The organism is Burkholderia sp. HI2761 (assembly GCF_002223355.1).
Lineage (GTDB): Bacteria > Pseudomonadota > Gammaproteobacteria > Burkholderiales > Burkholderiaceae > Burkholderia.
The window spans coordinates 1-55,439 of sequence record NZ_NKFN01000003.1; the positions used below are offsets into that span (position 1 = coordinate 1).

The following is a 55,439-nucleotide window of genomic DNA, read 5'->3' on the forward strand; positions in this document are numbered from 1 at the left end:
AAGCGCAGTAATGCGTTCAGCTAACTGATACTAATTGCCCGTAAGGCTTGATCCTATAACAAGTCTGCCTTGTGTCGATGATCGTTAGTGCTTCAGCACTGACGAGCATCCCACGCAGAGCGTCGAGCAGCGAAGCTGATCGATGCGGCGCACCGGTTGAAGTACCGGTGACCTGCGTAGCAAGACGAGACAAGTTGGATTCTCGTGTGTGATACACACAACTCAAAATTACTGCTTCTTCCAAGATTGGTTGCGCTGCGAAGCAACGCAACAACCCCCTTTGCCTGATGACCATAGCGAGTCGGTCCCACCCCTTCCCATCCCGAACAGGACCGTGAAACGACTCTACGCCGATGATAGTGCGGATTCCCGTGTGAAAGTAGGTAATCGTCAGGCTCCCTAAGCCAGAAACCCCCGCCCGACAAGGCGGGGGTTTTTGCATTGGCGCGACGGAAATGCACTTGGCCCGGCGAAGCGCTGTTTGGCACGAGCCGGGTGTCGAAGACGTTGACTCGAGCCAGAACGCGTCCACGAGATTGGCGCAACATGCACCCCGCTTATCGGGGTGTCCGCATGTCCGCATGCCCGTAGCCGGTGTTGCTGAAGTCGCCGTCCTCCTGTCTCTTGTTCGCTCCCGTAGGGCCATCAGATCCGCCATGGGAAATCGCCTTGGCGACTTCCCTAGGACAACCATCCGTCCAGCCTTGCTCGACGCCGACCGCGGTCAGGCGCGGCTAGCCCTCGTCAGCCGATAATCGATCAACATGTGCTGATCACCGGTGTATTGAGCCTATTTTCTGCGAAGATCGATATATGTCGTGTGGCAGCGGAATGGGCCTTGCGTTCGATCTGCTGTCTTCCCCGCGTTGTTGGCAAGGGCGGAAAGGATGTCGCCGCTTCTGGTTCCTCGTCGCATGAATTCGCGCGACCGAACTGCGCTAGAGAGGCGCGATATTGCTATCAAGCGCCGTTTTCGATCCAACTCGCCGTACTTGCCTTGAAAGAGTCTAGCAACACGCCCACGCTTGAGTCGCGGCAAGAAGCGACCCGAGCGAAGGGCGAATCCGGCGGACATTCGTATCAGCTGGACGAAGGGAGCACCCGTCTCGAGTCGCCCTCCTTGCTCCGCTACAAACCTCCATGCGCCCGCTTGCTCCGTAACGACGTTCTTCGGGGTTGAGGCTGCACATGCCACGGCTCCGGTAGCGCGCCGTTCGACGTCGATTGGAAGATCCGACAGCAAGCCTTGGCTGACGCGTCACCGCGGAGCGTAAGAGGCATGCTCAGCGCTTGTGGCATATCGACTGTTGAAGCCAACGCTCGTTGCCTGGATGCGTGGGGCGGGCGCACGTAGGCTGGCAAGCGGTCCAACCGAAGAATCGTCGCGATGGCCTGCCGATGTCCCGCAGGATGAATCCGGCGCTTCCGCATGCCTCGATGTGCTTGGAGTCGTTACTTGGCGGCGACGTGCAGCCAGGCCAGGCTCTCCATAACCTTGCTGCCGCCGCTTCGAGTCTTCTGCTGCTCGGCGCCGCTTCGTTCCGTCGTGCAAGCTGCCCAATGTCGGTATCTGGTCGGCTTATCGCAGCGAATCCTTGGCGTACCCCCGGATCCCAACTGCTTATCGTGCCTACCGGGGAAGCCGTTGAACGCAGCAGTGATCAAATTCGTTGATGGAGCTCCGCCCCCCGCAATTGCCAGGGAGGGCGAAAGCCTTGCCCGCACGCGGCGCCCGGATCGAGCTGCGGTACCGCCTGCAGCGCCTCTTGTAGGGCCGAAGCACCACCGAACCTCCTGCGAGCAACCGCCAGCCAGCTCGCCAAACCGGCCCGGCACGAAAGTTGCGGAAAATTTGTGCCTACCCGCTTGGCATTGTGCGAAAGAGGTCGTATGATGGCGGTCTTTCGTTTTCAGCGCAGATGCAGATCGGCGTTGAAGGCGGAGTCTGACGAAGATGTGGCGCCGATCGGCAACATCTCGCGCTTGCCTTAGCCGGGCGAGGGCGGGGATCGGCGGGAAGCGGAAGTCGGGAAGAGAATGAAAATAATCTTCCGGATGTGCTTGACAGGAGTGCGATGCACCCCCATAATCGTCAGTTCTCTACGGAGGGGTGCCCGAGTGGCTAAAGGGGGCAGACTGTAAATCTGTTGGCTTACGCCTACGTTGGTTCGAATCCAACCTCCTCCACCAAGATATCAGCGCAGTGAGCGGCAAGGAATCGTTAGTGGCCCGTGCGGGTGTAGCTCAATGGTAGAGCAGAAGCCTTCCAAGCTTACGACGAGGGTTCGATTCCCTTCACCCGCTCCAGACCGCTAAGTTGAAGCGTAGCGCCCATGTGGCTCAGTGGTAGAGCACTCCCTTGGTAAGGGAGAGGTCGGCAGTTCGATCCTGCCCATGGGCACCAGCAGTTAAAAGTCAGTGTCTTGTTTGCGCGCGGCGCAACCTGTGAAATTCCTTTTGGGAGTCGAAAATGGCCAAGGGTAAATTTGAGCGGACCAAGCCGCACGTGAACGTTGGTACGATTGGTCACGTTGACCACGGCAAGACGACGCTGACGGCAGCGATCACGACGGTTCTGACGAAGAAGTTCGGCGGCGAAGCGAAGGCATACGACCAGATCGACGCGGCACCGGAAGAAAAGGCGCGCGGCATCACGATCAACACGGCACACGTCGAGTACGAAACGGCTAACCGCCACTACGCTCACGTCGACTGCCCGGGCCACGCTGACTATGTGAAGAACATGATCACGGGCGCAGCGCAGATGGACGGCGCGATCCTGGTTTGCTCGGCAGCAGACGGCCCGATGCCGCAAACGCGCGAGCACATCCTGCTGGCCCGTCAGGTTGGCGTTCCGTACATCATCGTGTTCCTGAACAAGTGCGACATGGTGGACGACGCGGAACTGCTCGAGCTGGTCGAGATGGAAGTTCGCGAGCTCCTGTCGAAGTACGACTTCCCGGGCGACGACACGCCGATCGTGAAGGGTTCGGCGAAGCTGGCGCTGGAAGGCGACACGGGCGAGCTGGGCGAAGTGGCGATCATGAGCCTGGCCGACGCGCTGGACACGTACATCCCGACGCCGGAGCGTGCAGTTGACGGCGCGTTCCTGATGCCGGTGGAAGACGTGTTCTCGATCTCGGGCCGTGGTACGGTGGTGACGGGTCGTGTCGAGCGCGGCATCGTGAAGGTCGGCGAGGAAATCGAAATCGTCGGTATCAAGCCGACGGTGAAGACGACCTGCACGGGCGTTGAAATGTTCCGCAAGCTGCTGGACCAGGGTCAGGCAGGCGACAACGTCGGTATCCTGCTGCGCGGCACGAAGCGTGAAGACGTGGAGCGCGGCCAGGTTCTGGCGAAGCCGGGTTCGATCACGCCGCACACGCACTTCACGGCTGAAGTGTACGTGCTGAGCAAGGACGAAGGCGGCCGTCACACGCCGTTCTTCAACAACTACCGTCCGCAGTTCTACTTCCGTACGACGGACGTGACGGGCTCGATCGAGCTGCCGAAGGACAAGGAAATGGTGATGCCGGGCGACAACGTGTCGATCACGGTGAAGCTGATCGCTCCGATCGCGATGGAAGAAGGTCTGCGCTTCGCGATTCGCGAAGGCGGCCGTACCGTCGGCGCCGGCGTCGTCGCCAAGATCATCGAGTAAGCCAGTTATTCGTTGATCGACAGTTTTGGGGCTGGCAGCAGCCGGCCCCAACATGGTTTAGGGGTATAGCTCAACTGGCAGAGCGTCGGTCTCCAAAACCGAAGGTTGGGGGTTCGATTCCCTCTGCCCCTGCCAAAAAAACGCCACGTATCCTACGTGGCATTTGTTTTAAGGTGTTATGGCGAATCCATCCGTCGAAACTGTAAATACCTCCGGCGATAAGCTGATGCTGGCCCTGGGCGTATTGTTGGTCTTGGCCGGATTCGTGGGCTTCTTCTGGCTGGCCAATCAGCAGTGGTATGTCCGCGGTGCCGCGTTGGCGGTAGGTATCATCGCCGGCGTGGCCGTCGGGCTGATGTCCGCCCCTGGCAAGAGTCTCATCGCGTTTGCCAAGGATTCGTACAAGGAAGTCCGGAAGGTCGTATGGCCCACCCGCAAGGAGGCAACGCAAACCACACTCGTCGTGTTCGGTTTCGTGCTCGTGATGGCGATTTTCCTCTGGTTGAGTGACAAATCGATCGAATGGGTGATTTTCTCGGCGATTCTGGGTTGGAAATGATATGAGCGATACTCCGGCATCCCCGAGCGGAAAACGTTGGTACGTCGTGCACGCCTACTCCGGTATGGAGAAGAGCGTGCAACGTGCGCTTCAGGAGCGCATCGAACGTGCTGGCATGCAGGATAAATTCGGTCAGATCCTGGTCCCGACCGAAGAAGTGGTCGAAGTCAAAGGCGGCCACAAGGCTGTGACCGAGCGTCGTTTCTTCCCCGGCTACGTGCTGGTGGAAATGGAAATGACGGACGAAACGTGGCACCTCGTGAAGAACACCGCGAAGGTCACCGGCTTCGTCGGCGGTGCACGTAACCGCCCGACCCCGATTTCCCCGAAGGAAGTCGAGAAGATCATGTCGCAGATGCAGGAAGGCGTCGAAAAACCGCGCCCGAAGACCCTGTTCGAAGTCGGCGAGATGGTGCGTGTCAAGGAAGGCCCGTTCACGGACTTCAACGGCACCGTCGAAGAAGTCAACTACGAGAAATCGCGCGTGCGTGTGTCGGTCACCATCTTTGGCCGCTCCACCCCGGTCGAGCTCGAGTTCGGTCAGGTCGAAAAAGTTTGATCCCGATTCGGTGGGCAGCCTCGGCTGCCCACCTTCGCGCTTACGGCCCGCGTCATGGCCGTTGAGGAGCGTCAGTAGCCAGCGGCGAAAGCGCGTTATCACTCACCGAACGCCTTCTCCGGCGTTCCAATGAGGTTTGAAATGGCAAAGAAGATTATCGGCTTTATCAAGCTGCAGATCCCTGCAGGTAAAGCCAACCCGTCGCCGCCGGTCGGTCCGGCACTGGGCCAGCGCGGCCTGAACATCATGGAGTTCTGCAAGGCGTTCAACGCGCAGACTCAAGGCATGGAGCCGGGTCTGCCGGTGCCGGTGGTCATCACGGCATTCGCTGACAAGAGCTTCACGTTCGTGATGAAGACGCCGCCGGCGACCGTCCTGATCAAGAAGGCGGCGAAGGTGGACAAGGGCTCGAGCAAGCCGCACACCGACAAGGTCGGTTCGATCACGCGCGCTCAAGCCGAAGAAATCGCGAAGACCAAGATGCCGGACCTTACGGCAGCTGATCTGGACGCAGCCGTTCGCACCATCGCTGGTAGCGCACGCTCGATGGGTATCACTGTGGAGGGCGTGTAAATGGCTAAGATCTCCAAGCGCCGTCAGGCATTTGCCGCCAAGGTCGACCGTCAGAAGCTGTACGCGATCGAAGACGCACTGAGCCTCGTGAAGGAATGCGCGAGCGCGAAGTTCGACGAGTCGATCGACGTCGCAGTCCAGCTCGGCATCGATGCGAAGAAGTCGGACCAGGTCGTTCGTGGTTCGGTCGTTCTGCCGGCAGGTACGGGCAAGTCGGTTCGCGTTGCCGTGTTCGCGCAAGGCGAAAAGGCCGAGCAGGCTCGTGCAGCAGGCGCGGAAATCGTCGGTATGGAAGACCTGGCCGAGCAGATCAAGGCTGGCCAGATGGACTTCGACATCGTGATCGCTTCGCCGGACACGATGCGTATCGTCGGTACGCTCGGCCAGATCCTCGGCCCGCGCGGCCTGATGCCGAACCCGAAGGTCGGTACGGTCACGCCGGACGTCGCAACCGCCGTCAAGAACGCGAAGGCTGGTCAGGTGCAATTCCGTGTCGACAAGGCCGGTATCATCCACGCGACCATCGGCCGTGCATCGTTCGAGCCGACCGCGCTGCGTTCGAACCTGTCGGCGCTGATCGAAGCGCTGCAGAAGGCAAAGCCGGCAACGAGCAAGGGCGTGTACCTGCGCAAGATCGCACTGTCGAGCACGATGGGCGTCGGCGTGCGTGTCGACCAGGCTACGCTGGCAGCACAGTAAGCAAGTATTCGGGCCGCTTCGTTCGCGAAGCGGCCTACATGGGCTTTGGGCGGTTGTTCGTGCAACAGGGCGGACAACCGGTTATCAAAGACCGTTGGTGGGGCGCAGCAGTCAGGTGATCCCTTAATTCAAGCCAACGCAGATGGCGAACCCGAAAAAGTTTTGCAGTGGTGAAGCCGCAGGCCGCGAAGCGATTCGCGGCGTGAGGTGGAAATACTCCTAACGAGGTCGGACGCCGTTGTTGAACGAGGTACGTGAGGTTTCGTGCCCAACGTATCGTTTCTGGAGGCTAACCGTGCCGCTTAATAGAGAAGACAAGCAAGCCGTCGTCGCTGAGGTTTCCGCGCAAGTCGCGAAGGCCCAGACCGTTGTGCTGGCTGAGTATCGTGGAATTGCGGTTGGCGATCTGACCAAGCTGCGCGCGAAAGCGCGTGAGCAACAGGTTTACCTGCGCGTGTTGAAGAACACGCTGGCGCGTCGCGCTGTCGAAGGTACGCCTTTTGCTCCGCTGGCAGAGCAGATGACTGGTCCGCTGATCTACGGCATCTCGGAAGATGCAATTGCTGCTGCTAAGGTCGTCAACGACTTCAGCAAGAGCAATGAAAAGTTGGTCATCAAGGCTGGTTCGTTCGATGGCAAGGTGATGGACAAGGCTGGCGTGCAAGCGCTGGCAAGCATCCCGAGCCGCGAAGAACTGCTCTCGAAGCTGCTGTTCGTTATGCAATCGCCTGTTTCGGGCTTCGCGCGTGCTCTCGCCGCGCTGGCCGAGAAGAAGCAAGCGGAAGCTGCGTAAGCGAACGTGCATCAGCGCTACTGATCGCTGGCTGTATCCGAATTCAATTTAGGAGTATTTCAAATGGCAATCGCAAAAGAAGACATCCTGGCAGCAGTCGAAGGGATGACCGTTCTGGAACTGAACGAACTGGTCAAGGCGTTCGAAGAGAAGTTTGGCGTGTCGGCAGCTGCAGTGGCAGTCGCTGGCCCGGCAGGCGGCGGCGCAGCTGCTGCAGCAGAAGAGAAGACCGAATTCACGGTCGTCCTGGCTGAAGCCGGCGCCAACAAGGTTTCGGTCATCAAGGCCGTTCGCGAACTGACGGGCCTGGGCCTGAAGGAAGCGAAGGACCTGGTTGACGGTGCACCGAAGGCTGTCAAGGAAGGCGTCGACAAGGCTGCTGCTGAAGAAGCCAAGAAGAAGCTGGAAGAAGCTGGCGCGAAGGTCGAAGTCAAGTAAGTTTCGGCGCGCTGTGCGAAGGCTGGCGGTATTTTCACCGCCGGCCTTTTTGTGCTTTGTGGGGACGTTATTCTGGCACTCATTCGGGAGCCCGAATAATCGGCCCCAGAAGCCAAAGAAAACCGCCTGATCGTTGTGATGAATCACTTACGATTGGCGGTTCTCTTTGTCTTCTGAAGCGACTGCAGAAGGCAAGTTTGGTCGGGTAGCGGGCAACATAGGCATCCGCTGCCGTCAGCCAGCGGTTGGTAGCGGCCAACCACCAAGCTTCTCGGCTCGTTCAAGCCGTCGAACGGCCATCGGGTCTCAGTCGGTGAACACTCGGGTTTGAAACGTCCAGGTATTCCGCCTCGATAGCACCCGCCGTGATTCGGAGATCGTATGCAATATTCCTTCACCGAGAAGAAGCGCATTCGCAAGAGTTTCGCGAAGCGCCCCATCGTTCACCAAGTTCCGTTCTTGCTGGCTACTCAGCTTGAATCATTCAGCACGTTTCTGCAAGCCGATGTGCCGGCGACACAACGCAAGCCTGAAGGTTTGCAGGCCGCGTTCACATCGGTATTTCCCATTGTTTCGCACAACGGTTTCGCGCGCCTCGAGTTCGTGAGCTATGCGCTGTCCTCGCCGGCATTCAACATCAAGGAATGCCAGCAGCGTGGCCTGACGTACTGCTCCGCGCTGCGCGCGAAGGTCCGCCTCGTCATCCTCGACAAGGAATCGCCGAACAAGCCGGTCGTCAAGGAAGTGAAGGAGCAGGAAGTGTACATGGGCGAAATTCCGCTCATGACGCCGACGGGCTCGTTCGTCATCAACGGCACCGAGCGTGTCATCGTCTCGCAGCTGCACCGTTCGCCGGGCGTGTTCTTCGAACACGACAAGGGCAAGACGCACAGCTCGGGCAAGCTGCTGTTCTCGGCACGGATCATTCCGTACCGCGGCTCGTGGCTCGACTTCGAATTCGATCCGAAGGACATCCTGTACTTCCGCGTCGACCGTCGCCGCAAGATGCCGGTCACGATCCTGCTGAAGGCCATCGGTCTGACGCCGGAACAGATCCTCGCGAACTTCTTCGTGTTCGACAACTTCACGCTGATGGACGAAGGCGCGCAACTCGAGTTCGTGCCCGAGCGCCTGCGCGGTGAAGTCGCGCGTTTCGACATCACGGATCGCGACGGCAAGGTCATCGTCCAGAAGGACAAGCGGATCAACGCGAAGCACATTCGCGACCTCGAAGCCGCGAAGACCAAGTTCATCTCGGTGCCGGAAGACTATCTGCTCGGCCGCGTGCTGGCGAAGAACGTCGTCGACGGCGACACCGGCGAAGTGATCGCGAGCGCGAACGACGAAGTCACGGAAAGCGTGCTCGAGAAGCTGCGCGAAGCCGGTATCAAGGACATCCAGACGCTCTACACGAACGATCTGGATCAAGGTCCGTACATCTCGTCGACGCTGCGTGTCGACGAAACGACCGACAGGACGGCCGCGCGCATTGCGATCTACCGCATGATGCGCCCGGGCGAGCCGCCGACCGAGGAAGCGGTCGAGGCCCTGTTCAACCGCCTGTTCTACAGCGAAGAAGCGTACGACCTGTCGAAGGTCGGCCGCATGAAGTTCAACCGCCGCGTCGGCCGTGACGAGATCGTCGGCCCGATGACGCTGCAGGACGACGACATCCTCGCGACGATCAAGATCCTCGTCGAGCTGCGCAACGGCAAGGGCGAAGTGGACGACATCGACCACCTCGGCAACCGTCGCGTGCGTTGCGTCGGCGAACTGGCGGAAAACCAGTTCCGCGCGGGTCTCGTGCGTGTCGAGCGCGCGGTCAAGGAACGCCTCGGCCAGGCCGAAAGCGAAAACCTGATGCCGCACGACCTGATCAACTCGAAGCCGATTTCGTCGGCGATTCGCGAGTTCTTCGGTTCGTCGCAGCTGTCGCAGTTTATGGACCAGACCAACCCGCTGTCGGAAATCACGCACAAGCGACGTGTTTCCGCACTGGGCCCGGGCGGTCTGACGCGCGAGCGCGCAGGCTTCGAAGTCCGCGACGTGCACCCGACCCACTACGGCCGCGTGTGCCCGATCGAAACGCCGGAAGGTCCGAACATCGGCCTGATCAACTCGCTCGCACTGTACGCGCACCTGAACGAGTACGGCTTCCTCGAGACGCCGTACCGCAAGGTCGTGGACAGCAAGGTGACCGACCAGATCGACTACCTGTCGGCGATCGAGGAAGGCCGCTACATGATCGCTCAGGCGAACGCCGCGATCGACGAGAACGGCCAGCTGATCGACGAACTCGTGTCGTCGCGCGAAGCCGGCGAAACGATGATGGTCACGCCGGATCGTATCCAGTACATGGACGTCGCGCCGTCGCAGATCGTGTCGGTGGCGGCATCGCTGATTCCGTTCCTCGAGCACGATGACGCGAACCGTGCACTGATGGGTTCGAACATGCAGCGTCAGGCCGTGCCGTGTCTGCGTCCGGAAAAGCCGGTCGTCGGGACGGGCATCGAGCGCACCTGCGCGGTCGACTCGGGTACGACGGTCCAGGCGTTCCGCGGCGGCGTCGTCGACTATGTCGACGCAGGCCGTATCGTGATTCGCGTGAACGACGACGAAGCGGTCGCGGGTGAAGTCGGTGTCGACATCTACAACCTGATCAAGTACACGCGTTCGAACCAGAACACGAACATCAACCAGCGTCCGATCGTGAAGATGGGCGACAAGGTCTCGCGCGGCGACGTGCTGGCCGACGGCGCCTCGACGGACCTGGGCGAGCTCGCGCTCGGTCAGAACATGCTGATCGCGTTCATGCCGTGGAACGGCTACAACTTCGAGGATTCGATCCTGATCTCGGAGAAGGTGGTCGCGGACGATCGCTACACGTCGATCCACATCGAAGAGCTGAACGTCGTTGCACGCGACACGAAGCTCGGGCCGGAAGAAATCACGCGCGACATCTCGAACCTGGCGGAAGTCCAGCTCGGCCGTCTCGACGAATCGGGCATCGTGTACATCGGTGCGGAAGTCGAAGCAGGCGACGTGCTGGTCGGCAAGGTCACGCCGAAGGGCGAGACCCAGCTGACGCCGGAAGAGAAGCTGCTGCGCGCGATCTTCGGCGAGAAGGCTTCGGACGTGAAGGACACGTCGTTGCGCGTGCCGTCGGGCATGAGCGGTACCGTGATCGACGTCCAGGTGTTCACGCGTGAAGGCATCCAGCGCGACAAGCGTGCGCAACAGATCATCGACGACGAACTGAAGCGTTACCGTCTCGACCTGAACGACCAGCTGCGCATCGTGGAAGGCGACGCGTTCCAGCGTCTGGCGCGCATGCTCGTGGGCAAGGTCGCGAACGGCGGTCCGAAGAAGCTCGCGAAGGGCACGAAGATCGACCAGGCTTACCTGGAAGACCTCGACCACTACCACTGGTTCGACATCCGCCTCGCGGACGACGAAGCAGCGGCGCAGCTCGAAGCGATCAAGAACTCGATCGAGGAAAAGCGTCACCAGTTCGACCTCGCGTTCGAAGAGAAGCGCAAGAAGCTCACGCAAGGCGACGAACTGCCGCCGGGCGTGCTGAAGATGGTCAAGGTGTACCTCGCGGTGAAGCGCCGCCTGCAGCCTGGCGACAAGATGGCGGGCCGTCACGGTAACAAGGGTGTCGTGTCGAAGATCGTCCCGATCGAAGACATGCCGTACATGGCCGACGGCCGTCCGGCAGACGTCGTGCTGAACCCGCTCGGCGTGCCGTCGCGGATGAACGTGGGTCAGGTTCTGGAAGTGCACCTCGGCTGGGCCGCGAAGGGCCTCGGCTGGCGTATCGGCGAAATGCTGCAACGCCAGGCGAAGATCGAGGAACTGCGCGTGTTCCTGACGAAGATCTACAACGAGTCGGGCCGCCAGGAAGATCTGGAAAGCTTCACCGACGACGAGATCCTCGAACTCGCGAAGAACCTGCGCGAAGGCGTGCCGTTCGCAACGCCGGTGTTCGACGGTGCGACCGAGGAAGAAATGGGCAAGATGCTCAACCTCGCGTTCCCGGACGACATCGCCGAACAGCTCGGCATGAACCCGTCGAAGAACCAGGTCCGCCTGTACGACGGCCGCACGGGTGAAATGTTCGAACGTCGCGTGACGCTCGGCTACATGCACTACCTGAAGCTGCACCACTTGGTCGACGACAAGATGCACGCGCGTTCGACCGGCCCGTACTCGCTCGTCACGCAGCAGCCGCTGGGTGGTAAGGCGCAGTTCGGTGGCCAGCGTTTCGGTGAAATGGAAGTGTGGGCACTCGAAGCGTACGGCGCGTCCTACGTGCTGCAGGAAATGCTGACGGTGAAGTCGGACGACGTGACCGGCCGGACGAAGGTGTACGAAAACCTCGTCAAGGGCGACCACGTCATCGATGCAGGCATGCCGGAATCCTTCAACGTGCTCGTGAAGGAAATCCGCTCGCTCGGTATCGATATCGATCTCGACCGCAATTAATCGGACTACGGAGAGAAAGCAATGAAAGCTCTGCTCGATCTATTCAAGCAAGTCCAACAGGAAGAAGTTTTCGACGCGATCAAGATCGGTCTGGCCTCGCCCGACAAGATCCGTTCGTGGTCGTTCGGCGAAGTGAAGAAGCCGGAGACCATCAACTACCGTACGTTCAAGCCGGAACGCGATGGTCTCTTCTGCGCGAAGATCTTCGGGCCGATCAAGGACTACGAGTGCCTGTGCGGCAAGTACAAGCGTCTGAAGCACCGCGGCGTGATCTGCGAGAAGTGCGGCGTCGAAGTGACGCTGGCGAAGGTGCGTCGCGAACGCATGGGCCACATCGAACTGGCCTCGCCGGTCGCGCACATCTGGTTCCTGAAGTCGCTGCCGTCGCGTCTGGGCATGGTGCTCGACATGACGCTGCGCGACATCGAACGCGTGCTGTACTTCGAAGCCTATGTGGTGATCGAACCGGGCATGACGCCGCTGAAGGCGCGGCAGATCATGACCGAAGAGGATTACTACAACAAGGTCGAGGAATACGGCGACGAATTCCGTGCCGAAATGGGCGCGGAAGGCGTGCGTGAACTGCTGCGCGCGATCAACATCGACGAGCAGGTCGAGACGCTGCGCACCGAGCTGAAGAACACCGGCTCGGAAGCGAAGATCAAGAAGTACGCGAAGCGCCTGAAGGTCCTCGAGGCATTCCAGCGCTCGGGCATCAAGCCCGAGTGGATGATCCTCGAAGTGCTGCCGGTGCTGCCGCCGGAACTGCGTCCGCTCGTGCCGCTGGACGGCGGCCGTTTCGCGACGTCGGACCTGAACGACCTGTATCGCCGCGTGATCAACCGTAACAACCGGTTGAAGCGTCTGCTCGAGCTGAAGGCGCCTGAAATCATCGTCCGCAACGAAAAGCGGATGCTGCAGGAAGCCGTCGACTCGCTGCTCGACAACGGTCGTCGCGGCAAGGCGATGACGGGCGCGAACAAGCGTCCGCTGAAGTCGCTCGCCGACATGATCAAGGGCAAGGGCGGCCGTTTCCGTCAGAACCTGCTGGGCAAGCGCGTCGACTACTCGGGCCGTTCGGTCATCGTGGTCGGCCCGACGCTGAAGCTGCACCAGTGCGGTCTGCCGAAGCTGATGGCGCTCGAACTGTTCAAGCCGTTCATCTTCAACAAGCTGGAAGTGATGGGCGTCGCCACGACCATCAAGGCTGCGAAGAAGGAAGTCGAGAACCAGACGCCGGTGGTGTGGGACATCCTCGAAGAGGTGATCCGCGAGCACCCGGTGATGCTGAACCGTGCGCCGACGCTGCACCGTCTCGGTATCCAGGCGTTCGAGCCGGTGCTGATCGAAGGCAAGGCAATCCAGCTGCACCCGCTCGTCTGCGCGGCGTTCAACGCCGACTTCGACGGTGACCAGATGGCCGTTCACGTGCCGCTGTCGCTCGAAGCGCAGATGGAAGCGCGCACGCTGATGCTCGCGTCGAACAACGTGCTGTTCCCGGCCAACGGCGATCCGTCGATCGTGCCGTCGCAGGATATCGTGCTGGGTCTGTACTACGCGACCCGCGAAGCGATCAACGGCAAGGGCGAAGGCCTGTCGTTCACGGGCGTGTCGGAAGTCATCCGCGCGTACGAGAACAAGGAAGTCGAGCTGGCCTCGCGCGTCAACGTCCGGATCACCGAAATGGTCCGCAACGAAGACACGTCGGAAGGCGCGCCGCAGTTCGTGCCGAAGATCTCGCTGTACGCGACGACCGTCGGTCGCGCGATCCTGTCGGAGATCCTGCCGCACGGCCTGCCGTTCTCGGTGCTGAACAAGCCGCTGAAGAAGAAGGAAATCTCGCGCCTGATCAACACGGCGTTCCGCAAGTGCGGTCTGCGCGCGACGGTGGTGTTCGCCGATCAGCTGATGCAGTCGGGTTTCCGTCTGGCGACGCGCGCCGGCATCTCGATCTGCGTGGACGACATGCTCGTGCCGCCGCAGAAGGAAACGATCGTCGGCGACGCCGCGAAGAAGGTGAAGGAGTACGACCGCCAGTACATGTCGGGTCTCGTCACCGCGCAGGAACGCTACAACAACGTGGTCGACATCTGGTCGGCAACGTCGGAAGCGGTCGGCAAGGCGATGATGGAGCAGCTGTCGACGGAGCCGGTGACGGACCGCGACGGCAACGAGACGCGCCAGGAGTCGTTCAACTCGATCTACATGATGGCCGACTCGGGCGCCCGGGGTTCGGCGGTTCAGATTCGTCAGCTGGCCGGTATGCGTGGCCTGATGGCGAAGCCGGACGGCTCGATTATCGAGACGCCGATTACCGCGAACTTCCGCGAAGGTCTGAACGTGTTGCAGTACTTCATCTCGACCCACGGTGCACGTAAGGGTCTGGCTGATACGGCACTGAAGACCGCGAACTCGGGTTACCTGACGCGTCGTCTCGTCGACGTCACGCAGGATCTGGTCGTGGTGGAAGACGATTGCGGCACGTCGAACGGCGTGGCGATGAAGGCGCTCGTCGAAGGCGGTGAAGTCGTCGAAGCGCTGCGCGACCGTATCCTCGGCCGCGTCGCGGTGGCGGATGTCGTGAATCCGGAAACGCAGGAAACGCTGTACGAATCGGGTACGCTGCTCGACGAAACGGCGGTCGAGGAAATCGAACGCCTCGGCATCGACGAAGTGCGCGTGCGCACGCCGCTGACCTGCGAAACGCGTTACGGCCTGTGCGCGGCCTGCTACGGCCGCGACCTCGGCCGCGGCTCGCTGGTGAACGTCGGCGAAGCAGTCGGCGTGATCGCGGCGCAGTCGATCGGCGAACCGGGCACGCAGCTGACGATGCGGACGTTCCACATCGGTGGTGCGGCATCGCGTGCGGCAGTGGCTTCGTCGGTCGAAGCGAAGAGCAACGGTATCGTCCGCTTCACGGCGACGATGCGCTACGTCACGAACGCGAAGGGCGAGCAGATCGTCATTTCCCGTTCGGGCGAAGCGATGATCACCGACGACTTCGGTCGCGAGCGCGAGCGTCACAAAGTGCCGTACGGCGCGACGCTGCTGCAGCTCGACGGCGCGACCATCAAGGCCGGCACGCAGCTCGCCACGTGGGATCCGCTGACGCGTCCGATCATCACCGAGTACGGTGGTACGGTGAAGTTCGAGAACGTCGAGGAAGGCGTGACCGTCGCGAAGCAGATCGACGACGTGACCGGCCTGTCGACGCTGGTCGTGATCGACGTGAAGCGCCGCGGTTCGCAGGCTTCGAAGAGCGTGCGTCCGCAGGTGAAGCTGCTCGACGCGAACGGCGAGGAAGTGAAGATTCCGGGCACGGAGCACGCGGTGCAGATCGGCTTCCAGGTCGGCGCACTGATCACCGTGAAGGATGGCCAGCAGGTGCAGGTCGGTGAAGTGCTCGCACGTATCCCGACCGAAGCGCAGAAGACGCGTGACATTACCGGCGGTCTGCCGCGGGTGGCGGAACTGTTCGAAGCGCGTTCGCCGAAGGATGCCGGCATTCTCGCGGAAGTCACCGGTACGACGTCGTTCGGTAAGGATACGAAGGGCAAGCAGCGTCTCGTCATCACGGATCTCGAGGGCAACCAGCACGAGTTCCTGATCGCGAAGGAAAAGCAGGTTCTGGTTCACGATGCCCAGGTCGTCAACAAGGGCGAAATGATCGTGGACGGTCCGGCCGATCCGCACGACATCCTGCGTCTGCAGGGTATCGAGGCGCTGTCGCGCTACATCGTCGACGAAGTGCAGGACGTGTACCGTCTGCAGGGCGTGAAGATCAACGACAAGCACATCGAGGTGATCGTTCGCCAGATGCTGCGTCGTGTGCAGATCACCGACAACGGCGATACGCGCTTCATCCCGGGCGAACAGGTCGAGCGTTCCGACATGCTGGACGAGAACGATCGCATGATCGCCGAGGGCAAGCGTCCGGCTTCGTACGACAACGTGCTGCTCGGTATCACGAAGGCTTCGCTGTCGACCGACTCGTTCATCTCCGCGGCATCGTTCCAGGAAACGACCCGCGTGCTGACCGAAGCGGCGATCATGGGCAAGCGCGACGATCTGCGCGGCCTGAAGGAAAACGTGATCGTCGGCCGTCTGATTCCGGCCGGTACGGGTCTCGCGTTCCACAAGGCACGCAAGGCGAAGGAATCGTCGGATCGCGAGCGTTTCGACCAGATCGCAGCGGAAGAGGCATTCGACTTCGGCACGCCGAGCGCGCCGGCGGAAGAGCCGCAACACCCGGCAGCCGAGTAAGCGAGGGGCGGCGCAAGCCGCCTTACCTTGCTATCATCGCTGTCACCGAAACCGCCCGGTTCTGCCGGGCGGTTTTTTTTCATCCTTCGTTCACGTGCATGACGTGCCTGCGCACCGCCGGCGCATGCCTCGCGATCGCGTCCGGTACGGGCGCTGCAGGCTCGTGATGCACGCGAACGAACCCTGACCGAACGGCCAACATCGCGCGATTCGCCACGCGTCGCGCGAGCGGGTTGTTAAAATCGCGGTCATCGCTTAGCCGTCCCTGTTCTCATTCATGTCCCGCGCCCTCGAAATACTCGACGAAGTCTTTGGTTATTCCGCCTTTCGCGGCCAGCAGGGCGAGATCGTCGAGCACGTCGCCGGCGGCGGCGATTGTCTCGTGCTGATGCCGACCGGCGGCGGCAAGTCGCTGTGCTACCAGATCCCCGCGCTGCTGCGCCGCGAGGCCGGGCAGGGCGCCGGCATCGTCGTGTCGCCGCTGATCGCGCTGATGCAGGACCAGGTCGCCGCGTTGAGCGAAGTCGGCGTGCGCGCGGCCTACCTGAATTCGACGCTGTCGGGCGCCGAGGCCGCGGCCACCGAGCGTGCGCTGCGCGAGGGCGAAATCGACCTGCTGTACGTCGCGCCGGAGCGGTTGATGACGGGACGCTTCCTCGAACTGATCGAGCGCGCGAAGATCGGCCTGTTCGCGATCGACGAAGCGCACTGCGTGTCGCAATGGGGGCACGATTTCCGCCCGGAATACATCCAGTTGTCGGTGCTGCACGAGCGCTTCCCGTCGGTGCCGCGCATCGCGCTGACCGCCACGGCCGATGCGATCACGCGCGACGAGATCATTCATCGTCTCGCGCTCGACGACGCACGCGTGTTCGTGTCGAGCTTCGACCGGCCGAACATCCGCTACCGGATCGTCGAAAAGGACAACGCGCGCTCGCAGCTGCTCGATTTCATTCGCGCCGAGCACACGAATGCCGACGGCACGACGGACGCGGGTGTCGTCTATTGCCTGTCGCGCCGCAAGGTCGAGGAAACGGCCGAATGGCTGAAGGCGCAGGGCGTGCGCGCGCTGCCGTATCACGCGGGAATGGAGTTCGAGGTGCGGCAGAAGCATCAGGAAATGTTCCAGCGCGAGGAAGGCATCGTGATGTGCGCGACGATCGCGTTCGGCATGGGCATCGACAAGCCCGACGTGCGTTTTGTCGCGCACCTCGATTTGCCGAAGAGCGTCGAAGGCTACTACCAGGAAACCGGTCGCGCGGGCCGCGACGGGATGCCCGCGAACGCGTGGATGGCGTATGGCCTCGGCGACGTCGTCCAGCAGCGCAAGATGATCGACGAGTCCGATGCGGACGACGCGCACAAGCGCGTGCAGACGTCGAAGCTCGATGCGCTGCTCGGCTTGTGCGAGACGATCTCGTGCCGCCGCGTGCGGCTGCTGAACTACTTCGGCGAGGCGAGCCAGCCGTGCGGCAACTGCGACACGTGCCTCGAGCCGCCCGATTCGTGGGACGCGACGCGCGAGGCGCAGATGGCGCTGTCGTGCGTGTTCCGCGCGCAGCGCGCGAGCGGCTTCAATTTCGGTTCCAGCCACCTGATCGAGATCCTGCGCGGCGGGCGCACCGAGAAGGTGTTGCAGCGCGGCCACGACCAGCTCAGCACGTTCGGAATCGGCGCGGCGCTGTCCGAGCCCGAATGGCGCGCGATTTTCCGGCAGCTGGTCGCGTACGGCTACCTGGCCGTCGACCATGGCGGCTTCGGCGCGCTGATGCTGACCGAGGCCGCGAAGCCCGTGCTGAAGAACGAGGAAAAGGTCACGCTGCGCCGCTACGTGAAGCCGCAACGCACCCGCCAGTCGTCGAGCCGCAGCGGCACGCGCGTCGATCCGACGGCCGGCATGGGCGCCCGCGAGCGTGCCCGGTGGGATGCGCTGCGCGCATGGCGCGCGGAAACCGCGAAGACCGACGGCGTGCCGGCCTACGTGATTTTCCACGACGCGACGCTCGCCGAAATCGCGCGCAACGCGCCGGAGACGATCGACGACCTCCGCCACATCCCCGGCATGGGCGTGCGCAAGCTCGAGCGCTTCGGCGACGAGATCATCGACGTCGTCGAATCGGCCTGACACAGGTGTTCCGCCCCCTTCTGTAAACCGCGCGGTGGGCCGGCAAATCACGCAAGCCGTTGACTTAGTTGGTATTTCCGGAATATTATGTTGGGTTCCGGTATTCGGTGGGCCGAATCGCGTTCGAAGGTTCGCGTCCGTCTCGTCGGTTCGGAAGTCAACTGTGCGCCGATTCTCGCTTTGCCCGAAATCGATGTGCAGATTTTGTTCAATTTCAGGAATAAACAATGCCAACCATCAACCAACTGGTTCGCAAAGGCCGTCAGTCGGAAACGACGAAGAGCAAGAGCCCGGCCCTGCAGGACTGCCCCCAGCGTCGCGGCGTGTGCACCCGTGTGTACACGACGACGCCGAAGAAGCCTAACTCGGCACTCCGTAAGGTTGCCAAGGTTCGTCTGACGAACGGCTTCGAAGTGATTTCGTACATCGGTGGTGAAGGCCACAACCTGCAGGAGCACTCGGTTGTGCTGATCCGCGGCGGCCGTGTGAAGGACTTGCCGGGTGTGCGTTACCACATGGTTCGCGGCTCGCTGGATACCCAGGGCGTCAAGGACCGTAAGCAAGCGCGCTCGAAGTACGGCGCGAAGCGTGCAAAGGCTGCCAAGTAAGCAGTTTTTGATCAGGGATCGCCGCAGGGCGGTCAAGGCGGGAGTGCCGGATTGCCGGTGCTGTCGAGTAAGTGGTCACCCGGCCGAGCTGGTTAGTCGTGAAGATGTGATCGGGTTAGTTGGTGGCCGCGGAGCTGGTTACAGCTCCAACTGAACAAGTAAAGGAAGAATCATGCCGCGTCGTCGCGAAGTCCCCAAGCGGGAAGTGTTGCCGGATCCGAAGTTCGGTAACGTTGATGTTGCCAAGTTCATGAACATGCTGATGCTGTCCGGCAAGAAGTCGGTTGCAGAGCGCATCGTTTATGGCGCATTCGAACAGATCCAGACCAAGGGTGGCAAGGACCCGCTGGAAGTGTTCACGGTTGCGCTCAACAACGTGAAGCCGGTGGTCGAAGTGAAGAGCCGTCGCGTTGGTGGTGCCAACTATCAAGTTCCGGTCGAAGTGCGCCCGTCGCGTCGTATGGCATTGGCGATGCGCTGGCTGCGTGAGGCTGCGAAGAAGCGCAGCGAGAAGTCGATGGCCCTGCGCCTGGCAGGTGAACTCTCCGAAGCGGCCGAAGGCCGTGGCGGCGCGATGAAGAAGCGCGACGAAGTTCACCGCATGGCAGAAGCCAACCGCGCGTTCTCGCATTTCCGTTTCTAAGCGCCTGGCTGGGCTGTTTGCGGAAATAAATTCCGGGCGGGTGCGCTTTTCAGGCGCCTCGCCCGTTTGTGTTGAGGCGTGATGCGGCAGGGCTGCATCACGTCATCCCAGTAGAGGATCAAAGTGGCTCGCAAGACTCCTATCGAGCGCTACCGCAATATCGGTATTAGCGCTCACATCGACGCCGGCAAAACGACGACGACCGAGCGCATTCTGTTTTACACCGGTGTGAACCACAAGATCGGTGAAGTCCACGACGGCGCAGCCACGATGGACTGGATGGAGCAGGAACAGGAACGTGGCATCACGATCACGTCCGCTGCTACCACGGCCTTCTGGAAGGGCATGGGCGGCAACTATCCGGAACACCGCATCAACATCATCGACACCCCGGGCCACGTCGACTTCACGATCGAAGTGGAGCGCTCGATGCGCGTGCTCGACGGCGCGTGCATGGTGTACTGCGCAGTGGGCGGCGTGCAGCCGCAGTCGGAAACGGTGTGGCGTCAGGCGAACAAGTACAAGGTGCCGCGTCTCGCGTTCGTCAACAAGATGGACCGTACCGGCGCGAACTTCTTCAAGGTCTACGACCAGCTCCGTCTGCGCCTGAAGGCAAACCCGGTTCCGGTCGTGGTGCCGATCGGCGCGGAAGAAAACTTCAAGGGCGTCGTCGACCTGATCAAGATGAAGGCGATCGTGTGGGACGAAGCGTCGCAAGGCACGAAGTTCGACTACGTCGACATCCCGGCCGAGCTCGCGGAGACCTGCAAGGAATGGCGCGAAAAGATGGTCGAAGTGGCTGCCGAAGCCAGCGAAGACCTGATGAACAAGTACCTGGAAGAAGGCGATCTGCCGGAAGCCGACATCGTCAAGGCGCTGCGTGATCGTACGATCGCGTGCGAAATCCAGCCGATGCTGTGCGGTACCGCGTTCAAGAACAAGGGCGTGCAACGTATGCTCGACGCCGTGATCGATTTCCTGCCGTCGCCGGTCGACATTCCGCCGGTCAAGGGTGAACTCGAAAACGGCGAAGCAGCAGAGCGCAAGGCATCGGACGAAGAGAAGTTCTCGTCGCTCGCGTTCAAGATCATGACCGACCCGTTCGTCGGCCAGCTGATCTTCTTCCGTGTGTACTCGGGCGTCGTCAACTCGGGCGACACGCTGCTGAACTCGACCAAGGGCAAGAAGGAACGCCTCGGCCGTATTCTGCAGATGCACGCGAACCAGCGTGAAGAAATCAAGGAAGTCCGCGCAGGCGACATCGCTGCCGCGGTCGGCCTGAAGGAAGCAACCACGGGCGACACGCTGTGCGACCCGGCGAACCCGATCGTTCTCGAACGCATGGTGTTCCCGGAGCCGGTGATTTCGCAGGCGGTCGAGCCGAAGACCAAGGCTGACCAGGAAAAGATGGGCCTCGCACTGAACCGTCTGGCTCAGGAAGACCCGTCGTTCCGCGTGCAGACCGACGAAGAGTCGGGCCAGACCATCATTTCGGGCATGGGCGAGCTCCACCTCGAAATTCTGGTCGACCGGATGAAGCGTGAATTCGGCGTGGAAGCCACCGTCGGCAAGCCGCAGGTTGCTTATCGCGAAACGATTCGTTCGACGGCGAAGGATGTCGATGGCAAGTTCGTCAAGCAGTCGGGTGGTCGCGGCCAGTACGGTCACGCGGTCATCACGCTCGAGCCGAACGAACAAGGCAAGGGCTACGAGTTCTTCGACGAGATCAAGGGTGGTGTGATTCCGCGTGAATACATCCCGGCGGTCGACAAGGGTATCCAGGACACGCTGAAGTCGGGCGTGCTGGCTGGCTTCCCGGTCGTCGACGTGAAGGTTCACCTGACGTTCGGTTCGTACCACGACGTTGACTCGAACGAAAACGCGTTCCGCATGGCCGGTTCGATGGCGTTCAAGGAAGCGATGCGCAAGGCGAACCCGGTCGTCCTCGAGCCGATGATGGCTGTCGAAGTCGAGACGCCGGAAGACTACATGGGCAACGTGATGGGCGACCTGTCGGGCCGTCGCGGTATCGTCCAGGGCATGGAAGACATGGTTGGCGGCGGCAAGATCGTGCGCGCCGAAGTGCCGCTGTCGGAAATGTTCGGTTACTCGACGTCGCTGCGCTCGCTGACGCAAGGTCGTGCAACGTACACGATGGAGTTCAAGCACTACGCTGAAGCTCCGCGCAACGTTGCCGAAGCGATCATCAGCGCGAAGTCGAAGTAAATTCGTAGCTACCAATCGATTATTTTTTGAAAGAAGAGAATCATGGCAAAAGGTAAATTTGAGCGGACCAAGCCGCACGTGAACGTTGGTACGATTGGTCACGTTGACCACGGCAAGACGACGCTGACGGCAGCGATCACGACGGTTCTGACGAAGAAGTTCGGCGGCGAAGCGAAGGCATACGACCAGATCGACGCGGCACCGGAAGAAAAGGCGCGCGGCATCACGATCAACACGGCACACGTCGAGTACGAAACGGCTAACCGCCACTACGCTCACGTCGACTGCCCGGGCCACGCTGACTATGTGAAGAACATGATCACGGGCGCAGCGCAGATGGACGGCGCGATCCTGGTTTGCTCGGCAGCAGACGGCCCGATGCCGCAAACGCGCGAGCACATCCTGCTGGCCCGTCAGGTTGGCGTTCCGTACATCATCGTGTTCCTGAACAAGTGCGACATGGTGGACGACGCGGAACTGCTCGAGCTGGTCGAGATGGAAGTTCGCGAGCTCCTGTCGAAGTACGACTTCCCGGGCGACGACACGCCGATCGTGAAGGGTTCGGCGAAGCTGGCGCTGGAAGGCGACACGGGCGAGCTGGGCGAAGTGGCGATCATGAGCCTGGCCGACGCGCTGGACACGTACATCCCGACGCCGGAGCGTGCAGTTGACGGCGCGTTCCTGATGCCGGTGGAAGACGTGTTCTCGATCTCGGGCCGTGGTACGGTGGTGACGGGTCGTGTCGAGCGCGGCATCGTGAAGGTCGGCGAGGAAATCGAAATCGTCGGTATCAAGCCGACGGTGAAGACGACCTGCACGGGCGTTGAAATGTTCCGCAAGCTGCTGGACCAGGGTCAGGCAGGCGACAACGTCGGTATCCTGCTGCGCGGCACGAAGCGTGAAGACGTGGAGCGCGGCCAGGTTCTGGCGAAGCCGGGTTCGATCACGCCGCACACGCACTTCACGGCTGAAGTGTACGTGCTGAGCAAGGACGAAGGCGGCCGTCACACGCCGTTCTTCAACAACTACCGTCCGCAGTTCTACTTCCGTACGACGGACGTGACGGGCTCGATCGAGCTGCCGAAGGACAAGGAAATGGTGATGCCGGGCGACAACGTGTCGATCACGGTGAAGCTGATCGCTCCGATCGCGATGGAAGAAGGTCTGCGCTTCGCGATTCGCGAAGGCGGCCGTACCGTCGGCGCCGGCGTCGTCGCCAAGATCATCGAGTAATATCGACGATCCGCGGATCCCGACGGGGTCCGCGATTCCCGCGGTACGCGGTTGTACCGTCGAAACCGGGTGTCCAGCTTGCGCTGGCGCCCGGTTTTGTTTTTCCGGCGGCGCGTTGCGCGCACCGACAAACACGCAACACGGCTTCGAAATTTCGTGTAGAATCGCGGGCTTAGCAGTGGAAGTACCGTCCGGAACCTGATGCTTCGCTCCCCGCTGGCGTCATGTTTCACGTTCTTTTAGTGTCCGGCGATGCAACATCGCCTCGCTCTTTCAAGGAATTGTCATGCAGCAACAGAAAATCCGCATTCGCCTGAAGGCATTCGACTATCGTCTGATCGATCAATCGGCTGCCGAAATCGTCGATACCGCGAAGCGGACTGGCGCAATCGTCCGTGGCCCGGTGCCGCTGCCGACGCGCATTCAGCGTTTTGACATCCTGCGTTCGCCGCACGTCAACAAGACGTCGCGCGATCAGCTCGAAATCCGCACCCACCAGCGCCTGATGGACATCGTCGACCCGACGGACAAGACCGTTGACGCGCTGATGAAGCTCGATCTGCCGGCTGGCGTCGACGTGGAAATCAAGCTGCAGTAAGGCTTCCGGCGCCGTCCGGCTTGTCGGGTGGTGCTAAGTCTTTGTATTGCTTGCGGAAATCGAGAAGTCGGGCTATACTGCTTGGCTTTTCGCGTATTCGCGTAAAAAAGTTGGGCCTTGCGTGCCCGGCATTTTGTAAATCAGCCCCGACCAATCGCAGTCGGGAATGGAGAAAATGATGAGCCTTGGACTCGTAGGTCGCAAGGTTGGCATGACCCGTATCTTCACGGCTGAAGGGGATTCGATTCCCGTCACCGTGCTGGACGTGTCGGACAACCGCGTGACGCAGATCAAGACTGTTGAAACCGACGGCTACACGGCCGTGCAGGTTGCATTCGGCTCCCGCCGCGCATCGCGCGTGACGAAGCCGCTGGCAGGTCATCTCGCCAAAGCCGGTGTCGAAGCCGGTGAAATCCTCAAGGAATTCCGCATTGACGCGGCCAAGGCAGCCGAGCTGTCGAATGGCGCCGTGGTCGGTGCAGATCTTTTCGAAGTGGGCCAGAAGGTCGACGTGCAAGGCGTGTCGATCGGTAAGGGCTACGCCGGTACGATCAAGCGTTACAACTTCTCCTCCGGCCGTGCCACGCACGGTAACTCGCGCTCGCACAACGTGCCGGGCTCGATCGGTATGGCGCAGGATCCGGGTCGTGTTTTCCCGGGTAAACGCATGACGGGTCACATGGGTGACGTGACGGTGACGGTGCAGAACCTCGAAATCGCTCGTATCGACGCAGAGCGCAAGCTGCTGCTCGTGAAGGGTGCGATTCCGGGCGCGAAGGGCGGCAAGGTCTTCGTGACGCCGGCCGTCAAGACCAAGGGGGCGAAATAATGGAACTCAAGCTCCTGAACGAAAATGGTCAGGAAGGTGCAGTGGTCAACGCATCGGACGTCGTGTTCGGTCGTGACTACAACGAAGCGCTGATCCACCAGGTCGTCGTCGCTTACCAGGCGAATGCTCGCCAGGGTAACCGCGCACAGAAGGACCGTGAGCAAGTCAAGCACACGACCAAGAAGCCGTGGCGCCAGAAGGGTACGGGCCGCGCTCGTGCCGGTATGTCGTCGAGCCCGTTGTGGCGTGGCGGTGGTCGTATCTTCCCGAATTCGCCGGAAGAAAACTTCTCGCACAAGGTCAACAAGAAGATGCATCGCGCAGGTCTCTGCTCGATCTTCTCGCAGCTGGCCCGTGAAGGCCGTCTGTCGGTCGTCGAGGACATCATCCTCGAAGCGCCGAAGACCAAGCTGCTGGCCGACAAATTCAAGACCATGGGTCTCGACTCCGTGCTGATCATCACCGACACGGTTGACGAAAACCTGTACCTGGCATCGCGCAACCTGCCGCACGTGGCAATTGTCGAGCCGCGCTACGCTGACCCGCTGTCGCTGATCTACTTCAAGAAAGTGCTGGTCACGAAGGCTGCGGTCGCCCAGATCGAGGAGTTGCTGTCATGAGCGAGATTCGCAAGAACGATCATCGTTTGATGCAGGTCCTGCTCGCACCGGTGATCTCGGAAAAGGCGACGCTGGTTGCCGACAAGAACGAGCAAGTCGTGTTCGAAGTCGCACCGGATGCCACGAAGCAGGAAGTGAAGGCGGCTGTCGAGCTGCTGTTCAAGGTTGAAGTTGATTCGGTCAACGTGCTGGTTCAGAAGGGCAAGCAAAAGCGCTTCGGCCGTTCGATGGGCCGCCGCAAGGACGTGAAGAAGGCGTACGTTTGCCTGAAGCCCGGCCAGGAAATCAACTTTGAAGCGGAGGCCAAGTAATCATGGCAATCGTTAAAGTTAAGCCGACATCGCCGGGTCGCCGCGCGATGGTCAAGGTGGTCAACAAGAACCTGCACCAGGGCAAGCCGTTCGCGGCACTGCTCGACTCGCAGAGCTCGACCGCCGGCCGTAACAACAACGGTCGTATCACCACGCGTCACAAGGGTGGTGGTCACAAGCAGCACTATCGTATCGTCGATTTCCGTCGCACGAAGGATGGCATCCCGGCAAAGGTCGAGCGTCTCGAGTACGACCCGAACCGCAGCGCGAACATCGCGCTGGTGCTCTACGCAGACGGCGAACGTCGCTACATCATCGCCCCGAAGGGCCTGACCGTCGGCCAACAGCTGATGTCGGGTTCGGAAGCGCCGATCCGTGCAGGCAACACGCTGCCGATCCGCAACATTCCGGTCGGTACGACGATCCACTGCATCGAGATGCTGCCGGGCAAGGGCGCGCAAATGGCGCGTTCGGCTGGCACGTCGGCCATGCTGCTGGCGCGTGAAGGCGTCTACGCGCAGGTTCGTCTGCGTTCGGGCGAAATCCGTCGCGTGCACATCGAGTGCCGTGCAACGATCGGTGAAGTCGGCAACGAAGAGCATAGCCTGCGCCAGATCGGCAAGGCTGGCGCGAACCGCTGGCGCGGTATCCGCCCGACGGTGCGTGGCGTTGCGATGAACCCGGTCGATCACCCGCACGGTGGTGGTGAGGGCAAGACGGCTGCAGGTCGCGACCCGGTGAGCCCGTGGGGTACGCCGGCTAAGGGTTACCGCACCCGCAGCAACAAGCGCACGACGACGATGATCGTCCAGCGCCGTCACAAGCGTTAAGGAGTAGGCAATGGCACGTTCTGTTAAAAAAGGTCCGTTCTGCGACGCCCATTTGCTGAAGAAAGTTGAGGCGGCTGCAGCTTCGCGCGACAAAAAGCCGATCAAGACCTGGTCGCGTCGCTCGACGATTCTGCCGGATTTCATCGGCCTGACGATCGCTGTTCACAACGGCCGTCAACACGTTCCGGTGTACATCTCGGAAAACATGGTCGGCCACAAGCTTGGCGAGTTCGCACTGACCCGTACGTTCAAGGGTCACGCAGCCGACAAGAAGGCCAAGAAATAAGGGGCAATCAAGATGGAAGTGAAAGCAATTCATCGCGGTGCCCGCATCTCGGCGCAGAAAACGCGCCTTGTGGCTGACCAGATCCGCGGTTTGCCGGTCGACAAGGCGCTGAACGTTCTGACGTTCTCGCCGAAGAAGGCGGCTGGCATCGTGAAGAAGGTTGTGCTGTCGGCAATCGCGAATGCGGAGCACAACGAAGGCGCTGATATCGACGAGCTCAAGATCAAGAGCATCTACGTCGACAAGGCTGCATCGCTCAAGCGTTTCACCGCGCGCGCCAAGGGCCGCGGTAACCGCATCGAGAAGCAATCCTGTCACATCACTGTGACGGTCGGGAATTAAGGAGCCATACGATGGGACAGAAAATTCATCCGACTGGCTTCCGCCTGGCTGTCAGCCGCAATTGGGCTTCGCGTTGGTACGCGAACAACAACAATTTCGCGGCGATGCTGCAGGAAGACATCGGTGTTCGTGAATACCTGAAGAAGAAGCTGAAGAACGCTTCGGTCGGTCGGGTCGTCATCGAGCGTCCGGCCAAGAACGCGCGCATCACGATTTACAGCTCGCGTCCGGGCGTGGTCATCGGCAAGAAGGGCGAGGATATCGAACAGCTGAAGACGGAACTGCAACGCCGCATGGGCGTGCCGGTTCACGTCAACATCGAGGAAATCCGCAAGCCGGAAACCGATGCTCAGCTGATCGCTGACTCGATCACGCAACAGCTCGAGCGCCGGATCATGTTCCGTCGCGCGATGAAGCGTGCGATGCAGAACGCGATGCGTCTGGGTGCCCAAGGCATCAAGATCATGAGCGCAGGCCGTCTGAACGGTATCGAAATCGCTCGTACGGAGTGGTATCGCGAAGGTCGCGTGCCGCTTCACACGCTGCGTGCTGATATCGACTACGCGACTTCGGAAGCGAAGACGACTTACGGGATCATCGGCGTCAAGGTGTGGGTCTACAAGGGCGATACGCTCGGCCGCAACGACGCACCGGTGGTGGAAGAAGTAGCCGAAGACAAGCGTCCGCGTCGCAATGCGCGTCCGGGCGACCGTCGTCCGCGCCGTGACGGCGAAGGCGGCGCTCCGGGTGCTCGTCGTGGCGCACCGCGCCGTGGCGCCGGCAAGCCCGAAGACGGCAAGACTGGAGAATAACGATGCTGCAACCGAAACGCAGAAAGTATCGTAAAGAGCAGAAGGGTCGTAACACCGGCAAGGCGACGCGCGGCAACGCAGTGTCGTTCGGTGAATTCGGCCTGAAGGCGATCGGTCGCGGTCGTTTGACCGCACGTCAGATTGAAGCGGCGCGTCGTGCAATGACGCGTCACATCAAGCGTGGCGGCCGCATCTGGATCCGGATCTTCCCGGACAAGCCGATTTCGCAGAAGCCGGCCGAAGTGCGTATGGGTAACGGTAAGGGTAACCCGGAGTACTACGTCGCCGAGATTCAGCCGGGCAAGATGCTCTATGAAATGGACGGCGTAACCGAAGAACTGGCACGCGAAGCGTTCCGTCTGGCTGCAGCCAAGCTGCCGCTCAAGACGGCATTCATCGTGCGCCAGCTCGGCGCCTAAGGAGAAAACATGAAGGCTTCCGAACTTCTCCAGAAAGACCAGGCCGCGCTCAACAAGGAGCTGGCGGACCTGCTGAAGGCGCAATTCGGCCTGCGCATGCAACTCGCGACCCAGCAGCTCACGAACACGAGCCAGCTGAAGAAGGTTCGTCGCGACATCGCACGTGTGCGGACCGTCATGACTCAGAAGGCGAACCAGAAATGAACGATAGCGTGAAAACCTCGCTGAAGCGGACGCTGGTCGGTCGGGTCGTCAGCAACAAGATGGACAAGACCGTCACCGTGCTGATCGAGCACCGCGTCAAGCATCCGATCTACGGCAAGTATGTCGTGCGTTCGAAGAAGTACCACGCGCACGATGAAGCGAACACCTACAACGAAGGCGATCTCGTCGAAATCCAGGAAACGCGTCCTGTTTCGAAGACGAAGGCCTGGACGGTGTCGCGCCTCGTCGAAGCCGCTCGCGTCATCTAAGCGGGCAGCGTAGTAGGCAGTAACAGGCACTTCTTCACGAAGTGCTTGAAATCGCAAAGTTTTTGCTTGCGGGACCAGGATTATTTGTTATAATCCTGGTCTTCCCTCTTTATGGGAGCCCCGTCGCGGGCGAAGTTGGTGGGGGAAGCGGACTGGCGCCAGCCTGTCCGAAAGATTCACCGAATTGCGATGGCGGGTTTCGTTTGCCGTCGCTGCTGTTCCAACCCAAGCAGCCGATTGGCTGACGGGACCAAGACTGACCGAATGCATCATGGTGGTGCATCCGGATTAAGTTGGGAAAGACAAACCATGATCCAGACCGAATCTCGGCTCGAAGTAGCCGACAACACGGGTGCACGTGAAGTCCTGTGCATCAAGGTGCTCGGCGGCTCGAAGCGTCGTTATGCCGGCATTGGCGACATCATCAAGGTGAGCGTCAAAGAGGCAACGCCGCGCGGGCGCGTGAAGAAAGGCGAAATTTACAACGCCGTGGTGGTCCGCACCGCCAAGGGCGTGCGCCGTCAAGACGGCTCGCTGATCAAGTTCGACGGCAACGCCGCTGTGCTTTTGAATAACAAGCTCGAGCCGATCGGCACCCGTATCTTCGGGCCGGTGACGCGTGAGCTGCGTAGCGAACGATTCATGAAGATCGTTTCGCTGGCGCCGGAAGTGCTGTAAGGAGTCGCGATGAACAAGATTCGCAAAGGTGACGAAGTCATCGTCGTCACTGGTAAGGACAAGGGCAAGCGCGGCGTCGTGCTGGCTGTCGGTGCTGAACATGTGACGGTCGAGGGTATCAACCTCGTCAAGAAGCATGTGAAGCCGAACCCGATGAAGGGTACGACGGGCGGCGTGGAAGCGAAGACGATGCCCCTGCATATTTCGAACGTCGCACTGGTCGACGCGAATGGCAAGGCGTCGCGTGTTGGCATCAAGGTCGAGGAAGGCAAGAAGGTTCGCTTCCTGAAGACGACCGGTGCCGTACTGAGCGCCTGACGCAGCGGAGTAAAAAATGGCTCGTTTTCAAGAGTTTTACAAAGAAAAGGTTGTGCCCGGCCTGATCGAGAAGTTCGGTTACAAGTCGGTCATGGAAGTGCCGCGCATCACCAAGATCACGCTGAATATGGGTCTTGGCGAAGCGATCGCTGACAAGAAGATCATCGAGAACGCCGTTGGCGACCTCACGAAGATCGCCGGCCAGAAGCCGGTCGTCACGAAGGCCCGCAAGGCAATCGCAGGCTTCAAGATCCGCCAGGGTTACCCCATCGGCGCGATGGTGACGCTGCGTGGCCGCGCGATGTACGAATTCCTCGACCGTTTCGTGACGGTCGCCCTGCCCCGCGTGCGTGACTTCCGCGGTGTGTCGGGTCGTGCTTTCGATGGCCGTGGCAACTACAACATCGGTGTGAAAGAGCAGATCATTTTCCCCGAAATCGACTACGACAAGATCGACGCACTGCGTGGGCTGAACATCAGCATCACGACGACTGCGAAGACCGACGACGAAGCAAAGGCTCTGCTCGCCAGCTTCAAGTTCCCGTTCAGAAACTGAGGTTACCGTGGCTAAACTGGCACTGATCGAACGTGAAAAGAAGCGCGCCCGCCTGGTCGCGAAGTTCGCAGCAAAGCGCGAAGCGCTGAAGGCGATCGTCGAAGACCAAAGCAAGTCGGAAGAAGAGCGCTACGAAGCACGCCTGGAGCTGCAGCAACTGCCCCGCAACGCAAACCCGACCCGCCAGCGTAACCGCTGCGCGATCACGGGCCGTCCGCGTGGCACGTTCCGTAAATTCGGCCTCGCGCGTAACAAGATTCGTGAAATCGCATTCCGTGGCGAGATTCCTGGCCTGACCAAGGCGAGCTGGTAATAGGAGAAACGTAAATGAGCATGAGTGATCCTATCGCCGATATGCTGACTCGCATCCGCAACGCGCAGATGGTCGAGAAGGTATCGGTCGCGATGCCCTCGTCGAAGGTCAAGGTTGCAATCGCGCAAGTCCTGAAGGACGAAGGCTATATCGACGATTTCGCCGTGAAGGCGGAAGGTGCGAAGTCCGAACTGAATATCGCGCTGAAGTACTACGCAGGTCGCCCGGTCATCGAACGCCTCGAGCGCGTGTCGAAGCCTGGTCTGCGCGTGTACCGCGGCCGTAACGACATTCCGCAGGTCATGAATGGCCTCGGTGTGGCAATCGTGTCGACGCCGAAGGGCGTGATGACCGACCGCAAGGCGCGCGCTACCGGCGTCGGCGGCGAAGTCATCTGCTACGTCGCTTAAAGCCGAGGAGAGAGAAACATGTCTCGAGTAGGTAAAAGCCCGATCGCGCTGCAAGGCGCGGAAGTCAAGCTGGCCGACGGTGCTATCACCGTCAAGGGCCCGCTGGGCACCATCACGCAAGCGATCAATCCGCTCGTGAACGTGGCGAACAACGACGGCACGCTGAATCTGGCGCCGGTCGACGAAAGCCGCGAAGCAAATGCACTGTCGGGCACGATGCGCGCGATCATCGCGAATGCCGTGCACGGCGTGACCAAGGGTTTCGAGCGCAAGCTGACGCTGGTTGGCGTCGGTTACCGTGCGCAAGCGCAAGGCGACAAGCTGAACCTGTCGCTGGGTTTCTCGCACCCGGTGGTGCACCAGATGCCGGAAGGCGTCAAGGCTGAAACCCCGACGCAAACCGAAATCGTGATCAAGGGGATCAACAAGCAACAAGTCGGTCAAGTAGCTGCGGAAGTTCGCGGTTACCGTCCGCCGGAGCCCTACAAGGGCAAGGGCGTGCGTTATGCCGACGAGGTTGTGATCCTCAAAGAAACGAAGAAGAAGTAAGGGTGCGCAATCATGGATAAGACTCAATCTCGCCTGCGCCGCGCTCGCCAGACGCGTATCAAGATCGCTGAGCTGCAGGTCGCGCGTCTCGCCGTGCATCGCACGAACACGCACATCTACGCTCAAGTGTTCTCGCCCTGCGGCACCAAGGTGCTCGCCAGCGCGTCGACGCTCGAAGCTGAAGTGCGCGCCGAACTGGCCGACAAGTCGGGCAAGGGCGGCAACGTGAATGCCGCGACGCTGATCGGCAAGCGTATTGCCGAGAAGGCAAAGGCTGCCGGCATCGAATCCGTCGCCTTCGACCGCTCGGGCTTCCGCTACCACGGCCGCGTCAAGGCGCTGGCTGAGGCAGCTCGCGAAGCTGGGCTCAAGTTCTAAGGAAGGAATTCGTCATGGCAAAGATGCAAGCGAAAGTTCAGGCTGACGAGCGCGACGACGGCCTTCGCGAAAAGATGATTTCGGTCAATCGCGTGACCAAGGTCGTGAAGGGTGGCCGTATTCTCGGCTTCGCCGCACTGACCGTGGTTGGCGATGGTGATGGCCGCATCGGTATGGGCAAGGGCAAGGCGAAGGAAGTGCCGGTCGCTGTCCAGAAGGCAATGGAACAAGCTCGCCGCAACATGTTCAAGGTGCCGCTCAAGAACGGCACGCTGCAACACGAAGTGCACGGCAAGCATGGCGCATCCGCTGTCCTCCTCGCTCCGGCGAAGGCAGGTACGGGTGTGATCGCCGGCGGCCCGATGCGCGCAGTGTTCGACGTGATGGGCGTTCAGAACGTCGTGGCGAAGAGCCACGGTTCGACGAACCCGTACAACCTCGTTCGCGCCACGCTGGACGGTCTGCGCAAGCAGTCGACCCCGGCAGACATCGCGGCGAAGCGCGGCAAGTCCGTCGAAGATATTTTGGGCTAAGCCCGGGTGGTCACCATGTCTGAAAAAACTGTCAAGGTTCAGCTCGTCAAGAGCCTGATCGGGACCCGCGAATCGCACCGCGCGACCGTGCGTGGCCTGGGCCTGCGCCGACTCAACTCGGTTAGCGAGCTGCAGGACACGCCGGCGGTCCGCGGCATGATCAACAAGGTCTCGTACCTCGTTAAGGTCATCGCGTAAGCGGCCCTACGGATCAAGGAGTTGATATGGAATTGAATAACCTGAAGCCGGCCGCTGGCGCCAAGCACGCCAAGCGTCGCGTCGGTCGTGGCATCGGTTCGGGCCTCGGCAAGACGGCTGGCCGTGGTCACAAGGGTCAGAAATCGCGTTCGGGCGGCTTCCACAAAGTCGGTTTCGAAGGCGGTCAGATGCCGCTGCAACGTCGTCTGCCGAAGCGCGGCTTCACGTCGCTGACGAAGGAATTCGTCGGTGAAGTGCGCCTGAGCGACCTCGAGAAGCTGCCGGTCGACGAGATCGATCTGCTCGCACTGAAGCAAGCCGGCCTGGTCGGCGAGCTGACGAAGAGCGCAAAGATCATCGCGACGGGCGAACTGAAGCGCAAGATCGTCGTGAAGGGTCTCGGTGCCACCAAGGGTGCGCGCGCTGCGATCGAAGCGGCTGGCGGTTCGTTCGCCGAGTGACACGCGTAGCGCGTCGTCACTTGCATTCATCGGAGAAGGTACTTGGCTAACAGCCCGAGTCTTGCAAAACCCGGTCGAAGCACGGCGAAATTCGGCGATCTGCGCCGGCGAGCGATGTTCCTGCTCCTGGCGCTGATCGTCTATCGCATCGGCGCGCACATTCCCGTGCCGGGCATCGATCCGGATCAACTGGCTAAGCTGTTCCAGAGCCAGGCGGGCGGCATCCTGGGCATGTTCAACATGTTCTCGGGTGGCGCGCTATCCCGCTTCACGATCTTTGCGCTGGGGATCATGCCGTACATCTCGGCGTCGATCATCATGCAGTTGCTGGCGATCGTTTCGCCGCAGCTCGAGGCGCTGAAGAAGGAAGGGCAGGCAGGGCAACGGAAGATCACGCAGTACACGCGGTATTTCACCGTGGTGCTCGCGACCTTCCAGGCATTCGGTATCGCGGCCGCGCTGGAAAACCAGCCGGGCCTCGTCATCGATCCCGGCATGCTGTTCCGTCTGACGACGGTCGTGACGCTGGTTACGGGCACGATGTTCCTGATGTGGCTCGGCGAGCAGATTACCGAGCGTGGTCTGGGCAACGGTATCTCGATCATCATCTTCGGCGGGATCGCAGCAGGGTTCCCGAATGCCGTGGGTGGGTTGTTCGAGCTGGTGCGTACGGGTTCGATGAGCATCATTTCGGCGATCATCATCGTCGTTCTGATCGCCGCGGTGACTTACCTGGTCGTGTTCATCGAACGCGGTCAGCGCAAGATCCTCGTGAACTACGCGAAGCGTCAGGTCGGCAACAAGATCTACGGTGGGCAGTCGTCGCATCTGCCGCTGAAGCTGAACATGTCGGGCGTGATTCCGCCGATCTTTGCATCGTCGATCATTCTGTTCCCGGCAACGATTCTCGGCTGGTTCAGTACCGGTCAGCCGACGGGAAGCTGGATTTCCAATACGTTGCATAACGTTGCGGAAGCGCTGAAGCCGGGCCAGCCGGTTTACGTGCTGCTGTACACGCTGGCAATCGTGTTTTTCTGCTTCTTCTACACCGCACTGGTGTTCAACAGCAGGGAGACCGCGGACAACCTGAAGAAGAGCGGCGCGTTTGTTCCGGGCATCCGTCCGGGCGATCAGACCGCGCGATATATCGACCGCATCCTCACGCGTCTGACGCTGGCCGGTGCGATCTACATCGTCTTCGTGTGTCTGCTGCCGGAATTCCTGGTGCTGCGCTGGAACGTGCCGTTTTATTTTGGTGGAACGTCGCTGCTGATCATTGTCGTCGTCACGATGGACTTTATGGCGCAGGTGCAGTCGTACGTTATGTCGCAACAGTATGAGTCGCTGCTCAAGAAGGCCAACTTCAAGGGCGGCAACATCCCGATGCGTTGAAAGGACTATGGCCAAAGACGATGTAATCCAGATGCAGGGTGAGGTGATTGAAAACCTCCCGAATGCGACCTTCCGTGTGAAGCTGGAAAACGGCCATGTCGTATTGGGGCATATTTCCGGGAAGATGCGGATGCACTACATCCGCATTCTGCCTGGCGACAAGGTGACGGTTGAATTGACGCCTTACGATCTGTCTCGTGCACGGATCGTGTTCCGGGCGAAGTGATTTGAAAAAAGGGTATTATCATGAAAGTGATGGCATCGGTTAAGCGCATTTGCCGCAATTGCAAGATCATCAAGCGCAAAGGCGTCGTTCGCGTGATCTGCAGCTCGGATCCGCGCCACAAGCAGCGCCAAGGCTGACCGCGCGTTTGTTTGCGCTTTTTGTTTGAGGAAAAACAATGGCTCGTATCGCAGGGGTTAACATCCCGAATCACCAGCACACCGAGATCGGCCTGACGGCTATCTTTGGTGTCGGCCGCACCCGTTCGCGCAGCATCTGCGTGGCAGCTGGCGTCGATTTTTCGAAGAAGGTCAAGGATCTGACCGACGCAGACCTGGAAAAGCTGCGTGAAGAAGTAGGCAAGTTTGTCGTCGAAGGCGATCTGCGCCGTGAAGTGACGATGAACATCAAGCGCCTGATGGACCTCGGTTGCTACCGTGGCGTCCGTCATCGCAAGGGCCTGCCGATGCGCGGTCAGCGTACGCGTACGAACGCACGTACCCGCAAGGGTCCGCGTCGTGCAGCGCAAGCGCTGAAGAAGTAAGCGGAACTGACAGTTACAGGAAAACGTAATGGCTAAGGCTTCGAACACCGCGGCGCAACGCGTTCGCAAGAAGGTTAAGAAGAACGTCGCTGAAGGCGTGGTTCACGTTCACGCGTCGTTCAACAACACGATCATCACGATCACCGATCGCCAAGGCAACGCACTGGCATGGGCGACGTCGGGCGGTCAGGGCTTCAAGGGCTCGCGCAAATCGACGCCGTTCGCTGCTCAGGTCGCAGCCGAGTCGGCTGGCCGCGTCGCGATGGAATACGGCGTGAAGAATCTGGAAGTGCGGATCAAGGGCCCGGGCCCGGGTCGTGAGTCGGCAGTGCGCGCACTGCACGGCCTCGGCATCAAGATCACCGCGATTTCGGACGTCACCCCGATTCCGCACAACGGCTGCCGCCCGCCGAAGCGTCGTCGTATCTAAGGATGTGCTGGCACGTTCGTGCTAGCGCATTGCCTGTCGCCGCTCAGCGTCGACGGGCGTTGCTTTTTTGATTGACTAAGCCCACCGTTCGCCCCAAAGGGAGCGGACTAGCGCGGATTTCGATCCGCGTGACTGATTGATAAAGGAATGCAAAGTGGCACGTTATATCGGCCCCAAAGCCAAGCTGTCCCGCCGTGAAGGCACCGACCTGTTCCTGAAGAGCGCACGCCGCTCGCTCGCCGACAAGTGCAAGCTCGACAGCAAGCCGGGTCAGCACGGCCGTACCTCGGGCGCACGTACGTCCGACTACGGTACGCAGCTGCGCGAAAAGCAGAAGGTCAAGCGTATCTACGGCGTGCTGGAGCGTCAGTTCCGTCGCTACTTCGCTGAAGCCGATCGCCGCAAGGGCAACACGGGTGAAAACCTGCTGCAACTGCTCGAGTCGCGCCTCGACAACGTCGTGTATCGCATGGGCTTCGGCTCGACCCGCGCTGAAGCGCGTCAGCTGGTGAGCCACAAGTCGATCACCGTGAACGGCGTCGTCGCAAACGTCCCGTCGCAGCAAGTGAAGGCGGGTGACGTCGTCGCGATTCGCGAAAAGGCGAAGAAGCAGGCGCGTATCGTCGAAGCGCTGTCGCTGGCCGAGCAAGGCGGCATGCCGAGCTGGGTTGCAGTCGATGCGAAGAAGTTCGAAGGCACGTTCAAGCAGATGCCGGAACGCGCTGAAATCGCAGGCGACATCAACGAAAGCCTGATCGTCGAATTGTATTCGCGTTAATCCGATTGACGGCCGAGGTACCCCGATTGCGTCGCGCAAGGAGGGGCCTCGGCTGTTTATTTTCTGGTTGTTACCGGTCAGCCTTATCGGTGTAACGAGCCGAGGGTATTGAAAAGGAAAGCCCATGCAAACCAGTTTGCTGAAACCCAAGATCATCGCCGTGGAATCGCTTGGCGAGAACCACGCGAGGGTGGTCATGGAACCGTTCGAACGCGGTTACGGCCACACCTTGGGCAATGCGCTTCGCCGCGTGCTGCTGTCGTCGATGGTGGGCTACGCGCCGACCGAAGTCACGATCGCAGGCGTGGTGCACGAGTACTCGACGCTGGATGGCGTGCAGGAAGACGTCGTCAACCTGCTGCTGAACCTGAAGGGCGTGGTGTTCAAGCTGCACAACCGTGACGAAGTGACGGTGACGCTGCGCAAGGAAGGTGAAGGTGTCGTGACGGCCGGCGATATCGAGCTGGCTCACGATTGCGAAGTCATCAACCCGAATCACGTGATTGCGCACCTGTCGAAGGGCGGCAAGCTCGACGTTCAGATCAAGATCGAAAAGGGTCGCGGCTACGTGCCCGGCAACGTCCGTCGCTACGGCGAAGACACGGCCAAGATCATCGGCCGCATCGTCCTCGACGCATCGTTCTCGCCGGTTCGCCGCGTGAGCTACGCTGTTGAAAGCGCACGTGTCGAGCAGCGTACCGACCTCGACAAGCTCGTGATGAACATCGAGACGAGCGGCGTGATCACGCCGGAAGAAGCGATCCGCCAGTCGGCCCGCATCCTGGTCGACCAGCTGTCCGTGTTCGCGGCGCTGGAAGGCACGGAAACGGCAGCCGAAGCGCCGTCGCGTGCACCGCAGATCGATCCGATCCTGCTGCGTCCGGTGGACGATCTCGAGCTGACGGTTCGTTCGGCGAACTGCCTGAAGGCCGAGAACATCTACTACATCGGCGATCTGATCCAGCGCACGGAAAACGAGCTGCTGAAGACGCCGAACCTCGGTCGCAAGTCGCTCAACGAGATCAAGGAAGTGCTCGCTTCGCGCGGTCTCACGCTGGGCATGAAGCTCGAGAACTGGCCGCCGGCTGGTCTCGACAAGTAAGCCCGGTCGTAGCCCGGCTATAGCTGTAGTTGGCAAAGATGCGGATTTTCCTTTAAAATCCGCATCTTGCTTTTTTTCGTTACCGGCCCGTGCACCCTCCGAGGTGCGATAGAAGAGCTGGACCAAAACTTTGAATCAAGGAAACTGAAATGCGCCATCGTCATGGTCTGCGGAAACTGAACCGCACGAGCAGCCACCGTCTGGCTATGCTCCGTAACATGTCCAACTCGCTGATCGAGCACGAAGTCATCAAGACGACGCTGCCGAAGGCGAAGGAACTCCGTAAAGTCGTCGAGCCGCTGATCACGCTCGGCAAGAAGCCGTCGCTGGCAAACCGTCGCCTGGCGTTCAACCGCCTGCGCGATCGTGACTCGGTGGCGAAGCTGTTCGACGTGCTCGGTCCGCGTTTCGCGAACCGTCCGGGCGGCTACCTGCGCGTGCTGAAGTTCGGCTTCCGCGTGGGCGACAACGCACCGATGGCACTGGTCGAACTGCTCGACCGTCCGGAAGTCGACGAAACGGAAAACGTGCAAGAAGCTGAGTAAGCTTCCGGTACGCAGCAGCATCTGAAAGGGGCCGAGCAATTGCTTGGCCCTTTTTGTTTTTGAGATGCCGGCTGCGATCGATTGTCGCAGGCCGGTGCCGGCAGCGTTGCGCGGGCTGCGCTACGATACGGGGCAACCGGTGCGGTCCCCGAGCGGGTAACCGGCGCCGGCAGGAGCCTGCAGACCAGTGAGGAGGGCGCGGATGATAGTGGTGCTGATGCTGACGACGGTACCCGATGCGGCGACGGCCGCGGCGGTCGCCGACGGCGCGCTCGACGCGCGGCTTGCCGCGTGCGTGTCGGAGCTCGGTACGATCAAGTCGCGCTATCACTGGCAGGGCAAGGTCGAAACGGCCGACGAGATCCAGTTGCTGTTCAAGACGAGCCCCGTACGGGCGCTCGAACTGGAGCGATTTATTCTCGCGCATCATCCTTACGAGACACCCGAAATCGTCTCGTGGCAGACGACGGCATCGGCCGCGTACGGCCAATGGGTGACCAGCGAAACTCAACGTCTATTTCATGTTTAACGGTATGGCGCTTTCGGTGCGCGTGCGCGCGCTGCGGTTTCTAATGGTCCTGTTGTCGTTCATGCTCGTGCTGGGTGGCTTGTCCGCCGCGCGCGCGGCCGACGATTTCCTCGATCCGTCGGTTGCGTTCAAGTTCAGCGCGAGCGAATCGCCGGGACAAGTGGACGTCCGTTTCAAGATCGCCAACGGCTATTACATGTACCGCGAGCGGTTCGCGTTCGCGGTGAAGAGCGGCCAGGCGACGCTCGGCGAGCCGCAATACCCGGCCGGCCACGTGAAGTTCGACCAGACGTTCCAGAAGAACGTCGAGACCTATCGCGATGAAGTCGTCGTTCACGTGCCGGTGAAGCAGGCGGCCGGGCCGTTCGAGCTCGCGGTGACGTCGCAAGGGTGTGCGGACGAAGGGATCTGTTATCCGCCGGCCGAGCACGTCATGAAGGTCGATGGCGCCGCGCTCGGAGCCGCATCGTCGTCCGGCGAGACGGCTGCCGCGGGCAGCTGGTTCGACAAGGTCACGAGCGCGGATTTCGCGCAGTCGCTGCTCGAAGGCCACGGCTTTTTCACGATCATCGCGCTCTATTTCGTCGCGGGTGTCGTGCTGAGCCTCCTGCCGTGTTCGTACCCGATGATTCCGATCGTGTCCGCCATCATCATCGGCCAGGGCACGCGCGCGACGCATGCACGCGGCTTCGCGTTGTCGCTGACCTACGTGGTCGGCATGGCGCTGGTCTACACGGTACTCGGCATCGCCGCCGCGCTGGTCGGCCAGAGCCTCGGCGCATGGTTGCAGAACCCGTGGGTACTCGGCACGTTCGGCGTGCTGCTGACCGCGTTCGCGGTGGCGCTGATCTCGGGCAAGGACATCGCGCTGCCGGAGCGCTGGCAGAACGGCGCGGCCGAGGCATCGAGCGCGCGCCAGGGCGGCCACTTCGTCGCGGTCGCGGCGATGGGCGCGTTGTCGGCGCTGGTCGTCGGTGCGTGCATGACGGCGCCGCTGTTCGCGGTGCTCGCTTTCATCGCGCATACCGGCAACGCGTTGCTCGGCGGGGCGGCGCTGTTCGCGATGGGGCTGGGGCTCGGCGTGCCGCTGCTGGTCGTCGGCGTCGGGGCCGGGACGGTGCTGCCGCGCGCAGGCGCATGGATGGACGGCGTCAAGGTGTTCTTCGGCATCGTACTGCTCGCGGCTGCGCTGTGGATCGTGTGGCCGGTGCTGGCGGGCGGGCTGAAGATGGTGCTCGCGGCGTTGTGGCTGCTGATCGCGGCCGCGGCGCTCGGCCTGTTCACGCCGAATGCCGGCGCTGCGTCGATCTGGCGCCGCCTGGGCCGCGGCGTGGGCGCCGCGCTCGCGATCTGGGCCGCGACGCTGCTCGTCGGCCTGGCCGCGGGCTCGACCGACCCCGTCAAGCCGCTGGCCGTGCTGGCGGCGCGTACGGCGGCGTCCGGCGGTGCGGCGGCGGCCGGCGCGGCTACCGCGCAGGACGGCCCCGCGTTCGCCCCGGTGCGCTCCAGCGGCGAACTCGACACATTGCTGAAGACGTCGGGCCGGCCCGTGATGCTCGACTTCTACGCCGACTGGTGCGTGAGCTGCAAGGAGATGGAGCATCTGACGTTCACCGACGCACGCGTGCAGGCGCGGCTCGCGCAGCTTCACCTCGTGCGCGCGGACGTCACCGCGAACAATCCGGACGATCAGGCACTGCTCAAGCGCTTCAATCTGTTCGGGCCGCCGGGCATCATTTTCTTCGATCGCCACGGCAACGAGATCGGCCGCGTGGTCGGCTATCAGGCGGCCGACACGTTCCTGCGCAGCCTCGATCGGGCGGCCGTTCCGACGGTATGACGGTGGCCGGCCAGAGCGAGCCGGCGAATGAACGGTGTGGGGCCGGCTGACGGTCTCGATCGACGGTAAACAAAAAACGGCGGAACACCGAGGTGTCCCGCCGTTTTTGCTGGCGCCTGCCGGCGCGCGATCAGCGCTGCGCTTTCAGCAGACGCGCGGCATCGAGCGCGAAGTACGTGAGCACGCCGTCGGCGCCCGCACGCTTGAACGCGAGCAGCGATTCGAGCACGACCTTGTCGTGGTCGAGCCAGCCGTTCATTGCGGCCGCCTTCAGCATCGCGTACTCGCCGCTCACCTGGTACACGTAGGTCGGGAAGCGGAACTCGTCCTTCACGCGGCGCACGATGTCGAGATACGGCATGCCGGGCTTGACCATCACCATGTCGGCGCCTTCGTCGATGTCGAGGCGCACTTCGCGCAGCGCTTCGTCGCTGTTCGCCGGATCCATCTGGTAGGTCATCTTGTTGCCCTTGCCCAGGTTGGATGCCGAACCGACCGCATCGCGGAACGGGCCGTAGAACGCCGATGCGAACTTCGCCGAATAGGCCATGATCCGCGTATGGATATGGCCGTCGCTTTCCAGCATCTCGCGGATCGCGCCGATGCGGCCGTCCATCATGTCCGACGGCGCGACGATGTCGACGCCGGCTTCCGCCTGCGCACGCGCCTGGTCGACCAGGATCTCGATCGTGTCGTCGTTGATCACGTAGGCGTTTTCGTCGAGCACGCCGTCCTGGCCGTGGCTCGTGTACGGATCGAGCGCGACGTCGGTCAGCACGCCGAGTTCGGGGAAGCGCTTCTTCAGCTCGCGCACCGCGCGCGGGATCAGGCCTTCCGGATTGGCCGCTTCGCGGCCGTCGGGCGTTTTCAGCGACGGCTCGATGGCCGGGAACAGCGACAGCACGGGCACGCCGAGTTCGACGCATTGCTCGGCGACGTGCATCAGCAGATCGACCGACACGCGCTCGACGCCGGGCATCGACGGGACCGGCTGGCGTTCGTTGGCGCCGTCGACGACGAACACCGGGTAGATCAGATCGTCGGTGGTCAGGCGGTTTTCGCGCATCAGGCGGCGGGAGAAGTCGTCGCGGCGCATCCGGCGCGGACGATGAAGCGGATGGAAGCTCATGGCGATTTGGCAGAAATCAGGGCAAGAAGGACCTTACGGAACCCTTAGGTCATTTTCGAGATCGTTGGTATATGATAGCGATCGAGCGGCACGCGTTGCGTGCAACTCCCCGCTTCTCCTCCCTGAGCGGGTGCCTGTCGTTTTTCGATTAGGCTGTTTGACCCGCCGTTCGACGGCGGGTTTTTTTATGAGCCGGCCGAATCCGCAGGTGCCGTCAGGTGCGCACAGCCGATCCCAGCCGCGCGTTGCCCGCTCATTGTGCTACAGGCTCGCTTTTTTCGTCGGCGACGGACGGCCGCAGCCAGCTCTCGATCAGTTCGTGGGCCTCGTCGAGCCCCGTGCGCTTCAGCGCCGAGAACAGCTGGACCGTCAGCTTGCCCTTCACGCCCTGATCGCGATACGCGTCGAGCCCTTTCTGCGTATTGCGCAACGCGTTGATGCTTTCCTGCCGCGTCAATTTGTCGCACTTGGTCAGCAGCGTGTGGATCGGCTTGCCGGTCGGCGCGAACCACTCGATCATGCGTCGATCGAGATCGGTCAGCGGACGGCGCGAATCCATCATCAGGATCAGGCCGCAGAGCTGCGAGCGCGTCGCGAGATAGGACGACAGCAGCATTTCCCAGTGTGCCTTCGCGGCGCCGGGCACTTCCGCATAGCCGTAGCCGGGCAGGTCGACGAGGTTCGCGACGGGCTCGGCGGCCGGGCCGACGGAGAAGTAGTTGATATGCTGCGTGCGGCCGGGCGTCTTCGACGCGAAGGCCAGCCGCTTCTGATTGCACAGCACGTTGATCGCCGTCGACTTGCCGGCATTCGAGCGGCCCGCGAACGCAATTTCCGGCTGGACCGTCGGCGGCAGGTCGCGTAGATGGTTGACGGTCGTGTAGAAGCGGGCTTGATGGAGCAGAAAGGCCATGGGAACCGGAAGGACGGGCGGCGCGAGCCGCTTGGTGGAGGCGGGGTAGCCCCGATAGGCGCGGGAGCTTTCAACACAATATTGTACAATACGGCGGTTTTGCCGAAGGCCACCGGGCGCCTGCCTCGCGCTTTTATGTGGCTTCTGCGGTAGACTGAACGCCGTCGTTTTTTGCAGAACCTCAAATTCCCACAAGACGAAACAGGGTGTGCGAATGAATCGACTGTGCAAGTCTCTGATGGTGCTTCAGGTTGCAGCAGGGTTCGTAGGTTTCGTAGCGGAGGCAAACGCGGCAGATGCGGCCAAGCCGGATCTCGACCGCGGCAAGGCGATTGCCGGGCAGGTCTGCGCGTCGTGTCACGGCGCCGACGGCAATAGCGCGTCGGGCAGTTTCCCGAAGCTTGCCGGCCAGCATCCCGAATATCTGGTCAAGCAGTTGAACGACTTCAAGACGCAGCCGGGCGCGAAGGGGCCGGTGCGTAACAACGCGGTGATGGTCGGATTCGCGAGCGCGTTGAGCGCGGACGACATGCGCAACGTCGCCGCGTACTACGGGTCGCAGACGACGAAGCTCGGTACCGCACGCGCCGCGGCGACCGTGCCGGTCGGCCAGAAGATCTATCGCGGCGGCATCGCGGAGAAGGGCGTCCCCGCCTGCGCGAGCTGCCACGGGCCGACGGGGCAGGGGATCCCGGTCCAGTACCCGCGTCTGTCGGGGCAGTGGGCCGATTACACGGTCGCGCAGTTGACCGCGTTCCAGCAAGGTGCCGGTGCGCGCAACAACAACGAGGCGATGCATCAGATCGCGTCGCGGCTGTCGGATACCGAGATCAAGGCCGTCGCGGATTACATCGCGGGCCTGCGTTGAACGGTCAGCCGCGAATGGAATGACCGGGCGCCCGAAGGGCGGCCGGCGTCAGAACAAGAAAAGGGTGGGGCGCCGCGTCGTCGCGGTTGCCTCGCCCTTCTTTTTTGTCGGCACTCGCCGGGCCGAGCCGGGATGGAGAGGCTTGCGGGCGATGGGGGCTGCGCCCCCGAAGCGAACATAGTGAGCGTGGGGGCTGTTTCCCCTTAGTCGGAGTTTGAATGAGCGTTACCACGTCGGGGTTGCAGTCGAAGTCGAGTCAGGGTGCGTCGAAACGCGCGGTCGAGCTGCTGAGCTCGATGCGCTTCGCGATCGCGCTGCTGGTGGTGCTGTCGATTGCGAGCATCATCGGCACGGTCCTGACCCAGGACGATCCGTATCCGAACTACGTGAACCAGTTCGGGCCGTTCTGGGCGGACATCTTCCGCTCGCTCGGCCTGTACAACGTGTACAGCGCGTGGTGGTTCATGCTGATCCTGATCTTCCTCGTCACGTCGATCTCGCTGTGCGTGATCCGCAACGCGCCGAAGATGCTCGCCGATGCGAAGAGCTGGAAGGACAAGGTCCGCGAAGGCAGCCTGCGCGCGTTCCACCACAAAGCCGAGTACACGGCGTCCGGCACGCGCGCGACCGTCGCTGCGACGCTCGCCACGTTCGTCACGAAGGCCGGCTACAAGCACGTCGTGCGTGAAACCGGCGGCGCGACGCTGATCTCCGCGAAGCGCGGCGCGATGACCCGGTGGGGCTACATCTCCGCGCACCTGGCCATCGTCGTGATCTGTATCGGCGGCCTGCTCGACAGCAACCTGCCGATCAAATTCCAGATGTGGATGTTCGGCAAGAGCCCGGTCAACACGAGCGCGACGATCAGCGAGATCTCGCCCGACCATCGCCTGTCCGCGTCGAACCCGACGTTCCGCGGCTATGCGTGGGTGCCGGAGGGCCAGTTCGTGTCGACCGCGATCCTGAACCAGCCGAGCGGCTCGCTGATTCAGGATCTGCCGTTCTCGATCCAGCTCGACAAGTTCATCGTCGATTACTACACGACGGGCATGCCGAAGCTGTTCGCGAGCGACATCGTCGTGATCGATCGCGAGACCGGCCGGAAGATCCCGGCGCGGGTCGAGGTCAACAAGCCGTTCACGTACAAGGGCGTGTCGATCTACCAGTCGAGCTTCCAGGACGGCGGCTCGCAGATGCAGATGACGGCCTATCCGATGACGGGCAGCCACGCGGCGACCGTACCCGTGAAGGGCACGATCGGCAGCTCGGCGCCGCTGCAGGTCCCGGGCGCCGACGGCGATACGATCGAGTTCTCCGATTTCCGCGCGATCAACGTCGAGAACATGGCCGACGCGACCGGCAAGCCGGACGTGCGCGGCGTCGCGACGACGAGCTCGCTGAAGGAAGTATTCGATGAGCGGCTCGGCTCGGGCGCGAAGACGTCGAAGCCGACGCAGCTCCACAACATCGGCCCGTCGGTGCAGTACAAGATCCGCGGCAAGGACGGCCAGGCGCGCGAATTCAACAACTACATGCTGCCCGTCGACATGAACGGCGAGCGCGTGTTCCTCGCCGGCGTGCGCGCGAGCCCGAACGATCCGTTCCGCTACATGCGGATTCCGGCCGACAGCCAGGATTCGATCGGCGAATGGATGCGCCTGCGCGCCGCGCTCGAGGATCCGGCCGTGCGCACCGAAGCCGCCGCGCGCTTCGCGCAGCGCTCGCTGCCGGGCGACGCGTCGCTGCGCGGCCGCCTGCAGGACAGCGCGTCGAAGGTGCTGACCCTTTTTTCTGCGAGCGACGACAGCATCGGCCGCGGGGCGGACGGTCAGCCGGTCGGCGGCTTCCAGGCGGTGGCGACCTTCATCGACCGCTCGGTGCCGAAGGGCGAGCAGGAGAAGGCCGCGAGCCTGTTGCTGCGGATGCTCGAGGGCTCGATGTGGGAGGTCTGGCAGATCGCTCGCGAGCGAGCCGGCGAGCCGGCCGCGCAGCAGGGCACCGACACGATCCGCTTCGTGCAGAACGCGATCAATGCGCTATCCGACAGCTTTTTGTATGGATCGCCGGTCTATTTGCAGCTTGACTCGTTCAAGCAGGTGCAAGCTTCGGTATTTCAGTTGACGCGCGCACCCGGCAAGAATCTGGTGTATCTTGGCAGCCTGTTGCTGGTCGCCGGCATCTTCTCGATGTTCTACGTGCGCGAGCGGCGACTCTGGTTCTGGCTGAAGGACGCCGGTTCGGGCGTCGATGTGGTGATGGCAATGTCCACGGCCCGCAAGACCTTCGATTTCGAGAAAGAATTCGTGCAGACGCGCGACGCGGCCGGCGCCGCCTTGCGCGCCGCACCTCGCGACGCCGCGCCCGCCGGTGCGGCTTCGACGGCCCGCCCGCCTGCCGGCGGCGGTTCCGATTCCGAGAATTCCACCCGGTAACATCATGGATCTCACGCAAGTTTCCTCCTCCCGTACGGCGTCGGCCCCGGCCCCGGCGCCGGCATCGTCGCCGCTGTTCGACGAGCGTCCGTTCCTCGCGCGCCTGTCGCTGTTCGACTGGCTGTTCGCACTGGCGTTGGTGGCGGGCGCGGGCTACGCGCTCGTGCACTACAACGCGCACATGGATTACTACGACAAGGCGGTGATGGTCGGCGCCGTGCCGGCGCTCGTCGCGCTCGGCTGGCGCTGGAAGCCCGCGCGGCTGATGATGGCGTCGATCGCCGTGCTGTCGCTGCTGTCGATCCAGATCTACCAGGGCGATCTCGCCCGCGCCGATTCGGCGTTCTTCCTCAAGTATTTCCTGTCGAGCCAGTCGGCGATCCTGTGGATGAGCGCGCTGTTCGTGCTCGCGACGATCTTCTACTGGATCGGCCTGCTCGCGCGCTCGGAAACGGGCGCCGCGATCGGCCAGAAGCTCACGTGGGTCGCCGTGCTGATGGGCTTCACGGGGTTGATGGTGCGCTGGTACGAGTCCTACCTGATCGGGGCGGACGTCGGGCATATCCCCGTGTCGAACCTCTATGAAGTGTTCGTGCTGTTCAGCCTGATCACCGCGCTGCTTTATCTGTATTACGAAGGCCACTACGGCACGCGTTCGCTCGGCGCGTTCGTGCTGCTGGTCATCAGTGCGGCGGTCGGCTTCCTGATGTGGTACTCGGTCGCGCGCGATGCGCAGCAGATCCAGCCGCTCGTGCCGGCACTGCAAAGCTGGTGGATGAAGATCCACGTGCCGGCGAACTTCATCGGCTACGGCAGCTTCGCGCTGTCGGCGATGGTGTCGGTCGCGTACCTGACGAAGGAGCGCGGGATCCTCGCCGATCGCCTGCCGACGCTGGAAGTACTCGACGACGTGATGTACAAGTCGATCGCGGTCGGTTTCGCGTTCTTCACGATCGCGACGATCCTCGGCGCGCTGTGGGCGGCCGAAGCGTGGGGCGGCTACTGGAGCTGGGACCCGAAGGAAACCTGGGCGCTGATCGTCTGGCTGAACTACGCGGCGTGGCTGCACATGCGGCTGATGAAGGGCCTGCGCGGCGCGGTGGCTGCCTGGTGGGCACTCACCGGCCTGCTCGTCACGACGTTCGCGTTCCTCGGCGTCAACATGTTCCTGTCCGGGCTGCACAGCTACGGCAAGCTGTAAGATTTCCGCCGCTCGTCCGACCATATGACCGCCGGTGCACTGCGTGCCCGGCGGTTTTCTTTTGTAACGGGCGGGCGAACCGGGCGTCGAACGGCGCGTGACGGGCCGGGTCGAACGCTCATGAAGCGTGCGCGCCGCGCATGCGGGAGGAGCTGCACGATGTGGATCAAACGCCCTTTGCGTAACGTACTGACCGGCGCGGATATCGCGCCGAGCGAGATCACGCCGCGCGCGGTATTCGAGAACCGGCGGCGCGTGTTGCAGGCAGCCGGCCTCGCGGCCGCGGGCGGCCTGTTCGGCACCAGCGGCGCGGCGCTCGCCGCATATGCGTCGCCCGACCCGCGGGCGGCGAAGCTGGCGGCCAAAACCAACCCGAGATTCGTCGCCATCGACAAGGTGACGCCGTTCAAGGACATCACGTCCTACAACAACTTCTACGAATTCGGCACCGACAAGAGCGACCCGGCGCAGAACGCCGGCACGCTGCGGCCGCGCCCGTGGCGCGTGAGTGTCGAAGGCGAGGTGCAGCATCCGAAGGTGTTCGATCTCGACGAACTGCTGAAGCTCGCGCCGCTCGAGGAGCGCGTATACCGGCTGCGCTGCGTCGAGGGCTGGTCGATGGTGATTCCGTGGGTCGGCGTGCCGTTGTCCGAGCTGATCAAGCGCGTGCAGCCGACCGGCAACGCGAAATACGTGCAGTTCGTCACGCTGGCCGACCCGTCGCAGATGCCGGGCCTGTCGACGCCCGTGCTCGACTGGCCGTATTCGGAAGGGCTGCGGATGGACGAGGCGATGAATCCGCTGACGCTGCTGACGATGGGCGTGTACGGGCAGGTGCTGCCGAACCAGAACGGCGCACCGGTGCGGATCGTCGTGCCGTGGAAGTATGGCTTCAAGAGCGCGAAGTCGCTCGTGAAGATCCGCTTCGTCGACAAGCAGCCGAAGACGAGCTGGAACACGTACGCCGCGAACGAATACGGCTTTTATTCGAACGTGAACCCGAACGTCGATCATCCGCGCTGGAGCCAGGCGACCGAGCGGCGCATCGGCGAGGACGGTTTCTTCACGCCGAAGCGCAAGACGCTGATGTTCAACGGCTACGGCGATCTGGTCGCATCGATGTATCAGGGCATGGACCTGAAGAAGAATTTCTGAGCGTGACCGTGAGAAACGACATGCCTCCTTCGACGCTCACGCCCGCGCGCGCCGCGGGCGCCGGGCCGGCCGCGCGCGCGGCGCGGGCCGGTGCGATTCGTCCCGCCGCGCCGCGCTGGCTCGCACCGGCCAAGGTGCTGGTGTTCGCGGCGGGCCTCTATCCGTTCGCGCGCATCGTGCTGTTCGGGCTCACCGACCGGCTCGGCGCGAACCCGATCGAATTCATCACGCGCTCGACGGGGCTGTGGACGCTCGTCCTGCTGTGCATCACGCTTGCCGTCACGCCGGTGAGGCGCATGACGGGTTTCGCGCCGCTGCTGCGCTTTCGCCGGATGATCGGATTATTCGCGTTCTTTTACGCGACGCTGCATTTCACGACCTACTTGTGGTTCGACAAATGGTTCGACGTCGTCGCGATCCTGAAGGACGTCGGCAAGCGCCCGTTCATCACGGTCGGCTTCGCGGCGTTCGTGCTGCTGATTCCGCTTGCCGCGACGTCGCCGCGTGCGATGGTGCGCAGGCTCGGTCGCCACTGGGCGACGCTGCACAGCACGATCTACGCGATCGCGCTGTTCGGCGTGCTGCACTTCTGGTGGATGCGGGCCGGCAAGCACGATCTCGCGCAGCCGAAGCTCTACGCGGCGATCGTCGCCGCGCTGCTCGGTTGGCGGCTGGTGGCGTGGGGATGGCGGCGCGTGCGCGGGTGACGGGGCGGCCCCGAAAAACAAAAGGCGATGACCGGGAAGTCATCGCCTTGTATCGAGCGCCGCGCGGGCGGCATCGCGTCGTTACTTCGTGGCGGCCGGGCCCGACGCCGGGGCGGGCATGGTCGATGCACTGCTCGACAACTCGGGCGACAGCGTGAGCGGCGAGCCGGACGTGTCGGGCGACTCGTCGGACGACGCGTTTTCGTCGGTCGGTTTCACGTCCGACGGCGGCGTGTCCTGCTGCTGGATCGGCTTGGGCATCGGAGGCACGGTGGGCAGATAGAGCGCGCCGCTTTGACCGCAGCCGGCAAGAATCGCCAAAGCCGCTACAATCGCGCTCATCCGGAAAACGACTCGCATGATCGTTCCTGAACAATTTAACCGATAGAGTTTAGCATGTCCGATACTGAATACCTGGCCCGTGCAGAGGCCGTGCTGGCGGCCGTCGAGCGTACCGTGGACGCTGCGAACGACGGCGATCACGACATCGATCTGGAGCGCAACGGCAGCGTGCTGACGCTGACGTTCGAGAACGGCTCGAAGATCATCGTCAACCTGCAGCCGCCGATGAAGGAAGTGTGGATCGCCGCGAAGGCCGGCGGATTCCACTACCGTTTCATCGACGGCGCATGGCGCGATACGCGCACGGGCACCGAGTTTTTCTCGGCGCTCACCGAGTACGCGACCCAGCAGGCCGGTCTGCCGATCACGTTCAGCGCGTGACGGCCGGGGCTGCGCCCCGAACGCCGTGCCCATGAAAAAAGCGCCCCGCGGGGCGCTTTTTTCATGGCCGGGCCGCGGGTCAGTGACCGCGGAACAGGTTCATGATGTCCTGCTTTTCCTGCTCGTCGACGTGCGGCACGGCCTCGTCGACGTTCTGCGCGGCCGGCGCCTGCGGCACGCCGACCGTCGACACGAAGCCGTGGCCGGGCGTGAACTCGGTGAAGTACAGTTCGCCGCCGAGCGATTCGACGCCGTCGGGCGCCGTCGGCTTGAACTCCGGCACGCCCTTCAGCGCGGCGCCCATGTAGTCGATCCAGACCGGCAGCGACAGGCCGCCGCCGGTTTCGCGATCGCCGAGGCTGCGCGGATTGTCGTAGCCGATCCACGCGATCGCGGCGAGGGTGTGCTGGTAGCCGGCGAACCACGCGTCGTGCGAATCGTTCGTCGTGCCGGTCTTGCCCGCGAGATCGGTACGCTTCAGCACGTTGGTTCGCGCGCCCGTGCCGCGCTGTGCAACGCTCTGCAGCAGGCTGTTCATCACGTAGGCGTTGCGCGCGTCGATCGCGCGCGGCGCGTTCTGCTCGGCGACGAGCGGCTGCGCGCGCGCGACGATCGCGCCGTTCGGATCGGTGACTTCGGCGATCAGGTACGGATTGACGCGATAGCCGCCGTTCGCGAAGACCGAATACGCGCCCGCCATCTGCAGCGGCGTGACCTGGCCGGCGCCGAGTGCCATCGGCAGGTAGGCCGGATGGCGGTCGGCATCGAAGCCGAAGCGCGTGATGTATTGCTGCGCGTATTTCGTACCGATGTGGTTCAGGATCCGGATCGACACGAGGTTGCGCGAGCGCTGCAGCGCGGTGCGCATCGACATCGGGCCCTCGAAGCCGCCGCCGTAGTTCTTCGGCTCCCACGGCTGGCCGCCGGTTTCCGCGGCGCTGAAATACAGCGGGCCGTCGTTGATCACGGTGGCCGGCCCGAGGCCCTTGTCGAGCGACGCCGAGTAGATGAACGGCTTGAACGACGAACCCGGCTGCCGCCACGCCTGCGTGACGTGGTTGAACTTGTTCTTGTTGTAGTCGAAGCCGCCGACGAGCGAGCGGATCGCTCCATCCTGCGGGACGATCGACAGGAACGCGCCTTCGACCTGCGGCAACTGCGTGATCGACCATTTGCCGGCGTCGTTCTTCACGACGCGCACGATCGCGCCGGGGCGGATGCGGCGGTTCGGCTGCGCGTTGGCGGACAGCGCACCCGACGCGAAGCGCAGGTTGTCGCCTTCGATCGTCGCATTGCTGCCGTCGATGAACGCAACCGTGATCTGGCGCGGGCTCGCGGCCGTCACGACCGCGGCGATCAGCTCGCCGTTGTCGGGATGCTCGAGCAGTGCGTCGTCGATCGCCTGTTCGCGATCGTCGGCGCCGGCCGGCAGCTCGATGAAGCCTTCCGGCCCGCGATAGCCGTGGCGGCGCTCGTAATCCATGATGCCCTTGCGCAGCGCGGTGTACGCGACCTGCTGGTCCGCGGAATCGATCGTCGTGACGACGTTGAAGCCGCGCGTGTAGGTTTCCTCGCGATACTGCGCGTACATCATCTGTCTGACCATTTCGGCGACGTACTCGGCGTGCACGCTGAAATCGCGGCCCGGACCCTTGACGACGAGCGGCTGCGCGGCGGCTTCGTCGTACTGTTCGCGCGTGATGAAGTTCAGCTCGAGCATGCGCTGCAGGATGTATTCCTGGCGCACCTTCGCGCGCTTCGGGTTCACGACCGGGTTGTACGCGGACGGCGCCTTCGGCAGCCCCGCGAGCATCGCGGCTTCCGCGAGCGTGATGTCCTTCAGGTCCTTGCCGAAATACACGCGCGCGGCGCTCGCGAAGCCGTACGCGCGCTGACCGAGATAGATCTGATTCATGTAGACCTCGAGAATCTGATCCTTCGTCAGCGCGCGCTCGATCCGGTACGCGAGCAGCATCTCGTAGATCTTGCGCGTGTAGGTCTTCTCGCTCGACAGGAAGAAGTTGCGCGCGACCTGCATCGTGATCGTGCTCGCGCCCTGCGACGCGTGGCCGTTCGTCAGCGCGACGAAGCCCGCGCGGATGATGCCGGTGAGGTCGACGCCGCCGTGATCGTAGAAGCGCGCGTCCTCGATCGCGAGGATCGCCTTCTTCAGCGAGTCGGGTACGTCCTTGAAATGGACGATGTCGCGGCGCTCCTCGCCGAATTCGCCGATCAACACGTGATCGGACGTATAGATGCGCAGCGGCACCTTCGGCCGATAGTCGGTCAGCGCGTCGAGCGACGGCATGTTCGGCCACGCCACGACGAGCGCGTAGCCGAGCACGAGGCCGCCGGCCACGACGACGGCCACGCACATCGCGGCGAAGCCGAGCAGGACTTTTTGCCACCAGGGCCGCTTCTTCGGCTCCGGGGCGGGAGGCGGGGACGTAGGAGTCGTGGATTGCATAGGCATACCGGAAAACAGTCCCGCGATTATAGCTGCCCGGTAAGACCGGTCCTGACGCAGGGGCCGCCCGTCGGAAAGCCGCGGGTCGGCGTGCCGTCAGCATAGTCCGTGCACGGCCGTCGCGAGCGGATGCTGGCCGTTTGGCCGACTGTCGGCCGCATGCGTCGCTTTGCAGAATCAGGTCTCGGAAACGCGGCGTGGGCCGCGACGATCTCGGGAGGCTGGGATGGCAGGACGATGGGTGGCGCGGTTTGCACAGGGCAGGCACCGGTCGACGGGAATCGACGTCGGTGCGCACGAAGTGAGGGTGGCCGTGCTGAGCCGGCGCGGCAGGGACGCGGATGTGCGCGTCGAGGGGCTCGAGCGGGAACCGGTCGGCTTGGCGGGCGGGCCGGAAGACGCGAGGTGGGCGGCGGTCGCGCGGTCGCTGGCGGCAGCCGTGTCGCGGCTGTCGGCGTCGGATGTTCGGTGCGACGCGCGCGGCGTGATGGCGCTGCACGACGACGAGATGCGTACCGCGACGCTCGATCTGGCCGGGCGCGGCGACATTCCGGACGCCGCGCGGCAGGCGGCCGAACGCATCTCGGGGCTGGCGCCGGACAGTCTCGCGTTCGACTGGCGGCACTACGGCGGCGCGCGGTCCGGCGAGATCGCGGTGGCGGTGGCGCCGCTGGCGCTGCTCGAGCGGCGGATCGACGTGGCCGCCCAGGCCGGTATCGACCTGACGGTGATTGACGGCGAGTCGGCCGCCGTGCTGCGCGCGCTGCGCTATGCCGCGCAGTTCGAACTCGACGCGCAGGGCGCCTACGCCGTGCTCTGGTTCTGCGACGCGGGCGTGCGCGGCTGGCGAATCGACGGCCCGTCGATCGTCCCGGTGCTCACACTGTCCGGCACGTTGCCGGAGGCACTGCCCGATGCATTGCGCCGGCGCGTGCTCGGGGCCGTGCGTTGCGTACTCGTCGCCGGAGACGAGCGATGTATCGCGCGCTTCGATACGTCCATCGCCGAGATTGGCGATGTGCTCGGCACGGCGGTGGTCCCGTTCGACTGCACGGGCTGGGACGGCCAGCCGTGCGTGCGCGCCGGCATGCCGGGCGGCCCGGCGTTTGCCGTCGCATTCGGGCTGGCGTTGCGCGGGGTGTGGGAATGATCGCCGGTCACGTGGCGGCAAACGGGGGCGCGGCGGAGGCAGCCGAGGAGGCGGTACGGGCGGTATTCGGCGACTTCAACCTGCTGCCGTATCGCGAGCGATTGGCGCAGGCGTTGCGGCGTCGCCGGGTCGCGCAGTGCGGTGTGGCGATTCTGCTCGGCGTGCTCGGCGCCGGCCTGTGGACGGGCGCTGCCGTGTTGTCGCGGTGGCGGGTGGACGCAGAGCGCGCCGGCGTGGAGGCACGGCTGCGGCAGTCGCAGCCACAGGTGGCTGCTGCGACGCGCGCCGCCAATGCCGCCGCTACGATCGAGCGGCGCGACGCGCAGGCGGCGGCGCTGGCCGCGCCTTACCGGCGCGTGGCAGGATTGCTGGCGACCCTGAAGCATGTGCGCGCCGATCATATCCGGCTCGACGCGTTGCGCATGACGACGACCGGCGCCGCGCTCGATGCGCGCGCCGCGAGTTACCGGGCGGCTGCGCGGTGGCTCGCCGCGATGGCGCGCGAGCAGCGCGACTGGCGGATCGATATCGAGACGTTGAAGCCTGTCTCGGATGCGCCGGCTTCCGCGGCCGGGATGCCGTTCCGGTTCTCGGTGCAGTTGCGCTGGCACGACGCGATGTCGTCGCGGACGGTGTCGGGAGGTGGTGCATGACGGCGCTCGTGCATTGGCCGGCGCTGCGCGCAGGCGCGGGGCTGGACCGCATGCCGCGCGTGTCGCCGGCGGCCATGCATGCCGCGGGTTGCGTGCTGGCTTTCGTTGCCGTGCTGGCAGGCGGCATTCATCTGGCGAATGCGGCCGACTGGAGCGGGCTGACACACAGCCGCGCGTTGCTCGCCGCGGCGCAGGCGCGTGCGGGCGACGCGCAACGCGTGCTTGCCTCCGCCGGACAACGGCGCGACGGACATCGTGCGTCGGCGCGCGACGAGCGCTTGCCGCATGCGCCGGAATGGGCAGCGCTGATGCTGGAACTGGCCGATCTCGCTGCGTCGAGCGGGCTGCACGGCGTGTCGATCGAGCCGCAGCGCGCCGATGGCGCGGCACCGGACGACCGACGCACCGTGCACATCTTCGCGGATGGCGGTTTGCGCGCGCTGGAGCAGATGGTCGGCGGGCTGGCGCGCTTCCCGGTGTTGGCCGTACCGTCGGCGCTGCGTATCGAGCGTGGCATGTCGGCGGCGCGGGTGGATATGTCCGTCGACGTGTTTCCGGCGCTGCCGGCGACAACGGCCGCGGCGGCCAACACGCCGGTTCGTGCCGCTGCGTCCGACGCCGATCCGTTCGGCGAGGCTGGCCCGACCGAAGGAGCGGGGCGCGCGGCCCGCCTTGCCGGCACGATTCGCGATGCGCGTACCGGTCTCGCGTTGTTCGACGACGGCGACGGCGCGTTCACGGCCGTTGCGCCTGGCGAGGTGCTGGGGGCCGCGCGCGTGGTGCGCGTCGATCGCACCGCCGTGACGCTCGCGACGGTGGACGGATCGCAGCGGCTCGTCCTGGACGACGGAGGCCGGCCATGACGAAACACGGCTGTTGGGTGTTTATCATCTGGGCCGGCGTGACGGCGGCTGACGCAAGCGCGTCGTTGCCGCCGCTGCCGGCGGTGTGGCCGGCCGGGTCGACGGATGTGTCGGCGCCGGGTTTGCCGCAGCCGCTGCGCGTGGCTGACGGCGTGGACAGCGCCGTAGCGGAGGACGCCGGCCCATCGCCGTTCGATCAGCCGGCGCGTGCGGCGCTGCAGACGGAAACCGCCGCGCCGGCCCTCACGCTGGAGGGGTCGCCGATCCCGCTGGCGCCGCCGGTCCGGATGAGCGATGCCGCGGCGCGGCCACCCGGCGATGCGGACGACGCGCGGCGGATCTCGTTGAATCTGCACGGCGCCGTGCTCGCGGCTGCGTTCGATGCGATCGCGCGGTTCACGGGGCTCAATATCGTCGTCGGCGAGCAGGTACGCGGCACGGTGACGTTACGTCTGAACAATGTCCGCTGGCGCGAAGCGTTCGACACGCTGCTCGACACGCACGGGCTCGCGATGTCCCGGCGCGGCAACGTGATCTGGGTTACACCGGCAGCCGAATTGGCTGCGCGCGAACGCGAGCGCTTCGAAATGCATGCGCGGGCCGCCGATCTGGAGCCGCTCGCGAGCCGTACGTTCGCGCTGCACTATCCGCGCGCGCAGGACGTGCAACGGCTGCTGGCCGGCGCGACCGGCCAGCGCCTGCTGTCGAAGCGCGGCGCCGCGGCGGCCGATCCGCGCACGAACCTGCTGTTCGTGACCGATCTCGCGCCGCGCATCAGTCAGATCGCGGGCCTGATCGACGCGATCGACCGGCCGTCGCGGCAGGTCCGCATCGAGGCCCGCATCGTCGAGGGCGAGCAGGGTTTCTCGCGCAACCTTGGCGCACGCGTCGCGCTGCGCGCGCAGGGGCGACCGTCGTCGGCCGAGGGCGCTTCATTCACGGCGGACGCGCGCAACGCGCTGGATCTCGCCGGGCGGCCGCTCGGCGGTTTCGACGCGGCGACCGCCGGCTTC

59 protein-coding genes, 4 tRNA genes and 1 rRNA gene (1 of these 64 running past the window's edge) are annotated in these 55,439 nt (G+C 62.9%); 60 read left to right on the top strand and 4 right to left on the bottom strand.

Features of this window, described 5'->3' with window-relative positions:
* The first annotated feature begins 283 nt into the window (after positions 1–283).
* From rrf to dsbD, 50 genes are all read left to right on the top strand, one after another.
* Positions 284–396, top strand: a 5S ribosomal RNA gene (gene rrf / locus CFB46_RS05395).
* Between the two features lie 1,708 nt (positions 397–2,104).
* Positions 2,105–2,190: transfer RNA gene (locus CFB46_RS05400), tRNA-Tyr, on the top strand.
* Positions 2,191–2,233: 43 nt separating this feature from the next.
* Positions 2,234–2,307: transfer RNA gene (locus CFB46_RS05405), tRNA-Gly, on the top strand.
* A 22-nt stretch (positions 2,308–2,329) separates the two neighbouring features.
* Positions 2,330–2,404, top strand: a tRNA-Thr gene (locus tag CFB46_RS05410).
* Positions 2,405–2,470: 66 nt separating this feature from the next.
* The gene (gene tuf, locus CFB46_RS05415; RefSeq protein WP_011350666.1) at positions 2,471–3,661 is read left to right on the top strand and encodes an elongation factor Tu; all 1,191 of its coding nucleotides are present in this window, start codon (positions 2,471–2,473) and stop codon (positions 3,659–3,661) included.
* A 59-nt stretch (positions 3,662–3,720) separates the two neighbouring features.
* Positions 3,721–3,796: transfer RNA gene (locus CFB46_RS05420), tRNA-Trp, on the top strand.
* A 43-nt stretch (positions 3,797–3,839) separates the two neighbouring features.
* Entirely contained in the window at positions 3,840–4,220 is a 381-nt protein-coding gene (gene secE / locus CFB46_RS05425) for a preprotein translocase subunit SecE (RefSeq protein ID WP_006482892.1), read from the top strand.
* 1 nt (position 4,221) lies between these two features.
* On the top strand, positions 4,222–4,779 hold the full coding sequence (gene nusG / locus CFB46_RS05430; protein ID WP_006400672.1) for a transcription termination/antitermination protein NusG: 558 nt from the start codon (positions 4,222–4,224) through the stop codon (positions 4,777–4,779).
* Between the two features lie 141 nt (positions 4,780–4,920).
* A complete protein-coding gene (gene rplK / locus CFB46_RS05435) occupies positions 4,921–5,352 on the top strand; it encodes a 50S ribosomal protein L11 (RefSeq protein ID WP_006477201.1) in 432 nt (143 codons plus the stop codon).
* Complete coding sequence (rplA, locus tag CFB46_RS05440) at positions 5,353–6,051, top strand: 50S ribosomal protein L1 (protein WP_006482906.1); 699 nt, start codon at positions 5,353–5,355, stop codon at positions 6,049–6,051.
* 295 nt (positions 6,052–6,346) lie between these two features.
* Positions 6,347–6,844, top strand: a complete 498-nt coding sequence (gene rplJ / locus CFB46_RS05445; protein WP_011546647.1) for a 50S ribosomal protein L10 — start codon at positions 6,347–6,349, stop codon at positions 6,842–6,844.
* A gap of 63 nt (positions 6,845–6,907) precedes the next feature.
* The gene (gene rplL, locus CFB46_RS05450) at positions 6,908–7,282 is read left to right on the top strand and encodes a 50S ribosomal protein L7/L12 (RefSeq protein ID WP_027783299.1); all 375 of its coding nucleotides are present in this window, start codon (positions 6,908–6,910) and stop codon (positions 7,280–7,282) included.
* 381 nt (positions 7,283–7,663) lie between these two features.
* Positions 7,664–11,770 (top strand): DNA-directed RNA polymerase subunit beta, encoded by a 4,107-nt coding sequence (gene rpoB / locus CFB46_RS05455; protein ID WP_027783300.1) that lies wholly within the window; start codon positions 7,664–7,666, stop codon positions 11,768–11,770.
* A 21-nt stretch (positions 11,771–11,791) separates the two neighbouring features.
* On the top strand, positions 11,792–16,033 hold the full coding sequence (rpoC, locus tag CFB46_RS05460; protein ID WP_027783301.1) for a DNA-directed RNA polymerase subunit beta': 4,242 nt from the start codon (positions 11,792–11,794) through the stop codon (positions 16,031–16,033).
* A gap of 277 nt (positions 16,034–16,310) precedes the next feature.
* Positions 16,311–18,158, top strand: coding sequence for a DNA helicase RecQ (gene recQ / locus CFB46_RS05465; RefSeq protein ID WP_089499466.1), 1,848 nt, complete (start codon positions 16,311–16,313; stop codon positions 18,156–18,158).
* Between the two features lie 227 nt (positions 18,159–18,385).
* On the top strand, positions 18,386–18,766 hold the full coding sequence (gene rpsL, locus CFB46_RS05475; RefSeq protein ID WP_006400662.1) for a 30S ribosomal protein S12: 381 nt from the start codon (positions 18,386–18,388) through the stop codon (positions 18,764–18,766).
* Between the two features lie 172 nt (positions 18,767–18,938).
* On the top strand, positions 18,939–19,409 hold the full coding sequence (rpsG, locus tag CFB46_RS05480; protein ID WP_006477195.1) for a 30S ribosomal protein S7: 471 nt from the start codon (positions 18,939–18,941) through the stop codon (positions 19,407–19,409).
* A 123-nt stretch (positions 19,410–19,532) separates the two neighbouring features.
* Positions 19,533–21,635, top strand: coding sequence for an elongation factor G (gene fusA / locus CFB46_RS05485; RefSeq protein WP_027783303.1), 2,103 nt, complete (start codon positions 19,533–19,535; stop codon positions 21,633–21,635).
* Between the two features lie 42 nt (positions 21,636–21,677).
* The gene (gene tuf / locus CFB46_RS05490; protein ID WP_011350666.1) at positions 21,678–22,868 is read left to right on the top strand and encodes an elongation factor Tu; all 1,191 of its coding nucleotides are present in this window, start codon (positions 21,678–21,680) and stop codon (positions 22,866–22,868) included.
* Between the two features lie 286 nt (positions 22,869–23,154).
* Entirely contained in the window at positions 23,155–23,466 is a 312-nt protein-coding gene (gene rpsJ / locus CFB46_RS05495) for a 30S ribosomal protein S10 (RefSeq protein WP_004199280.1), read from the top strand.
* A 178-nt stretch (positions 23,467–23,644) separates the two neighbouring features.
* Positions 23,645–24,295 carry a 50S ribosomal protein L3 gene (gene rplC, locus CFB46_RS05500; protein WP_006482922.1) on the top strand — a complete coding sequence of 217 codons (651 nt, stop codon included), beginning with the start codon at positions 23,645–23,647 and terminating at the stop codon, positions 24,293–24,295.
* Positions 24,295–24,915: a 50S ribosomal protein L4 gene (gene rplD / locus CFB46_RS05505; RefSeq protein ID WP_006477192.1), complete on the top strand. Its 621-nt coding sequence runs from the start codon at positions 24,295–24,297 to the stop codon at positions 24,913–24,915. Before rplC ends, rplD begins: the two co-directional genes overlap by 1 nt.
* Positions 24,912–25,226: a 50S ribosomal protein L23 gene (rplW, locus tag CFB46_RS05510; RefSeq protein WP_004199275.1), complete on the top strand. Its 315-nt coding sequence runs from the start codon at positions 24,912–24,914 to the stop codon at positions 25,224–25,226. The genes rplD and rplW overlap by 4 nt, the downstream gene beginning before the upstream one ends.
* Positions 25,227–25,228: 2 nt before the next feature.
* The gene (gene rplB, locus CFB46_RS05515; RefSeq protein ID WP_006482900.1) at positions 25,229–26,056 is read left to right on the top strand and encodes a 50S ribosomal protein L2; all 828 of its coding nucleotides are present in this window, start codon (positions 25,229–25,231) and stop codon (positions 26,054–26,056) included.
* 10 nt (positions 26,057–26,066) lie between these two features.
* Positions 26,067–26,342: a 30S ribosomal protein S19 gene (gene rpsS, locus CFB46_RS05520; protein WP_004199273.1), complete on the top strand. Its 276-nt coding sequence runs from the start codon at positions 26,067–26,069 to the stop codon at positions 26,340–26,342.
* Positions 26,343–26,354: 12 nt separating this feature from the next.
* Complete coding sequence (rplV, locus tag CFB46_RS05525; protein ID WP_004199272.1) at positions 26,355–26,684, top strand: 50S ribosomal protein L22; 330 nt, start codon at positions 26,355–26,357, stop codon at positions 26,682–26,684.
* Between the two features lie 11 nt (positions 26,685–26,695).
* Complete coding sequence (rpsC, locus tag CFB46_RS05530; protein WP_006482899.1) at positions 26,696–27,496, top strand: 30S ribosomal protein S3; 801 nt, start codon at positions 26,696–26,698, stop codon at positions 27,494–27,496.
* A 2-nt stretch (positions 27,497–27,498) separates the two neighbouring features.
* Positions 27,499–27,915 carry a 50S ribosomal protein L16 gene (gene rplP, locus CFB46_RS05535; protein WP_006482873.1) on the top strand — a complete coding sequence of 139 codons (417 nt, stop codon included), beginning with the start codon at positions 27,499–27,501 and terminating at the stop codon, positions 27,913–27,915.
* A gap of 9 nt (positions 27,916–27,924) precedes the next feature.
* A complete protein-coding gene (gene rpmC / locus CFB46_RS05540) occupies positions 27,925–28,119 on the top strand; it encodes a 50S ribosomal protein L29 (protein ID WP_006400652.1) in 195 nt (64 codons plus the stop codon).
* Positions 28,116–28,388, top strand: a complete 273-nt coding sequence (gene rpsQ / locus CFB46_RS05545) for a 30S ribosomal protein S17 (RefSeq protein WP_006477189.1) — start codon at positions 28,116–28,118, stop codon at positions 28,386–28,388. The genes rpmC and rpsQ overlap by 4 nt, the downstream gene beginning before the upstream one ends.
* Before the next feature lie 309 nt (positions 28,389–28,697).
* On the top strand, positions 28,698–29,066 hold the full coding sequence (rplN, locus tag CFB46_RS05550; RefSeq protein WP_006482918.1) for a 50S ribosomal protein L14: 369 nt from the start codon (positions 28,698–28,700) through the stop codon (positions 29,064–29,066).
* A 9-nt stretch (positions 29,067–29,075) separates the two neighbouring features.
* Complete coding sequence (rplX, locus tag CFB46_RS05555; protein ID WP_006477187.1) at positions 29,076–29,384, top strand: 50S ribosomal protein L24; 309 nt, start codon at positions 29,076–29,078, stop codon at positions 29,382–29,384.
* A gap of 16 nt (positions 29,385–29,400) precedes the next feature.
* A complete protein-coding gene (rplE, locus tag CFB46_RS05560) occupies positions 29,401–29,940 on the top strand; it encodes a 50S ribosomal protein L5 (protein WP_006482882.1) in 540 nt (179 codons plus the stop codon).
* A gap of 7 nt (positions 29,941–29,947) precedes the next feature.
* Positions 29,948–30,253 carry a 30S ribosomal protein S14 gene (gene rpsN, locus CFB46_RS05565; RefSeq protein ID WP_006482884.1) on the top strand — a complete coding sequence of 102 codons (306 nt, stop codon included), beginning with the start codon at positions 29,948–29,950 and terminating at the stop codon, positions 30,251–30,253.
* A gap of 14 nt (positions 30,254–30,267) precedes the next feature.
* The gene (gene rpsH, locus CFB46_RS05570; RefSeq protein WP_006477185.1) at positions 30,268–30,663 is read left to right on the top strand and encodes a 30S ribosomal protein S8; all 396 of its coding nucleotides are present in this window, start codon (positions 30,268–30,270) and stop codon (positions 30,661–30,663) included.
* A gap of 18 nt (positions 30,664–30,681) precedes the next feature.
* Complete coding sequence (gene rplF, locus CFB46_RS05575) at positions 30,682–31,212, top strand: 50S ribosomal protein L6 (protein WP_027783304.1); 531 nt, start codon at positions 30,682–30,684, stop codon at positions 31,210–31,212.
* A 12-nt stretch (positions 31,213–31,224) separates the two neighbouring features.
* A complete protein-coding gene (gene rplR, locus CFB46_RS05580; RefSeq protein ID WP_006477183.1) occupies positions 31,225–31,590 on the top strand; it encodes a 50S ribosomal protein L18 in 366 nt (121 codons plus the stop codon).
* Positions 31,591–31,604: 14 nt separating this feature from the next.
* Positions 31,605–32,123 (top strand): 30S ribosomal protein S5, encoded by a 519-nt coding sequence (gene rpsE / locus CFB46_RS05585; RefSeq protein ID WP_006752931.1) that lies wholly within the window; start codon positions 31,605–31,607, stop codon positions 32,121–32,123.
* A 15-nt stretch (positions 32,124–32,138) separates the two neighbouring features.
* The gene (rpmD, locus tag CFB46_RS05590; RefSeq protein WP_006400644.1) at positions 32,139–32,321 is read left to right on the top strand and encodes a 50S ribosomal protein L30; all 183 of its coding nucleotides are present in this window, start codon (positions 32,139–32,141) and stop codon (positions 32,319–32,321) included.
* A gap of 26 nt (positions 32,322–32,347) precedes the next feature.
* Positions 32,348–32,782, top strand: coding sequence for a 50S ribosomal protein L15 (rplO, locus tag CFB46_RS05595; protein ID WP_006477180.1), 435 nt, complete (start codon positions 32,348–32,350; stop codon positions 32,780–32,782).
* A gap of 42 nt (positions 32,783–32,824) precedes the next feature.
* Positions 32,825–34,174: a preprotein translocase subunit SecY gene (secY, locus tag CFB46_RS05600; RefSeq protein ID WP_011655761.1), complete on the top strand. Its 1,350-nt coding sequence runs from the start codon at positions 32,825–32,827 to the stop codon at positions 34,172–34,174.
* 7 nt (positions 34,175–34,181) lie between these two features.
* Positions 34,182–34,400 carry a translation initiation factor IF-1 gene (gene infA, locus CFB46_RS05605; RefSeq protein ID WP_004521905.1) on the top strand — a complete coding sequence of 73 codons (219 nt, stop codon included), beginning with the start codon at positions 34,182–34,184 and terminating at the stop codon, positions 34,398–34,400.
* A 20-nt stretch (positions 34,401–34,420) separates the two neighbouring features.
* Positions 34,421–34,537 (top strand): 50S ribosomal protein L36, encoded by a 117-nt coding sequence (gene rpmJ, locus CFB46_RS05610; protein ID WP_004199844.1) that lies wholly within the window; start codon positions 34,421–34,423, stop codon positions 34,535–34,537.
* A 38-nt stretch (positions 34,538–34,575) separates the two neighbouring features.
* Positions 34,576–34,941: a 30S ribosomal protein S13 gene (gene rpsM / locus CFB46_RS05615; protein WP_006477178.1), complete on the top strand. Its 366-nt coding sequence runs from the start codon at positions 34,576–34,578 to the stop codon at positions 34,939–34,941.
* 28 nt (positions 34,942–34,969) lie between these two features.
* Positions 34,970–35,371, top strand: a complete 402-nt coding sequence (gene rpsK / locus CFB46_RS05620) for a 30S ribosomal protein S11 (RefSeq protein WP_004197937.1) — start codon at positions 34,970–34,972, stop codon at positions 35,369–35,371.
* 154 nt (positions 35,372–35,525) lie between these two features.
* Positions 35,526–36,149 (top strand): 30S ribosomal protein S4, encoded by a 624-nt coding sequence (gene rpsD / locus CFB46_RS05625; RefSeq protein WP_006477177.1) that lies wholly within the window; start codon positions 35,526–35,528, stop codon positions 36,147–36,149.
* Positions 36,150–36,273: 124 nt separating this feature from the next.
* Positions 36,274–37,251 (top strand): DNA-directed RNA polymerase subunit alpha, encoded by a 978-nt coding sequence (locus tag CFB46_RS05630; RefSeq protein WP_006477176.1) that lies wholly within the window; start codon positions 36,274–36,276, stop codon positions 37,249–37,251.
* A 149-nt stretch (positions 37,252–37,400) separates the two neighbouring features.
* Complete coding sequence (gene rplQ / locus CFB46_RS05635; RefSeq protein ID WP_006477175.1) at positions 37,401–37,796, top strand: 50S ribosomal protein L17; 396 nt, start codon at positions 37,401–37,403, stop codon at positions 37,794–37,796.
* Between the two features lie 202 nt (positions 37,797–37,998).
* Positions 37,999–38,325, top strand: a complete 327-nt coding sequence (cutA, locus tag CFB46_RS05640) for a divalent-cation tolerance protein CutA (protein WP_027783305.1) — start codon at positions 37,999–38,001, stop codon at positions 38,323–38,325.
* The gene (gene dsbD, locus CFB46_RS05645; protein WP_089499467.1) at positions 38,318–40,165 is read left to right on the top strand and encodes a protein-disulfide reductase DsbD; all 1,848 of its coding nucleotides are present in this window, start codon (positions 38,318–38,320) and stop codon (positions 40,163–40,165) included. Before cutA ends, dsbD begins: the two co-directional genes overlap by 8 nt.
* Positions 40,166–40,295: 130 nt before the next feature.
* Here dsbD and hemB read toward each other — a convergent pair whose 3' ends face one another.
* Together hemB and yihA are read right to left on the bottom strand one after the other, a co-directional pair.
* Complete coding sequence (gene hemB / locus CFB46_RS05650; protein WP_089499468.1) at positions 40,296–41,294, bottom strand: porphobilinogen synthase; 999 nt, start codon at positions 41,292–41,294, stop codon at positions 40,296–40,298.
* 253 nt (positions 41,295–41,547) lie between these two features.
* Positions 41,548–42,207 (bottom strand): ribosome biogenesis GTP-binding protein YihA/YsxC, encoded by a 660-nt coding sequence (gene yihA / locus CFB46_RS05655; RefSeq protein WP_006477171.1) that lies wholly within the window; start codon positions 42,205–42,207, stop codon positions 41,548–41,550.
* 214 nt (positions 42,208–42,421) lie between these two features.
* Here yihA and CFB46_RS05660 point away from each other — a divergent pair, with 214 nt between their 5' ends.
* The 5 genes from CFB46_RS05660 to msrQ all read left to right on the top strand — a co-directional run bounded on the left by CFB46_RS05660 (position 42,422) and on the right by msrQ (position 48,570).
* On the top strand, positions 42,422–43,075 hold the full coding sequence (locus CFB46_RS05660) for a c-type cytochrome (RefSeq protein WP_089499469.1): 654 nt from the start codon (positions 42,422–42,424) through the stop codon (positions 43,073–43,075).
* 218 nt (positions 43,076–43,293) lie between these two features.
* On the top strand, positions 43,294–45,507 hold the full coding sequence (locus CFB46_RS05665) for a cytochrome c biogenesis protein ResB (RefSeq protein ID WP_089499470.1): 2,214 nt from the start codon (positions 43,294–43,296) through the stop codon (positions 45,505–45,507).
* Between the two features lie 4 nt (positions 45,508–45,511).
* A complete protein-coding gene (ccsB, locus tag CFB46_RS05670) occupies positions 45,512–46,708 on the top strand; it encodes a c-type cytochrome biogenesis protein CcsB (RefSeq protein WP_089499471.1) in 1,197 nt (398 codons plus the stop codon).
* A gap of 159 nt (positions 46,709–46,867) precedes the next feature.
* A complete protein-coding gene (msrP, locus tag CFB46_RS05675) occupies positions 46,868–47,863 on the top strand; it encodes a protein-methionine-sulfoxide reductase catalytic subunit MsrP (protein WP_089499560.1) in 996 nt (331 codons plus the stop codon).
* A gap of 20 nt (positions 47,864–47,883) precedes the next feature.
* Entirely contained in the window at positions 47,884–48,570 is a 687-nt protein-coding gene (gene msrQ / locus CFB46_RS05680; RefSeq protein WP_089499472.1) for a protein-methionine-sulfoxide reductase heme-binding subunit MsrQ, read from the top strand.
* Between the two features lie 81 nt (positions 48,571–48,651).
* Here msrQ and lptM read toward each other — a convergent pair whose 3' ends face one another.
* Positions 48,652–48,930 (bottom strand): LPS translocon maturation chaperone LptM, encoded by a 279-nt coding sequence (gene lptM / locus CFB46_RS05685; RefSeq protein ID WP_027783313.1) that lies wholly within the window; start codon positions 48,928–48,930, stop codon positions 48,652–48,654.
* Positions 48,931–48,966: 36 nt separating this feature from the next.
* On the opposite strand from lptM, the gene cyaY reads away from it, so the two are divergent.
* Positions 48,967–49,293, top strand: coding sequence for an iron donor protein CyaY (gene cyaY / locus CFB46_RS05690; protein ID WP_027783314.1), 327 nt, complete (start codon positions 48,967–48,969; stop codon positions 49,291–49,293).
* Between the two features lie 79 nt (positions 49,294–49,372).
* Here the strand turns inward: cyaY and CFB46_RS05695 are convergent, their stop codons facing one another.
* Complete coding sequence (locus tag CFB46_RS05695) at positions 49,373–51,760, bottom strand: penicillin-binding protein 1A (RefSeq protein ID WP_089499473.1); 2,388 nt, start codon at positions 51,758–51,760, stop codon at positions 49,373–49,375.
* A 226-nt stretch (positions 51,761–51,986) separates the two neighbouring features.
* Between CFB46_RS05695 and CFB46_RS05700 the strand changes: the two genes are divergently transcribed.
* The 4 genes in view from CFB46_RS05700 to pilQ are tightly spaced (each overlapping or abutting the next) and all read left to right on the top strand, a layout consistent with a single transcriptional unit that may run on beyond the window.
* Positions 51,987–52,910, top strand: coding sequence for a competence protein ComA (locus CFB46_RS05700; RefSeq protein ID WP_089499474.1), 924 nt, complete (start codon positions 51,987–51,989; stop codon positions 52,908–52,910).
* Entirely contained in the window at positions 52,907–53,563 is a 657-nt protein-coding gene (locus CFB46_RS05705) for a fimbrial protein (protein ID WP_089499475.1), read from the top strand. Before CFB46_RS05700 ends, CFB46_RS05705 begins: the two co-directional genes overlap by 4 nt.
* Positions 53,560–54,426, top strand: coding sequence for a pilus assembly protein (locus CFB46_RS05710; protein ID WP_089499476.1), 867 nt, complete (start codon positions 53,560–53,562; stop codon positions 54,424–54,426). Before CFB46_RS05705 ends, CFB46_RS05710 begins: the two co-directional genes overlap by 4 nt.
* Positions 54,423–55,439: the 5' portion of a type IV pilus secretin PilQ gene (gene pilQ / locus CFB46_RS05715; RefSeq protein ID WP_089499477.1), read on the top strand. 615 nt of this gene lie beyond the right edge of the window; the window shows 1,017 of its 1,632 coding nt (coding positions 1–1,017); the start codon lies at positions 54,423–54,425; the stop codon falls past the right edge of the window. The genes CFB46_RS05710 and pilQ overlap by 4 nt, the downstream gene beginning before the upstream one ends.

Bases quoted from the DNA above. Each gene is read 5' to 3' on its own strand.
- tuf (WP_011350666.1), top strand. From the start codon at position 2,471: ATGGCCAAGGGTAAATTTGAGCGGACCAAGCCGCACGTGAACGTTGGT.
- secE (WP_006482892.1), top strand. From the start codon at position 3,840: ATGGCGAATCCATCCGTCGAAACTGTAAATACCTCCGGCGATAAGCTG.
- nusG (WP_006400672.1), top strand. From the start codon at position 4,222: ATGAGCGATACTCCGGCATCCCCGAGCGGAAAACGTTGGTACGTCGTG.
- rplK (WP_006477201.1), top strand. From the start codon at position 4,921: ATGGCAAAGAAGATTATCGGCTTTATCAAGCTGCAGATCCCTGCAGGT.
- rplA (WP_006482906.1), top strand. From the start codon at position 5,353: ATGGCTAAGATCTCCAAGCGCCGTCAGGCATTTGCCGCCAAGGTCGAC.
- rplL (WP_027783299.1), top strand. From the start codon at position 6,908: ATGGCAATCGCAAAAGAAGACATCCTGGCAGCAGTCGAAGGGATGACC.
- rpoB (WP_027783300.1), top strand. From the start codon at position 7,664: ATGCAATATTCCTTCACCGAGAAGAAGCGCATTCGCAAGAGTTTCGCG.
- rpoC (WP_027783301.1), top strand. From the start codon at position 11,792: ATGAAAGCTCTGCTCGATCTATTCAAGCAAGTCCAACAGGAAGAAGTT.
- recQ (WP_089499466.1), top strand. From the start codon at position 16,311: ATGTCCCGCGCCCTCGAAATACTCGACGAAGTCTTTGGTTATTCCGCC.
- rpsL (WP_006400662.1), top strand. From the start codon at position 18,386: ATGCCAACCATCAACCAACTGGTTCGCAAAGGCCGTCAGTCGGAAACG.
- rpsG (WP_006477195.1), top strand. From the start codon at position 18,939: ATGCCGCGTCGTCGCGAAGTCCCCAAGCGGGAAGTGTTGCCGGATCCG.
- tuf (WP_011350666.1), top strand. From the start codon at position 21,678: ATGGCAAAAGGTAAATTTGAGCGGACCAAGCCGCACGTGAACGTTGGT.
- rpsJ (WP_004199280.1), top strand. From the start codon at position 23,155: ATGCAGCAACAGAAAATCCGCATTCGCCTGAAGGCATTCGACTATCGT.
- rplC (WP_006482922.1), top strand. From the start codon at position 23,645: ATGAGCCTTGGACTCGTAGGTCGCAAGGTTGGCATGACCCGTATCTTC.
- rplD (WP_006477192.1), top strand. From the start codon at position 24,295: ATGGAACTCAAGCTCCTGAACGAAAATGGTCAGGAAGGTGCAGTGGTC.
- rplW (WP_004199275.1), top strand. From the start codon at position 24,912: ATGAGCGAGATTCGCAAGAACGATCATCGTTTGATGCAGGTCCTGCTC.
- rplB (WP_006482900.1), top strand. From the start codon at position 25,229: ATGGCAATCGTTAAAGTTAAGCCGACATCGCCGGGTCGCCGCGCGATG.
- rpsS (WP_004199273.1), top strand. From the start codon at position 26,067: ATGGCACGTTCTGTTAAAAAAGGTCCGTTCTGCGACGCCCATTTGCTG.
- rplV (WP_004199272.1), top strand. From the start codon at position 26,355: ATGGAAGTGAAAGCAATTCATCGCGGTGCCCGCATCTCGGCGCAGAAA.
- rpsC (WP_006482899.1), top strand. From the start codon at position 26,696: ATGGGACAGAAAATTCATCCGACTGGCTTCCGCCTGGCTGTCAGCCGC.
- rplP (WP_006482873.1), top strand. From the start codon at position 27,499: ATGCTGCAACCGAAACGCAGAAAGTATCGTAAAGAGCAGAAGGGTCGT.
- rpmC (WP_006400652.1), top strand. From the start codon at position 27,925: ATGAAGGCTTCCGAACTTCTCCAGAAAGACCAGGCCGCGCTCAACAAG.
- rpsQ (WP_006477189.1), top strand. From the start codon at position 28,116: ATGAACGATAGCGTGAAAACCTCGCTGAAGCGGACGCTGGTCGGTCGG.
- rplN (WP_006482918.1), top strand. From the start codon at position 28,698: ATGATCCAGACCGAATCTCGGCTCGAAGTAGCCGACAACACGGGTGCA.
- rplX (WP_006477187.1), top strand. From the start codon at position 29,076: ATGAACAAGATTCGCAAAGGTGACGAAGTCATCGTCGTCACTGGTAAG.
- rplE (WP_006482882.1), top strand. From the start codon at position 29,401: ATGGCTCGTTTTCAAGAGTTTTACAAAGAAAAGGTTGTGCCCGGCCTG.
- rpsH (WP_006477185.1), top strand. From the start codon at position 30,268: ATGAGCATGAGTGATCCTATCGCCGATATGCTGACTCGCATCCGCAAC.
- rplF (WP_027783304.1), top strand. From the start codon at position 30,682: ATGTCTCGAGTAGGTAAAAGCCCGATCGCGCTGCAAGGCGCGGAAGTC.
- rplR (WP_006477183.1), top strand. From the start codon at position 31,225: ATGGATAAGACTCAATCTCGCCTGCGCCGCGCTCGCCAGACGCGTATC.
- rpsE (WP_006752931.1), top strand. From the start codon at position 31,605: ATGGCAAAGATGCAAGCGAAAGTTCAGGCTGACGAGCGCGACGACGGC.
- rpmD (WP_006400644.1), top strand. From the start codon at position 32,139: ATGTCTGAAAAAACTGTCAAGGTTCAGCTCGTCAAGAGCCTGATCGGG.
- rplO (WP_006477180.1), top strand. From the start codon at position 32,348: ATGGAATTGAATAACCTGAAGCCGGCCGCTGGCGCCAAGCACGCCAAG.
- infA (WP_004521905.1), top strand. From the start codon at position 34,182: ATGGCCAAAGACGATGTAATCCAGATGCAGGGTGAGGTGATTGAAAAC.
- rpmJ (WP_004199844.1), top strand. From the start codon at position 34,421: ATGAAAGTGATGGCATCGGTTAAGCGCATTTGCCGCAATTGCAAGATC.
- rpsM (WP_006477178.1), top strand. From the start codon at position 34,576: ATGGCTCGTATCGCAGGGGTTAACATCCCGAATCACCAGCACACCGAG.
- rpsK (WP_004197937.1), top strand. From the start codon at position 34,970: ATGGCTAAGGCTTCGAACACCGCGGCGCAACGCGTTCGCAAGAAGGTT.
- CFB46_RS05630 (WP_006477176.1), top strand. From the start codon at position 36,274: ATGCAAACCAGTTTGCTGAAACCCAAGATCATCGCCGTGGAATCGCTT.
- rplQ (WP_006477175.1), top strand. From the start codon at position 37,401: ATGCGCCATCGTCATGGTCTGCGGAAACTGAACCGCACGAGCAGCCAC.
- cutA (WP_027783305.1), top strand. From the start codon at position 37,999: ATGATAGTGGTGCTGATGCTGACGACGGTACCCGATGCGGCGACGGCC.
- dsbD (WP_089499467.1), top strand. From the start codon at position 38,318: ATGTTTAACGGTATGGCGCTTTCGGTGCGCGTGCGCGCGCTGCGGTTT.
- hemB (WP_089499468.1), bottom strand. From the start codon at position 41,294: ATGAGCTTCCATCCGCTTCATCGTCCGCGCCGGATGCGCCGCGACGAC.
- yihA (WP_006477171.1), bottom strand. From the start codon at position 42,207: ATGGCCTTTCTGCTCCATCAAGCCCGCTTCTACACGACCGTCAACCAT.
- CFB46_RS05660 (WP_089499469.1), top strand. From the start codon at position 42,422: ATGAATCGACTGTGCAAGTCTCTGATGGTGCTTCAGGTTGCAGCAGGG.
- CFB46_RS05665 (WP_089499470.1), top strand. From the start codon at position 43,294: ATGAGCGTTACCACGTCGGGGTTGCAGTCGAAGTCGAGTCAGGGTGCG.
- ccsB (WP_089499471.1), top strand. From the start codon at position 45,512: ATGGATCTCACGCAAGTTTCCTCCTCCCGTACGGCGTCGGCCCCGGCC.
- msrP (WP_089499560.1), top strand. From the start codon at position 46,868: ATGTGGATCAAACGCCCTTTGCGTAACGTACTGACCGGCGCGGATATC.
- msrQ (WP_089499472.1), top strand. From the start codon at position 47,884: ATGCCTCCTTCGACGCTCACGCCCGCGCGCGCCGCGGGCGCCGGGCCG.
- lptM (WP_027783313.1), bottom strand. From the start codon at position 48,930: ATGCGAGTCGTTTTCCGGATGAGCGCGATTGTAGCGGCTTTGGCGATT.
- cyaY (WP_027783314.1), top strand. From the start codon at position 48,967: ATGTCCGATACTGAATACCTGGCCCGTGCAGAGGCCGTGCTGGCGGCC.
- CFB46_RS05695 (WP_089499473.1), bottom strand. From the start codon at position 51,760: ATGCAATCCACGACTCCTACGTCCCCGCCTCCCGCCCCGGAGCCGAAG.
- CFB46_RS05700 (WP_089499474.1), top strand. From the start codon at position 51,987: ATGGCAGGACGATGGGTGGCGCGGTTTGCACAGGGCAGGCACCGGTCG.
- CFB46_RS05705 (WP_089499475.1), top strand. From the start codon at position 52,907: ATGATCGCCGGTCACGTGGCGGCAAACGGGGGCGCGGCGGAGGCAGCC.
- CFB46_RS05710 (WP_089499476.1), top strand. From the start codon at position 53,560: ATGACGGCGCTCGTGCATTGGCCGGCGCTGCGCGCAGGCGCGGGGCTG.